Origin of the sequence: Mycobacterium barrassiae, from assembly GCF_025822765.1 — a bacterium.
In the GTDB taxonomy this organism is placed as follows: Bacteria; Actinomycetota; Actinomycetes; order Mycobacteriales; family Mycobacteriaceae; genus Mycobacterium; species Mycobacterium barrassiae.
The window spans coordinates 56277-112862 of sequence record NZ_JACKUK010000023.1 but is presented as its reverse complement, the minus strand read 5'-3'; the positions used below and the strand labels follow the sequence as shown (position 1 = coordinate 112862).

Below are 56586 nucleotides of genomic sequence, written 5' to 3'. Positions count from 1 at the left end.
GGATCGTGAGCGTCGCGTGCCGGTCAGCTAGCGAAGTAGCGCTGCAGCCGCCGTTGGCGATGCCCGAAAAGCGCCCGAATCCCCACCGCGACAAGGGGTGCCAGGATACGCAGGGGGAGTCGCAGCTCGAAGCTGAGGCGATCGCGCACAAGCGTTTCGCCTTCGCCGCTGGCGTCGAGGGTGCGCACGTGGCGCCAGCTGCGCATGGACAGCATCGTGGACTGCTCGTCGAATCCGTGGCCAGGCCAGAGCTCGGCGATCATCAAGTTGTCGTAGTCGAACGGCAGCACTCCGAACAGCCGCATCCAGCAGCGGCCGATCGGCGTGCCGACCGGCGCGGTGTCCACGGTCAGATCCTTCGCGCCGCGCGGCATCGACATCGTCATCCACGGCCGTAGTTCGTGGTTGATGCCTTCAGGTGTGACCACACGGGCCCACACCTGGTCGACGGGTGCCTCGATGAGGTTCTGCCGTTCGATGATCATCGCGGTTCGACGGTATCCGAACTCGGTGCCCGATAGTGGCGTACTAGCCGAACACGAAGTACCGCAGCCACAAATAGAGCGCCGAGAGTGCAACCGAGACGACGGTGATCAGGAATCCCTTACGGGTGAACTCCCAGAACGAGATCGGATTGCCTGCCCGACGGGCGATTCCGAGCATGACGACGTTGGCGCTGGCACCGACCGCGGTCAGATTGCCGCCAAAATCCGCGCCCAGCGCGAGCGCCCACCACAGTGCATTCGGATGGGCGAAATCGGTCAAGTTGTTGGAAAGCTCGGCGACGATGGGGGTCATCGTCGCCGCGTAGGGAATGTTGTCGATGATGCCGGAGACCGGCGCGGACACCCCGAGAATCAGCATCACGGTCGCCAACGGATCTCCACCGGTGACCTCGATCGCCGACCGCGCGAGTTGCTCGACGACACCGGTTTTCACCAGCGCGCCAACCATGATGAACAGGCCTGCGAAGAACAGCAGTGTCTCCCACTCGACGCTCGCCAGGTAATCCTCACGGTCGAGCCGCGAGATGACGACGAGGACGCCCGCGCCGATCAGAGCCACGATGGACGGCTCCACGTGAATCAACGAATGCAGGATGAACCCCGCGAAAACCAGCACCAGTACGACACCGCACTTGATGAGCAGGCGCGGATCACGAATGGCCTCACGCTCGTTCAGCGACATCACGTCGGCCACTCGATCGCGGTCCACATCGAACGAACCGCGGAAGATGAGCGGTATCAGCGCCACGAACACGGCCATCACGATGACGACGATCGGCGTCATGTGAATCAGGAAGTCGTTGAAGCTCAGTCCCGCTCGACTGGCGATGATGATGTTGGGTGGGTCGCCGACGAGAGTGGCCGCCCCGCCGATGTTCGACGCGAGCACCTCGGCGATCAGGAAGGGCACCGGGTTGATCTGAAGTCGGTCACACACCAACAACGTGACCGGAGCGATCAGCAGCACCGTCGTGACGTTGTCCAGGAAGGCCGATGCGACCGCGGTGACGATCGCCAGCAGGATCATGATCCGCAGCGGAGACCCGCCGGCCCGCTTGGCCGCCCAGATCGCGACGTACTCGAACACGCCGGTCTGCCGCAGCACGCCGACGATGATCATCATTCCGAACAGCAGGAAGATGACGTTCCAGTCGATCCCTGTTTCGTGGCTGTAGAACGCACCATCGGCGTCGACGATGCCGAGCGCCAGAACGACGCCTGCGCCGACGAGCGCGACGAGAGTCTTGTTGATTTTGTCGCTGGCGATCAGCACGTAGGCGACAACGAAGATGGAGACCGCGAGAATGGCCATCGCGCAGTCAGACTCCCATCGCAGCGGCGAGGAGCCTCGACGCGGTGATCACGCCCTGCAGTTCGCCGTCCTTGACGACAGCCACCAGCGGGCTGCGTAACCGGGCCATCAACGCGGCCACCTCGATGATCGTGTCGTCGGCGTTGGCCGCGGGAATGTCTTCGAGATGTTCGGGTAGCACATCCTTCACGGACTTACCTGCGAGCTTCTCGGCGGCTTTGTCCGCCCACGTTTCGTCGATCACACCGGCGAGCGACGGATCATCCTGGACATAGGTGGGCACGATGAAGCGCACCACCTGTGACGCTGGCAGTACCGCGTACGGGTGACCCGATGTGTCAGTGACGACGATGCCGGGCAGGCGATGCTCGGCGAGGGTGCGCGCGGCGTCCAGTGCCGTTGAATCGACCGTCACGACCGGAAATTCCTCGACGAATTGCCCAGCGTGCATACAGCGTCCTCCGATCGCGAATCGAATCACCGACTGCCGACCAGACTTCCCGGCGCACCAGCTACGGACCCTACCCCGAGGACGGTCGCTCGTCTTTGCCAACTGCCCCGGGCTGGTAGGTTCAGCATCGGAGTGCCGGGAAGCCTGGTCGGCGTAGTACCTGACGCAACGACGAGCCCGAGGTTCCCATGACATCCCCTTTGCGATTGCTGGCGCGCGGATCCTGGTCGGAGACACAACGTTTTTCCGAGATCCTGCGAAAAGAAACCATCGGGGGACTGCTGCTTCTGGCCGCCGCAGGGCTCGCGCTGGGTTGGGCGAACTCGCCGTGGTCCGGCGCCTACCGCGCCGTATCGGAGTACACGATCGGCCCGCAGGCGTTGCACCTCGACCTGTCCGTATCGGCCTGGGCCGCCGACGGACTGCTGGCCATCTTCTTCTTCGTGGTCGGACTGGAACTCAAACGCGAATTCGTCGCGGGCGACTTGCGTGATCCGCGTCGCGCCGCGCTGCCGATCGCAGCGGCCATCGGCGGCATGGTCGCACCGGCCGCGATTTACATCGGAGTCAACCTTGCGGCAGGCCGGCCGGAGCACCTCGATGGCTGGGCGGTACCGATCGCCACGGACATTGCGTTCGCTTTGGCGGTGCTGGCCGTGCTGTCCACGCACCTGCCGACCGCCTTGCGAACCTTCCTGCTGACGCTCGCCGTCGTCGACGATCTTCTCGCCATCACCGTCATCGCGGTGTTCTACACCGACCATCTCGCTCTGGGTCCGCTGGCATTGGCGGTGCTGCCGATTGCCCTGTTCGGGATCGCCGTGCAGCGCGGCGTGCACCATTGGTGGCTACTGGTGCCGCTCGCCGTCGCCGCGTGGGCGCTGGTACACGCCAGCGGAGTACATGCCACTGTGGCGGGGGTCGTGCTCGGTTTCACAGTGCCGGTGGCGGGGCGGCACGGGCAACCCACTGCCGAGCGGTTCGAACACGCCATGCGCCCGCTGTCGGCCGGTCTCACGGTGCCGGTCTTCGCCTTCTTCGCCTCAGGCGTGACGGTCGGCGGCTGGTCGGGACTCGGGGATTCGCTGCGTCACCCCGTCACCGACGGCGTCATCGCCGGCCTGGTCATCGGCAAGCCCCTCGGGGTGTTCGTCACCGCGTTTCTGCTGGCCAAGTTCACCCACGCCAGCCTCGACGACGACCTCGCCTGGCGTGACGTCCTCGGGGTGTCGCTGCTGGCCGGCATAGGGTTCACAGTTTCGTTATTGATCGGGGAACTGGCCTTCGGGCACGGCACCCCGGCCGGCGACGACGTCAAGATCGGAGTACTCGTCGGGTCCGTTGTCGCAGGTGCGCTGGCATCCGTGGTTTTGCTGAGCCGAAATGCGGCATACCGACGTATCTACGAACTCGAGACCGCGGACGATGATCATGACGGTGTGCCCGACATCTACATCGCTCGGCAGGACTCACGAGAACCTGGTGCGTAGACTGACGGGATGCTTGAACAGATCCGCGGTCCCGCAGATCTGCAGCACTTGACCCAGTCACAGATGAGTGACCTGGCGCAGGAAATCCGCGAGTTCCTGATTCACAAGGTTGCTGCGACGGGTGGACACCTCGGCCCCAACCTCGGCGTGGTCGAACTCACACTGGCCCTGCATCGAGTGTTCGACTCGCCGCACGACCCGATCATCTTCGACACCGGGCACCAGTCCTACGTGCACAAGATGCTGACGGGTCGCAGCCACGACTTCGACACGCTGCGCAAGAAGGACGGGCTGTCGGGATATCCGTCCCGCAGTGAGAGCGACCACGACTGGGTCGAGTCCAGCCACGCCAGCTCCGCGCTGTCCTATGCCGACGGGCTCGCCAAGGCCTTCGAACTGTCCGGGCACCGCAACCGCCACGTGGTCGCGGTCGTCGGCGACGGCGCCCTGACCGGCGGTATGTGCTGGGAGGCGCTGAACAACATCGCCGCGGCCAGGCGCCCGGTCGTCATCGTCGTCAACGACAACGGCCGCAGCTACGCGCCCACCATCGGCGGCTTCGCCGAGCACCTGGCTGGCCTCCGTCTGCAGCCGGGCTACGAGAAGGTGCTCGAGGAGGGCCGCAAGGCCGTCCAGAAGGTGCCGATCATCGGTGAGCTCTGCTACCAGTGCATGCACAGCATCAAGGCCGGCATCAAGGACGCGCTCTCGCCGCAGGTGATGTTCACCGATCTCGGCCTGAAGTACGTCGGACCGATCGACGGCCACGATGAGCATGCTGTCGAGAGCGCTCTGCGCAACGCGCGGGGCTTCAACGCACCCGTGATCGTGCACGTCGTCACCCGCAAGGGCATGGGTTACGCGCCTGCCGAAAACGACGAAGCCGACCAGATGCACTCGTGCGGCGTCATCGACCCCGAGACGGGGCTGGCGACGTCGGTGCCCGGCCCGGGGTGGACGTCCGCGTTCTCCGATGCACTGATTTCCTATGCGGCCCGCCGCCGCGACGTCGTCGCCATCACCGCTGCGATGCCCGGACCGACGGGGCTGTCCGACTTCCGCAAGCGGTTCCCCGACAGGTTCTTCGACGTGGGTATCGCCGAGCAGCATGCGATGACGTCGGCCGCTGGTTTGGCGATGGGCGGCCTGCATCCGGTGGTCGCCATCTACTCGACGTTCCTGAACCGGGCCTTCGACCAGATCATGATGGACGTCGCGCTGCACAAGCTGCCCGTCACGATGGTGCTGGACCGCTCGGGCGTGACGGGACCGGACGGCGCCAGCCACAACGGCATGTGGGACCTGTCGATCCTGGGCATCGTCCCCGGCATGCGGGTGGCTGCGCCGCGCGATGGCACCCGCCTGCGCGACGAACTCGGCGAGGCGCTCAACGTCAAGGACGGGCCGACCGCTATTCGCTTCCCGAAAGGCGATGTCGGCGAGGATATTCCGGCGATCGAACGGCGGGGCGAAGTTGACGTGCTGGCCATCCCGGCCGACGGCTTGTCCGACGATGTCCTCGTGGTCGCGGTCGGGCCCTTCGCGTCAATGGCGCTGGCCGTCGCCGAGCGGTTGCGTAACCAGGGCATCGGCGTCACGGTGGTTGACCCGCGGTGGGTGCTTCCGGTGCCTTCGGCCATCGCGGAGCTGGCTGCCGGACACAAGCTGGTCGTGACCATCGAGGACAACGGCGTGGCCGGTGGCGTCGGGTCGGCGGTGTCGGCGGCGCTGCGGCGAGCCGAGATCGACGTGCCGTGCCGCGACGTCGGGCTGCCGCAGGAGTTCTTCGCGCACGCATCGCGCGGTGAGGTGCTCGCCGACGTCGGGCTGACCGACCGCAACATCGCCCGCCAGATCACCGGCTGGGTGGCCGCGCAAGGTGCCACCAACGCCGAGCGCGAAGTCAGCCAGCGCTTCGACTAGCGCTGTACGTCAGCGACACGCGGCCGACTTCTTCCAAAGACGTTGTCCGGCGCGGCTGTTCGAAGAACACGTCCGCGTTGCGGCCGTCGACCTCGAGCGTCGCGATCGTATTTCCGAACAGCGGTCCGCACACGTTGGTCCATGTCAGCGGTGGTGACGGGACGCCGCGTCGACGTACCCACCACCGCATGATGGCGGCAGCGGGCCGGGTCCAGCCCAGTGAGAACGCAGGTTTGACGAACAGCGGCACGTAGTTGTGTACCGGCGAGCAGACCAGCTGATAGACGACCGAACCGGTGGGTGAAACTTCGTCGAGGCGGGCTCGAGCGGCGTAGCTGTGGTGCACGTCGCCCGACAGCACGCTGATGGTGGCGGGTCCGTCGGGATGGTTGGCGATCCTGTTGATCATTTCCGCCAGCCGCACGAGTGACTTGTAGAACGCCGGCCAATGCTCGAAATCAGCTGCCCTGCGCAGCTTCTCAGCGAGCCGACCCCGCCAATCAGTACGGTCGGCCGCCCTTTCGTTGAGTGCTTCGAGGTCGCCGATCGCGGGTGGCATCAACCATGGCACCGATGTGGCGAGCATCAGATGATCCAGCTGTTCGGGATGCTCCTCCGACTTGGCCTCCACCCATCGGAATTCGTCTTCGCCGATCATCATGCGGTCGCCGGACTCCAGAATGCGGCCGTTGCGCGAGTCGATCATGATCAGCCTGGTGCGGCCGAGGTCCCATCGGTAGCTGAACCGAATGCCCTTGTGGGCGTCGACTTCGCGGTCCGCCCGGTCGGCGAGCTCGGCGAGCTGCGGCCATGTGTCGCCTTCTGTCGCCAGCAGGCGTTGGTAGTCCTCGTTGCCGGCCAATTCGTCCGGGCTCAAATTGCCCAGGTGCTGGTAAATCCAGTACGACCCCAGGCCGGCCCTGATTCGGTCCGGCCACCACGGCTCCTGGGCCATGCGCACGCGCCAGGACCGCGAGGTGTTCCAATCGTCGCGGATGTCGTGATCGTCGAAGATCATCGCCGTGGGAACGGTGGACATCAGCCACCTGATCTCGGGGTCGCCCCACGAGTGGCGGTACAGGCGCTCGTACTCCGCGAAGGTGACGACCTCGTCCGGCGGGCGGCTGCCGTGCCGGTTGCGCCTGGATCGGCGCTTTTGGACCCGCCGCTGTTCGTCGGGCGGAAGTTCGTCGGCGTACAGCTGATCGCCGAGCAGGATCAGCGCGTCGGGCCACTGCTGGATCGGGCGCTTGGCCATTCGCGACGCATAGCAGTCAAGCGCGTCGTACTTGAGCTTCGCCTCAAGCTTCTTCACCTCGGTCTTGGGATATCGACAGGACCCGAAGATCGCCCGCAGCCGGTGCGCGGTGTCCGGCCCTCGGGTCCGGATCACGCTGGGCGGAAAATCCGAGAACGGCGGGTCGGTGAGCGGCCACACCGTCGCCCCGTTGAACCTGACCTGGTACTCGGTCACGCTGTCGGGTTCGAGCCCGGTGACGGTGACGAGTGCGAAATGGTTTCCCTGCACCTCGAACGTCGGCGCCGAACAGCCGAGAACCTCGACAGTGCCCGCGCTTTCGGTCTGCACCCACACCAATGCCGTGGTGTCGGAAACGTGGCGCAGCGCCGGCCCGAGGAGCAAGCTCACCTTTCGACACTAGGGCAACGCGCGCCCGGATCGCGAGCAGACGCAAACTGCCCGCACACCGCGGCGCGTCGCTGACTTTAGTGTCTGCTCGCGGCCTCGAGTCCTGGGCCGGGTGCCGGCTCGATGTCGTGAGCCGTGACATCGGCGCCGCACTCATCGCACAGCAAGTGCACGTCGGTCCGCCCACCGCATTGGCGGTGGCGGTAGATGATGAACTCGCCGTCAGGAGCCAGGTATTTGTCGCCCCAGGCCCGCAGCGCCATCAGCACCGGATAGAGGTCCAAACCCTTTGTTGTGAGCCGATATTCGTGGCGGGTGCGCTGCGCATCCCGATACGCCCGTCGCTCCAGCACACCGCATTCGACGAGCCTGCGCAGCCGCTCGGCCAACACCGCCCGGCTGACGCCCAGGCTGGCTTGGAAGTCTTCGAAACGACGAACGCCGGCGAACGCCTGGCGAAGGACGACCAGGGTCCACCGGTCGCCGAGCAGGGACAGCGGCCGCAGGATCGAGCAGGGCTCTGCGGCGAGGTCGTCGTGGCGCATGCCTCAGCTTAACAGTTGCGTTCAAAAAATGAATCCAGCTAGGCTGCTGACATGGATGCTGAACTCGAACGCTGGAAGTCCGCCGGTCGCTACTTCGACTACCTGGGTTTCGAGATCTTCTACCGCGTCGACGGCCCGCCGATCGGCGAAGCGCCCGTCCTGCTGGCGATCCACGGTTATCCGTTCAACTCGTGGGACTGGTCGCTGATCTGGCCCGCGCTGGTCGAACGGTTCACCGTCATCGCGCCCGACATGATGGGCATGGGGTTCTCGGCCAAACCCGTCAGCTACGGCTACTCGGTGCACGATCACGCCGACATGCACGAGGCGCTGCTCGCCGACCTCAACGTCGACCGTTGCCACATCCTCGCGCATGACATCGGCGATTCCGTGGGCCAGGAAGTGTTGGCGCGCAGCGTATTCGGCGAGCACGTCTACGGATCGCCGAGCTATCAGTCGATCACCTGGCTCAATGGCGGGCTGTTCAACGAGGCCTACACCCCGCGCACCATGCAGAAGCTGATGTCAGGAACGCCGCTGGGAGACCTCATGAGCCCGCTGCAGGGCCACACGCTGTCGCGCCGGATCCTGGAGCCGACGATCAACGAGATGTTCGGCCCGAACACCAAGCCCTCACGCGAGCTCATGAGTCGCTTCCACGAGGTCCTCGAGTACAACGACGGCAAACGGGTGCTGCACAAGGTCGGACGGTTCCTGGGCGATCGCTTGACGCACCGCAACCGTTGGGTCCGCGCCATGCGCGAGACGACGGTGCCGATGCGGCTCATCGACGGGCCCCTCGACCCCAATTCCGGAGCTCACATGGCGCGTCGGTACGCCGAGGTCATTCCCGACGCTGACGTGGTGATGCTGGCCGACGACATCGCGCACTGGCCGCAGATCGAAGCCCCCGACGAGGTGCTGAAGCACTTCTTCGCCCACGTCGACCGGGTGAGCTGACCCACCCGTCGAGACTGCGCACAGATCGCGATTTCGCGGATTTTCAGGATCTCTCTGGGCCCACGCGTGAGCCGGGGACAGTTTCGGCGGTGGGGTCGGGGAACAGCGCCTCCGTCAGCACCGGATCGGCGAGCTGACGCTGCCACGGCCGCACCCCGGCCTCGCGCAGGAACTTGTCGATCACCGCTTCGGTTTCCTCGGCAGTCGACAGCGGCTGCCAGTCCCAGCACAACCGGCGCACGATCTCCGGGGTGACGACGTTCTCCGTCGGCACCGAAACCCGTTGCGCGAGATCGGCGATACGCGACCGCGCCGCCTCCAGTCGCACCGCTGCCTCCGGCTTGCGACGTGCCCACCGCGATGCGGGCGGAGGTCCGGTCGACGGCTCCGCCGACGTCGGCGGATCGTCGGTGGTGCGGGCGCGGGCAAGCGCCTCAAGCCACACGTTCGCCATGCGACGCTGCCTGGCGCCGCCGAAAATGGGTAGGGCGGTGAGCTTTTCGACGGTATCGGGATCGGAGGTCGCCGCATTGATGATCGCCGAGTCGGGGAGAATGCGGCCCGGTGCGATATCCCGGCGCTGGGCGATGTGATCGCGGGTGATCCACAGTTCCCGCACCGCCGCCAGTGCGCGGGCGTCGCGAACCTTGTGAATGCCGGACGTGCGCCGCCAGCGATCCCGTCGCGTCGGCGCGCCCTCGTAATTCCGCAGATGCTCGAATTCCTGTGCGGCCCAGTCGGATTTATGTTGCTCCTCGAGAACTGACGCGACGGCGTGACGCAGATCGAGCAGCACTTCGACGTCCAGCGCGGCGTAGTTCAGCCACTCGGGCGGCAGCGGCCGCTGGGACCAGTCCGCGGCACCGTGCCCCTTCATCAACTGCAGGCCCAGCAGCCGCTGCACCATCGCGGCGAGGTTCACCTTGTCGTAGCCGGCCAGCCGTCCGGCGAGTTCGGTGTCGTACAGCTTCGTCGGCCGCATGCCGATCTCGGCCAGGCAGGGCAGGTCCTGATCGGCGGCGTGTAACACCCACTCGTCGCTGGCCAGCACTTCCGCGACCGGAGCCAGCGTGGCGACCGGGTCTTCGCCGTGATTGACCGGGTCGATCAGCACGGTGCCCGCCCCTGCGCGTCGGATCTGAATCAGGTACGCGCGATTGGAGTACCGGAAGCCCGAGGCACGTTCGGCGTCCACCGCGAACGGCCCGGATCCTGACGCCAGGAGCTCGGCGGCATCTTCGATCTCGCGGGGGCTGACAGCCAGGTCAGGGACGCCGTCGTGCGGCGCAAGCAGAGGGGTGGCTTCCGGCTCGTCTTCCGAGCCCGACTGATCGGGTTCGGCCATGGTTCAGGCGCGCGTGCGGGAGCTCAGGTCGGTGACCCCCGACGGGGGCAGACCAGCGGCGTGCTCCAGCACCTCGCAGAACGCCTCGACATGCGGCCCCAGTTGCAGTGAGGTCGCCGTCCATGACGCTCGCAGTTCCAGCTGGTGGGCGCGTGGCGGGCCGGAGATGTCGCCGTAGCGCACCGACGTGGTGGCGGTGACGGTGCCGCCGAGAGCGGTGACGTGTTCGGCCCGCGACTCCAGAGCCTCGACGAGCCAACTCCACGCCACTTCGGGCAGCAGGGGGTCGACGGCCTCGCTGGAGTCCAGGTCAGCCTGGATGTACGCCACGAGCCGCATCGTGCCGTCCCACGCGTCGGCGCCCTCGGGGTCGTGCAGCAGGATCAGCCGGCCGAACGCATCGCCCTCCGAGCGCTCGGGCACGATGGCAGTCTCGGGATGGCGGACCTCCGCGCCCAGCGCGTAGCTGTAGGGCGCGAGCCGTTGCGGCGGCCGAATGGGACCGAGTTCGATCTCCGCTCGGACGGTGGTGGCATTCATCGCCGCCACCGCTTCGCGAAACTGAGCCGGTTCGGCGGCGGTGGTCACCGTTCGACGCTAGCCCCATTCCGTCGGCTGTGCGGGCAGGCGCGCCGATTTCTGCGGGTGAGGGGGTCGCCGGTGGTCCTGAGGATGTTTGCTGGACCCGTCGCAGGCCCCATCTGTCGGAGGTCAATCGCCGGTCGCTTCACATGGCGATTTAGGGCGCCACCGGGGGCGCATGGCAGCATTGGACACGATGACTACCCGCCGTGACCTGCCCGACTCGCCCTATCTCGCCGCGGCTCGCGGCCACAAGCCGAGCCGCGTGCCGGTGTGGTTGATGCGTCAGGCCGGACGTTCGCTGCCCGAGTACCGGGAGCTGCGGGCCAAGAACACGATGATGCAGGCGTGCTTCGACGCCGACCTGATCACCGAGATCACGCTGCAGCCGGTTCGCAGACACGGCGTGGATGCAGCGATTCTGTTCTCCGACATCGTCGTACCCCTGCGGGCCGCGGGCATCGAGCTCGACATCGTGCCCGACGTCGGACCGGTCATCGATCACCCGGTGCGCACCCTCGCCGACGTCAACGCGATCAAACCGCTTGAGCCGCAGCAGGTTGCACCCGTCGCGAAAGCCGTCGGACAGCTGGTGTCCGAGTTGGGCGACGTGCCGCTCATCGGGTTCGCGGGGGCGCCGTTCACTCTGGCCTCCTACCTCGTGGAGGGCGGTCCGAGCCGCAACCACGAGCACACCAAGGCGATGATGCTCGGCGATGCAGACACCTGGCATGCGCTGATGGCCAAGCTCACCGACGTGACGATCGCCTTCCTGCAGACGCAGGTCAGCGCGGGTGCGGACGCGATCCAACTGTTCGATTCCTGGGCCGGGACGCTTTCGCTGGCCGACTACCGCACGTACGTGCTGCCGCACAGCACGCGGGTGTTCGCGACGTTGAAGGACGTCGGTGTGCCGATGACGCATTTCGGAGTGGGCACTGCTGAACTGCTGGGCGCCATGGGTGAGGCGGGGGCGACGGTCGTCGGGGTGGATTGGCGCACCGCACTCACTGACGCCGCAGCCCGGGTCGCACCCGGTACGGCGCTGCAAGGCAACCTCGATCCAGTGGTGCTGCTTGCCGGCTGGCCGGTCGTCGAGCGGGCGGCCCGCGCCGTCGTCGAGGACGGCCGCCGCGCCATCGACGCCGGGGTAAGCGGCCACATCTTCAATCTCGGCCACGGTGTGCTGCCCGCCACCGATCCTGGCATCATCACGGATCTGGTGGCCTTGGTGCATTCGCTGTGAGCGCGTCGTATTGCGTTGTCGGCGGCGGCATTTCAGGTCTCGTCGCGGCATACCGGCTGCGGGTGTCCGCTGGCCCGGACGCATCGATCACGCTGTTCGACCCGGCAGACCGACTGGGTGGCATCCTGCGCACCGAGTGGATCGGCGGCCAGCCGATGGACGTCGGTGCGGAGGCGTTCATCGCCCGGCGCCCCGAGGTGCCCGCGCTGCTGGCCGAGTTGGGTCTGGCCGGCAAGCAGATCGGTACGACGGGTGCGCGGCCGCTGATCTACAGCCAGGCCCACCTGCACGCGTTGCCGACCGACACCCTGCAGGGCATTCCGGCGCGCGCTGACGCGCTGGCCGGCCTCGTTGACGACGCCACACTGGCCTGGATTCGCGACGAGCCCACCCGGCCGTTCAGCTGGCGCCCTGGCGACGATCCAGCGGTCGCGGAACTGGTGGGGCAGCGCTTCGGCGAGCAGGTCGTGGCGCGCTCGGTGGATCCGCTGCTGACCGGCGTCTATGCGGGCTCATCGGCCAATATCGGGGTGCGCTCAGCCGTTCCGACGCTGGCCGCGGCGCTGGACCGCGGCGCCCGCAACCTGACCGAGGCCGTGCGCGACGCGCTGTCGGCGTCGGGGCCGCCGGTGGCCACCGGGTCGGTGTTCGGGGCGGTCGAGGGCGGATACACGGTGCTGGTCGACGAGCTGGTCCGGCGGGCGGGTATCCGCTGGCTCCAGGTCACCGTCGAAGAAGTCAGTCGTACGCAGCGCGGCTGGGAGATCGTCGACGACGAGGGCGGGCGCCACCACGCCGACGCGGCGGTGTTGGCCGTACCGGCGCCCCTGCTCGCCCGCCTCGTCAACAGCGTGGCTCCGCGCACCGCGGCGGCGGCCGAACGCATTGCGGTCGCCTCGAGCGCGGTAGTGGCGTTGGCGCTCCCAGGAGGTACACCGCTGCCGGAGCAGTCCGGGGTGCTGGTCGCTGCCGGAGAACGCTTGCACGCCAAGGCCGTTACGTTGACGACGCGCAAGTGGGGACAGCGCGGCAATGTCGAGTTGCTCCGGCTTTCATACGGTCGCTTCGGGGACACGCTGGCGCGCAGCGCGGGCGACGAGGACCTCCTGGAGTGGGCGTCGCAGGATCTCAACACGCTCTTCGGGGTGACTGTGGACGCGGTCGACTGTCGCGTTCAGCGCTGGATCGACGCGATGCCGCAGTACGGGCCGGGCCACGGTGCGCTCGTCGCCGAGCTGCGGGCGGGCCTGCCGCCGACATTGGCCGTCGCGGGCGGCTTTCTGGACGGCATCGGGGTCCCGGCGTGTGTGGCGGCGGCCACCAAGGCGGCGGCGTCGTTGATGACAGCGCGCGTGGCACGATAGGGATATGGCCAAGCTCGACTTCGACTCCCTCAACGCCACCATTCGGTACCTGATGTTTTCGGTGTTCTCGGTGCAGCCGGGCGCGCTGGGGGACGAGCGTGCCACCGTCATCGACGAGACCGCGACATTCCTGAAACAGCAGGAAGACAAGGGTGTGGTGGTGCGCGGCCTGTACGACATCGCGGGCATGCGCGCCGACGCCGACTTCATGATCTGGACGCACGCGGAGACCGTCGAGGCGCTGCAGGCCACCTATTCCGACTTCCGCCGCACCACCACCCTGGGGCGGGCGAGCACGCCGACGTGGAGCAGCGTCGCCCTGCACCGGCCGGCCGAGTTCAACAAGAGCCATATCCCGGCGTTTCTGGCGGGCGAGGAGCCCGGCAACTACATCTGCGTGTACCCCTTCGTCCGGTCGCTGGACTGGTACCTGCTGCCCGACGACGAGCGCCGCCAGATGCTCGCCGAGCACGGCATGGCGGCTCGCGGCTACAAGGACGTGCGGGCCAACACCGTGCCCGCGTTCGCGCTCGGTGACTACGAGTGGATCCTGGCGTTCGAGGCACCGGAGTTGCACCGCATCGTCGACCTGATGCGTGATCTGCGCGCCACGGATGCGCGCCGACACGTTCGTGAGGAGACGCCGTTCTTCACCGGTCCCCGCGTCGGGGTGGAAGAGTTGGTCACCAAACTCCCGTAGTGTCCCGTCGGTCGTCGAATCGACCTTCAGTGCTATCTCGTAGAAGGTGTCCACCCGATAGCGTGTACCCGTGGCAGAACAGAAAACCGGACAGGACTTGCTGTTCGATGCGTTGACCACCAAGGGCACCGCCTTCACCCACGCCGAGCGTCGAAAGTTCGGTCTGCTGGGACTGCTGCCCACCGCGGAGAAGACTCTCGGCGAGCAGGCCGAGCACAGCTGGCACGAATTCAGTACTCGCCGTGAGGGTCTGGATCAACACATCTATCTGCGCGGCCTGCAAGACCGCAACGAGACGCTGTTCTATCGGGTGCTGCGCGATCACATCGCCGAAACCATGCCGATCGTGTACACCCCGACCGTCGGGGAGGCCTGTCAGCGGTTCAGCGAGATCTACCGCAGGCCCCGCGGGCTTTTTGTGTCGTATCCCGATCGGGAGTGCATCCGAGAAGTGCTGCGCAACCGCCCCACGGGGCGACGCGATGTCGACGTCATCGTCGTGACCGACGGTCAACGGATCCTCGGACTCGGCGATCAGGGGATCGGCGGAATGGGCATCCCCATCGGCAAGCTCTCGCTGTACACGCTCATCGGCGGCATCGACCCGGCGCGCACGCTGCCGATCGTGCTCGACGTGGGCACCGACAACGTCGAGCTGCTGGAGAACCCGCACTACCTCGGGTGGCGCCACCGCCGGATCGGGGACGACGAGTACTACGCGTTCATCGACGAGTTCGTGACCGCCGTTCACGAGGAACTGCCCGACGTCCTATTGCAGTGGGAGGATTTCGCGACCGCGCACGCCGAGCCGATTCTGGAGCGTTATCGCGACAAGCTGCTGACCTTCAACGACGACATCCAGGGCACCGCGGCCGTGGCGCTCGGCGCCCTGCACGGTGCGGCGAACATCGCGGGGCGCCCGCTGTCGCAGCAGCAGGTGGTGATGCTGGGTGCGGGCTCGGCGGGCATCGGCGTGCTGAACATGGTGAAGCGCGAGATGGTCGCGCAGGGACTGTCCGAAGCCGAAGCCCTGTCGCGGATCTGGGTCGTCGACGTCAATGGGCTGCTGACGGACGACCGCACCGATCTGTCGGACGGGCAGCGGGTGTTCGCCAAGCCTGCGGACATCGTGGGGGACTGGGGCCTGTCCGGACCCGCCCAGCTGGCCGATGTGGTGCATCACGTCGACGTCGGTGTGCTGCTGGGTCTTTCGACGGCGACGGGTGCGTTCACCGAGGAGATCGTGCGCGAGATGGCGGCCAAGACGGAGCGGCCGATCATCTTCCCGTTGTCGAACCCGACCAGCCGGGCCGAGGCGCACCCGGCGGAGCTGGACGAGTGGACCGGAGGGAGGGCGCTCATTGCGACAGGTTCACCGTTTGCACCGCTGCGGCGCAACGGCGTGGAGCGGCCGGTCGCGCAGTGCAACAACGCATACATCTTCCCGGCGATGGGGTTGGCCGTGACCGCGGCGCAGGCAACGCGGGTCACGGACGAGATGATGCGGGCCGCCGCGGCCAGTCTCGGCGATGCGTCGCCCGCGCTCACGGACCCGGACGCGCCGCTGCTTCCGTCGTGGACGGAGGTTCCGGATATTGCGGTGCGTATCGCGCTCGCAGTCGGTCGTCAGGCTGTGGCCGACGGTGTCGCGCCGAAGCGCAGCGATGAGGAATTGGCGGCTCGCATCGACGAGGTGCGTTGGCTTCCGGAGTACTCGCCGACCTGAGCGGGCACGCGGGCCTAGAGACCTCGTCGTGTGCCGCGTCAGTTCCTCACTCGCGATCGTTTCTCTGCCCCGAAAGGGTGGATCTATACCCGGATTCTGCATCCGAGTGCCGACACCGCGACGGACGTAACGCTATGGTGCGATCGCGGCCGAATTCTCGCCGTACGGTTACAACCGGATGTAGTCCGACTCGGTATCACCGACGTCGTCGAGCCAGGACCGTCATCTCGCCGAGACTGCGGGCAGATCGCGAATGTTGCCGAAATCGCGATCTGTCTGGGTCCTCGTGAATCCGGGGACAGGTTCGAGGGCTGCCGAGCATCATTGGGCCATGAGCATCAAGGCATTGGTGGCCGCGGCGCTGCCGTTGGTCGCGCTCGCGGCGGCGCCGAGTGCGGCCGCGCAACCGTCGACGGGTGAGCAGTGCCCCCCGCGCAACGGGCAGGCCGTCCAGATCACCGCCGGCGACATCGACTGTGTCACCGCGGCGGACTACGCCGCCAAATACGACCTCAACGGCGACAAATATCAGGAGATCGGGCCGTTCACCTGCTATTCCGGCAACGCGATGACGGCGCCGCTGCTGTTCACGTGCGTCGCGAACACCGAGGACCAGGCCGAGTTCGCGGTATACCCGGGGTAACCCCGTCGCCGAGTGTGACGCCACTGCGAAATCCACCCGCAGAATTTCGCAGCAGCCGCGCGTTCGGCGCTACGACTTTGAGGGTGCCAGGCGCAGCGAGATCGAGTTGATGCAGTAGCGCTGATCTGTCGGCGTGGGGTAGCCCTCGCCCTCGAAGACGTGGCCGAGGTGACTGTGGCAGTTCGCGCAGATGACCTCGACACGGTGCATGCCCAGCGAGTCGTCGACGCGCAGGATCACCGCATCGGAGCTGGCCGGATCGAAGAACGACGGCCAGCCGCAGTGCGATTCGAACTTCTCGCTGCTGCGGAACAGTTCGGCGCCACAGGCCCGGCACTCGTAGACACCCTCGGTCTTGGTGTCGGTGTACTCGCCGGTGAAGGGGCGCTCGGTGCCTGCCTGACGCAGCACGTGGAACTCCTCCGGGGTGAGCTTCTTGCGCCACTCGTCGTCGGTCAGCTGCAGTTTGGGAGCAGGGGTCGTCATGCCTCCACGTTAACGATTTTCCGCCGGACGCACCCGTTCCTCGGCGTAGGCGAAGGCCGCAGCCTCGTCATCGACCTCGAACTCGCACATCGACGCGATCCGGCCGTTGCGGATCTCGGCCGCGACGAGATGCGTCCACCTGTACTGCTCGCCGTCCTTGCCGACGGCTTCCCTCTCGAAACGGACGATGCCCCACGAGTTCGACACCCAACACAGGGCGGAGAACCATATCCGCGTCGACGCGACCATGGTGTCCAAGTCCTCGAAGCTGGCGCGGAGCATGTTGGTCGAGCGGTTCGGGAAGGGCAACCGGGACCGATTCTCGATAGGGGCGTCGGGGTCGGTGAGTTCGCCGAATACCTTGTCGAAGTCGCCGCGGTTGAGTGCAGTCACGACTTCGGTCGCTATCGCGCCGGCTTCGGCGAACGAGGCGCCCTCGCCGGCGTAAAAGCGCCTTTCGAGCTCTCGGTACGCACCTTCGAAGGCGTCCTCGTCGAAGCGGCCTTCGTAGGCTATTAGTCCGTCGTCGCCGATCTCGCACACATGCAGGTAGGCAGTCTCGTTCCCCGGATTGTCCGACCACCGGCTCCAGCTCAGGTTCAATCGGTCGCCACGAACGGCGAGGAAGCGGTATTCGAATTGGTTGTACTGATCGCAGATTCGCTCGAATGCGGTCCGGAACCCGGCGTGGTCGTGGATTGGATCGCCGCTGAGTCGTCTGCGGTCGTCATACACAAGGGAGTTCGAAAAGCACCGCATCACGGCGTCAATATCCGTTTCGTGCAGGGCCGAGTTCAAGGCGACCGTCAGCTCACACGACCGGTTAGTGACCGCCAATCGACTATTAGTTGTCTGTGCTGCCCATTCTTCGGCGTAGGCGAACGCGGCCTCTTCCTGCTCAAGATCGAATTGGCATGCGCGGGTGCACCATCCGTCTCGAATTTCGCCGACGTCGATCTGACTCCATGCGTAACGCTCGCCACCGTGCCCTACGCCCTCGCGATCGAAGCGTGCGACCATCACCGTCGGTGAAACCCAACGCACCACAGAATGCCGCAACTGCTGCGAGGCCATCATCGCGTCCAGATCCTCGAAGCTGGCCCGCAATTCGGCCGCCGAGCGGTCATTGAAAGCGGAGCCCGACCGATTCTCGAGACGAAAGTCGGGCGAGGTCAACTCGCCAAACAGGGTGTCGAGGTCCATGCGGTGGAGTGCAAGTACGTAGTCGGCCGCCACTGCGCCGGCGAGTGCAAACGCAGCACCTTCGCCGGAATAGTAGCGGTGCTCGAATTCACGGTAGGCACCTTCGAAATCGTCTTCGTCGAAGCGGCCCTCGTAATCCTGCAGTCCGTCGTTGTCGACGCCGAAAACGTGGAGGTGGACCGCTTCGTTGCCGGAATCGTCTGACCAGCGCGCCCAGTGCAGATGCAGGCGGTCACCGCGAACCGCCAAGATACGGCTCTCAAATCGGCAGTAGTGATCCAGTACTCGTTTGAACGCCGCTCGAACTTCGGCCCTGCTGTTGACGGGATCACCGCTGAGCCGCCGGCGGTCGTCGTACACGAACTCGCCCGAGATGGTCTCCATCGTCGCGTCGATGTCGCGAGCGTTCATCGCGGTGTAGAGCTTGTCAGCTGACTCAACGCTTCGGTTAGTGAGCGCCAGTCGGCTACGGGGCTGCCGTGCTTTTTCGTCGATATACGCGAAGGCGGCAGCCTCGTCGTCGACCTCGAACTCGCACATCGACGCCATCAGGCCGTCGCGGAACTCGATGGTCAGAACTCTGGACCACGCGTACTGCTCTCCGCTGTCTCCTGTGGCGTCGCGCTCCAGGCGGCCCACGGCACGGTTCGGCGTGATCCAGTATTGCGATGATAGCCAGCTGCGGGTCGACGTGACCATCGAATCCAGCTGTCCGAAGCTGGCGCGCAAGTCGGTGATCGAGCGGTCCGGGAACGCTGACCGCGTGCGGTTCTCAACGCGCATGTCGGGAGTGCACAGCTCCCCGAGCAGCCGATCGAAATCACTTGTGTTCAACGCCATTATCGCGTCGGTGGCAGTGGCACCGGATTGTGCGAACGCGGCGCCCTCACCTGCGAAGTAGCGACGGTCGAGTTCGCGGTACGCGCCGTTGAAGTCATCCTCGTCGAAGCGTCCGTGATACGTGATCAGTCCGTTTTCCGCTTCGAACACCGTGAGCCCGCCAGTCGTGTTTCCGTCAGCATCTGACTCGCAATTCCACGCGAGGAGCAGATTCTGACCGCGGACCGCCAAGACACGGAAGTCGTACTGGGTGAACTGTGCGAGCATGCGCTCGACTCCCAGACGCATCCCGTCACGGCCCGCAATGGGGTCACCGCTGAGGCTTCGACGATCGGCGTAGACGAACTGTTCCGAGTAGCAGGCGGCGGCGCGTTCGCTGTCCCGGGCTCGGAGTGCATCGAAGAACCGCCCCGCCGTTTCCGATGCCTGATTCGTGACCGCAAGCCGGCTGGACTGAGCCTGTACTCGCTGTTCGACATAGGCGAACGCGCCGTCTTCGTCGTCGGGGTCGAACTCGCAAATCGAAGTGACCAGCCCACCTCGATGCTCGGTGACGAGAATCATCGACCATCGATATGTCTCACCGTCGATGCCGATCGCCTCTCGCTCCAGCCGGGTGATGCTGCATGTCGGAGAAATCCATGCCACCGCCGAATTCCACACGCGCTTCGAGGTCACCAGCGTGTTGAGTGCTTCGAAGCCGGCGCGAAGTTCGCTGGCTGATCGATCGGGAAAGGCTCTGCGGGAGCGGGTTTCGACACGCGCATCCGCCGACATGATATTGCCGAACAGGGTGTCGAGGTCATCCTGGCTGATCGCCCTCGGCGCATCGCTCGCCGGAAGCCCGTTTTCGGCGAACGCCGCGCCCTCTCCGGTGTAATAGCGCCGTTCGAGTTCGCGGTAGGCGGCTTCGAAGTCACCCTCATCGAAGCGGCCGTGATACGTGATCTTCCCGTTGTCGTCTACCTCGTCCACGTAGTACGTGATGGACTCGTTCCCCTCGTCGTCGGAAAGGCGACTCCAGACGAGATGCAGGCGCTGACCGCGGACCGCGAGCACCCGGAATTCAAAGTGTGAATAGTCCTCGAGCAGTCGCTTCATTGCTGCGCGCATCGCGTCACGGCCGACGACCGGAGCACCCCCGAGGCGTCGGTGATCGTCGTACTCGTATTCATCTGCGTAATGGCCGAGGGCGCTGTCGACATCGTGGGCCCGTAGCGCATTGAAGAAACCGGGCAAGATGTCGCATGACGCGTTCGTCACGGACAGTCGGCCTAGGCTCGCCCGCATCCGCTCTTCGGCATAGGCGAATGCGGCCTCTTCATCGTCGAGTTCGAAGAGGCAAGCGGATGCAAACCGTCCGCCCTGGATCTCGGTCACGGAGATCCAGGTCCACGTATACCGCTCACCATCGCGTCCGGTGGTTTCCTGCTCGAGGCGGGCGACGCCCACGGTCGGCGATAAGGGACAGAGCACCGACGGCCATGTTCGCGTCCGCCCGTCCACGGTGTTCAAATCTTGGTAAGTGGTACCCAAGGCAATTATCGAGGGATCTGGAAATGCCGAGCGAGAGCGATTCTCGAAGCTGGCGTCGGGACCAATGAGTTCGCCGAACGCCTTGACGTAGTCGCCGTCGTTCACCGCGATTGCCCATTCGGTCCCCACCGCGCCGGCTTCGGCGAAAGCTGCCCCCTCTCCCGCGTAATAGCGCCGATCGAGTTCGCGGTAAGCGCCGCCGAAATCGTCTTCCTCGAAACGCCCGAAGTATTCGAGGCGCCCGGCGCCGTCGAACTCCATCACATTGAGAGTTCGCGCCTCGTTACCGTCGTCGTCCCATAGGCGACTCCAGTGCATTTCGAGACGGTCGCCGCGTACCGCGATCGTGCGCCACTCGGTGTGTGGGTAACTGTCGAGGATCCGCTCGGTCGCGGCATGCAAATCGGCGGCGTCACGAATCGGGTCACCGGTAATTCTCCGTCTGTCGTCGTAGACGAAATGAGCGGCGGGTTCGACACGAAGTGCGTCGACGTCATGCGCCTGCAGCGCCTGCGAAGCCGCTTGGGCGAGTTCACTGGCGCGATTATTGATCCGAAGTCTGCTGGTGCTCTTACGTAGGCGGTCGGCGACATAGGCGAAGGCCGCGTGCTCGTCGTCAAGCTCGAACTCGCACATGGACGCAACGCGCCCGTCACGAAACTCGAACGCAATGAGAAAGTGCCACGCGTACTTCTCGCCGTCCTTTCCGACGGCGTCTCGCTCGCAACGAGCTACGCACCAATTCGGAGACACCCATGACATCACCGACGGCCAAGCCCGCGCCGAAACCACCATGGCCGCGAGATCTTCCAAGGTGGTGCGATACTCCGGTGCCGAGCGGTCCGGAAACGCCGAGCGCGATCGATTTTCGAGGTGGAAGTCTTTGGCGGTGAGTTCGCCGAACAGCGTGTCGAAGTCGGCTCGATTTACGGCGAGCGTCCAGTTCGTCGCCACGGTGCCGGATTCGGCGAACGGCGCGCCTTCGCCAGCGTAGTAGCGCTCGTCGAGTTCGCGATACGCGCTTTCGAAGTCGTCGTCATCGAAGCGGCCCCAGTACTGAATGTGTTCTCGCTCATCGAGTTCGAATACGTTGAAGGTGGTTGATTCGTTGCCGGCGTCATCCCACATGCGTATCGAGCGCAGTTCCAGTCGCTCGCCTCGTACGGCGAGAGTTACCCACTCAGTGTACGGAAATTGTTCGCGGGCACGCGCCGTCGCAGTGTGCAACTCCGCGATGTCCTTGACCGGAACACCACTGAATCGTCGGTGATCGTCGTAGCCGATCTGGTCGGAGAAGTCGGTCAACGCACCGTCGATGTCGTGCGATTGAAAGGCACGCCACGCAGTATCAATCTTTCGACTTGCTCGGTTGGCGAGGGCCAGCCGCGACGACTCAGCTTCCGCACCACCAGGCGGGGAGGGCATGTCGGATGTTGCGATCCGGTCGACCCGCGCCGTCACTTCCTTTGCGACATATAAAGCCTCGGCATCGGAGCGTGCAACGCCGGCACCCTTGGTGTCTCCTACGCTTGCGAGCACCCTGCTGAGCGCCAGACAGGCCTCAGCGTGGTCGAGCACCAGGTCGGTTCCCGCGGCGACCGCCACCGCTTCCCGCGCCATCGCTGCCGCGTCAGCATGGCGACTCTGCGCTGCCAGAATTTCGGCCCTCACGGCGCGCCAGGCGATTGCAGTCTTGAGGTTGCGACCGGCCAGACGTTCACTTTCGGTGGCGTACCGGTCAGCTTCATCGATCCGCCCCTGGGCGAGCACCGAACGCGCGAGAAATGCGGCGGCTTGTCCCGCATCGGCACCCACGCCGAGAGCATCCAAACCTTCCAGCGCCGTGCGGAAGTGCGGTTCGGCGGCGACGGCGTCGCCCTCCATCATTTCGATGATTCCCGCGAAGAGTTCGGTTTCCATCACACCGTGTCGCAGGCCGAGGTCGGCGACCACCTGGTGAGCGTCGGCCAGCATCGTGCGCGCTTTGTCCGGTCGACCCCGCAATAGTTCGAGTACGGCCAGGTGCCGTAGTGACGTGGCCTCCAGCGACGGTGCCGCGGTGGTCATCCGCTGCATGCGCACCACGTCAAGGCATCGGCCGCCCGCCTTCGGCACGGGGCTCGGTCCCCACAGCGCGGCACCGGGTGCCGCACCGAGTGCAGCGGTGATCTGCCGGTGGTCGCCGCTCTCTCGGGCTGCGATGAGTGCCTCGAAAAGGTCGATCTCGCTGTCGCCGATGCGGCCGAGACGTCCTCGCGCGCCGGCACGGACCCGGTGCGCTTTGGCAAGTCCCGCAGGGTCTTTGCGACGGCTGAATTCGGCGATGGCGTCGTGCAGGCGGGCCTCGACTTCGAGCAGACGTTCTGGGTCGGTGTAGATGACGAACTGGCAGCGGTAGCACGTCGCCCATGGCGCCAGGTTGTCGTCGGCGATACTTTCGAGTTCGTCGACGAGCGGGGCGCCGGCCGTCACGTCACCGGCCGACAAGAACGCCTCGCATCCGATCAAGAGCAGATCGGCGTGCAGCGCTTCGTCGGATGCTGCCAAGGCCGCCCCGCGGGCCGCTTGCGTCCCGGCGGAGACCAACTCGTCGCGATCGAGGGCACGACGCGCGGATGCTGCGTAACGGCGCGCGGATCGGACGGCCAGGTCGCGGGATTGGTCATCGCGGGGGCCGAGCTGGCTTCGGTAAGTGTAGGCGGCTTCGAGATGCCTGGCGACCATCTCGTCGGGGTCAACCGCCACACTTTGACCACCCTCAGCTACCCAGTCGGCAAGTCGCTCATGCAGATCCGCGCGGTCGGACTTCAACAGGCGGCGGTACGCCACGTCGCGAATCAGCACGTGGTGAAATCGCCATACCGGTTCGTCGCCGACATAGGCCCCGCTTGGCTGAGCCAGCTCCAGTCGACGAAGCCGGTTGAGTGACAACTTGATTCCCTCTGCACTCCGATTGGTGAGTGCGCGCACGGCGCCCACCGAGAAGTCGCTACCGACCACCGAGGCGATCTCGAGTACGCGCCGATCGGCGGCCTCCAGTCGTTCCAGGCGCGATGCCAGCAGCGCATGGATCGTCGGCGGGATGGAGATGGCGTCCACGTCGATGGTGAGCCGCCAGCCGTGGGGCTCCTCGACGAGAACCCCGTCGTGCGCCAGCATTCCGATCAGCTCACGTACGAACAGGGGATTGCCGCCCGTCGATGACGGGAGGCGGTTCAGCAATTCGTCCGGCAGCCGGGTGGTGCCCAGTACCTTGGCGGCGAGTTCTGCGGTCGCGCCTGCGTCGAGACCGCCGAGGTGAACAGCTTCGGATGCCCACCTGCTTACAGCGACCAGTTCGGGCCGGATGTCGCGCAGTTCCGGCCGGGCGAGCGCCAACACCAGGACCGAAACGTCCTTCACCCACTCCACGAGATGCTCGATGAAGTCGAGTAACAGGGTGTCCGCCCACTGGATGTCGTCGAGCACTAAAACGACGGGCTGGCTCGTCGCCAGCACCTCGATGAACCGGCGCAGTGCCCAGAAGTTCTCCTCGACGGATCCAGGCACCCCGCTTGCCAACCCATCGAGGTCGCGCAGCAGTCGGTCACGTTCGGGAATACCTGGGGGAACATCGGTTTCGAGATCGCTGGCACGGAGCACCTCGACGAGTGGGCCAAGCGCCACGGTGCCTTCGAGCACACACCGTGCTTCGACCACCCGTGCATCGCGCTGACCTGACGCGTATTCAGCGGCCAATCGGCTCTTGCCCACCCCGGGGTCGCCGATCACAGTGACCAACCGGGCGGTCCGAGTGGACAGCGCATCGTCCATCGCGGACTGAAGCCGGCGCAGCTCGTCGCCGCGGCCGACGAAGGGGGCGGCATCTGCGGCCTCGGCCTGGCGGGCCACCCATTGGTACACCGCGACCGGAGCGGTCCGGCCCTTCACCTGAACATCGCCTAGAGACTCGAACCCGTAGTGGCCGCGCGTGGCCCGCCAGGTCTCCTCGCCGACGACGACGCGGCCGCGCGGACATTCGGATTCGAGCCGCGCGCCGACGTTCAACGCATCACCGACGAGGTCGGCGTCACCGGCCCCGACCACCACCTCGCCGGTGTTCACGGCCACCCGCAGCGCGAGCTCCACCCCGTGGGTTTCGGCGACCCGGCCCGCCAGGTCCACGAAGCGTTCCTGCAGCTCGACTGCGGCGTCGACGGCGTGCACCGCGTCGTCGGGCAGGATCTCGGGCACCCCCCAGACGGCCATGAAACCGTCACCGATGTATTTGGTCACACCGGCGCGATGGTGCTGAGCCACCGAACGCAGAAGGTCGTGATAGCCGCCGATGACCTCCCGAGCCGTCTCGGCGTCGACACGTTCCTCGAAACTCGTCGAACCTGCGAGGTCGGCAAACATGACCGTCACGGTCTTGCGCACCGGCCCCGCATCGGGGGTGCCGGGCACCCGAGCGGACTCCGTGTCGAGGGGCGCACCACAGCCTCGGCAGAAGCGCGCTGTCGCACGCGCTTCGACGCCGCACGTCGCACAGACGCGGGCCAGCGATGCGCCGCAGCCCTCGCAGAAGCGGGCGTCCTCTTCGTTCGGCGTGCCGCAGGTGGCGCAGGGGCGGTGGTTCTCGGCCATTGTCAGTCGGGTCTCAATGACAAGCCGTCATGGTCCTCGATCGCCGCCACACACCGAGTCAGCATGGTGTGGGCCAACTGCAGGTTTCGTTCGTTGGCGACCTCAATCCGGCCGCCGGCCATGACCGGGTAGATGAAGCACCACGCCGCGGTCGTCCGGTAGTCACGCCGCAAATCGTCACGGCGGTAAGCGATTCCGTGCTGTGCGAGCCGTGTTGCGTACCGCTCGACAAGCTCTTCCTCGACGTTGCGTCGCGTTTCGGGAGTCAAGCTCTGGCAGATGAAGTAGCCGACATCCCAAGCGCCCCGGCCTCTGGAGGCGATTTGCCAGTCGAGTGCGGTCACCGGTGGGTCATCGTCCTCCACAGCGAAGAAGAGCTGGTCAAGCCTCAAGTCGCCGTGCAGGAAAGTATGGGGTTCACGGGCGAACTCCGCGATGAACCATGGCATCAACGATGCAAACCGGTCGCCGAAGTCACGCATCGCGGGGGACAGGTCGGATCCCACGAGGTCGAGGAATCTGGGCCATGCGGCGCGATAGTTCGCCACGAGGACCTCGATGAACGGCGGTGTGGTGAAGGGCTGCAACCAGTGCAGCGCGGCGAGCCGGTCGTTGTCCCACCAATGGGCGTGGTGCCGGGCGATGGCGTCGATGACCGTCGCTGCGTCCTCGGGGGTGCATCCGACGAGCTGGTCTGCGAGGCGCAGCCTCCTCAAATCCTCGAGCACCAGCACGAAGTCGTGCGTGTCACCATCGATGGCGGCGAAGTAGTGTCGTGCCGGAGGAAGGGGGTTGGCGGTGCCGACGTCTTGGTAGAACTGGACCTCGTGTAGGTAGAAGTCAAGCTCTTCGCACAGGTTCACTCGCGCCGTAGTGTCGAGGGTGGGGAGTTTCACGACCACCGTCGCAGGCAGGTCGGGCCCGCCCTCGAGATGGACGCGAAACAGTCGGCCGAGCAGCCCCACTCCGACAGCGATCTGTTCGACCTTGCAGGCCTGCACGTCCGCATTAAGCACTTCGCTGAGCCAACCGGCGGTGATCGCCGATGGATCGCGAGGGATGATCGGCATTCCGCACCGCCTCCCCGTGTCCTGCCTGCGTGCGAGCCAATCGTATTCACGATCAGCGGGCTACCGCAGCGGATTTACCGGGCTGTCATCCGCTTTGCGCAGGGGCGGGCGTTTTTGCCGCCTCATGCATCCACGGCGGGTCGATGCCGTCCTCCAGCCGATTCTCGGCCTTGGCGTCCAGGTACCGGAAATACAGCACGCAGAACACCACGATCAGCATGAGGCACCAGCCGTAAGTGAACTTCATGTACTCCAGGAACCGTCCGGTCGTTGGCCAGTGCCCGAGAAGCCAGCGATCGGCGCTCATGAACCCGTAGATCGCCAGCCACGCGGGCCAGTTGCGCAGCACCGAGTTGGGCCGAACGACCGTCATCAGGAACGGGAACAGCATCATCGAGTAGTAGCCCTGGCCCAGCGAGAGCACCAGGAACGACGCGATCAGCAGCACGCCCGACGAGGTCAGCATCCAGAACAGCGGGTCGCGGGTCCGGTAGTACTTGTAGAGCAGCCACAGCGACAACACCGCGAGCACGCCAAAGGCCAACCGCAGCAAGATGATCAGCCAGAACGGCAGCCCGTAATACAGTCCGTTGCCCGCGATCGAACTGTTGAAATAGTCGCGGGTGGTGAAGATGTAGGCCGCGGTCCGGGTGACGAAGTTCATCGGATCCTTGACCAATGGCCACGCCGCGAGATTGAACACGACCGGTATCACGAACGCGGGAATCAGCGCTCGCCACTGTCGATTCAGCAGCGGAAGTAACAGCAGTGGCGCCAGCAGCGGTTTGACCACCAGCGTGAGACCGATGGCCGTCCCGGCCAGCCATTCGTGGTTGCGGTTACCGTCCAGCAACCACCGGAAGAACAGCACCTCGAGCAGCAGGATGCAGCCGTTGATGTTGCCGAAAACCAGTGTGTTGACGACGCTCTCGCTGACGAACATCGCGCACAGGAGGGCGGGCAGCGCGACCGAATCGAACTTGAATCCGAACAGCCGGATGAGGAAGTAGGCGGCGAGCACGATCGCGATCGTGTTGAACGTGATGAACCAGTACCGCGACGCCTCGACGGGGAGGTAGCCGAACGGCGCCATGATCAGGGTGCCGCCGGGCGGGTAGAGATAGTGCGGGTCGACGTGGTCGAAGTGCTCGTTGTAGATGTCCCAGCCCATCTTGAAGTTCACGACGGCGCGGTACACCGGTCCGAAGTCGTCGGTGATGTAGCCGTTCGTGGCCAGGACATAGCTGCGATGAATGATGAACAGGATGGCCAGCGGCCACAGAATCGACCGCAACACCGTGGCCACGCCGGGTGGGGAGGTGCGGGGCCGGAAGGCGGCCAGGACAAGATCGCGCACAGGCGAACCGTACCGGACCCCGTGAGGGCGGCGTATCAGGCCGGGCAGAACGTGTCGGTGTCGGGAAGTTTGCCGCTGTCGAGATAGCCGATCACCGGCGGCAGCGCGCACGGGGAGTAGATGGAGGCCCCGTGGCCGATGCCCTGCCACATCACGCGGCGGTTGGCCGCGCCGGCGTTGATCACCGTCGCCGCGACGGCCGCCACGCCCTCGTTGCCGACGATCGGGTCGTGCTGGGTACCGAGCAGCAGGACGGGCGTCTTGAGGTTCTGCGGCTCTTCGGGGGCGGAACCACTAGGCCAGCTCAGGCAATTCACCAGCTCGAGCGCGCCCACCTGGCCGAACTGCGGGTACAACTTCCCCCACGCCACCACCAGCTCGCGGACCCGGTCGGGGGTGGGCCGGTTCAAGGAGTCGCTGCAGCTGTTGACGAACTGGCCGTCGGTGCCGCGCAACGCATCGGCCTCGTTGATCAGCGTGGTCATCGGGTTCCAGTCGCCGGAGCGGGCGGCGGCGACGGCGGACGCCAGTCTGTTGGTGGCGGCGACGCGATCGCCGCGGGGGTACGCGAGCGCGGTGGCGATCGCGTCAGCGACGGTGGCCACCGAGTGCGGGCTGGTCGTGTTGTAGCCCCGCGCCTGGTTGAGCACCGCATCGACGGCGCCCTTGGGGTCGGGACCCAGCGGGCAGTTGATGGCCACGCACTGCGCTGCCCAGGCCTCGAGTGCGGACTGTTCGCCCTTGACGCGCTGTTCCATCGCGGCCTCGGCGGCGATGCCGAGCGGCAACGGGGAATCAAGCACCAGCCGCGCCACCTTGTTGGGGTGGCTGCCCGCATACGCCAGGGCCACCTGGGCGCCGTTACCGATGCCGTACAGCGCCAGCGCCGGCACATCCCAGGTGCTGCGCAGCCGCTCGATGTCCTCGGCGGCGTGCGAGTTGTCGTACGCCGAATCCCCTGGGGCGATGGTGTCGGTGCAGCTCGTCGTCGCCGTCTGAGCGATCTCGCCGAGGTTGGCGACCGGGTCGTCACCGGGTTGGAACTGGGCCTGGTCGAGCATCGACTGCCGGTCGTACAGGTCGCGACAATCAAGCGCACCAGACATGCCGATACCGCGTCGGTCCACCGCCACGACCGGACGCGTCTTGAGGACATCGGAGCCGGACCGGGACAGCCACACCGGCAGCTGCAGCGACGTCGGTAGGTCCGATCCGGTGGTCATCACCAGCGGTCCGGCGTCCGCAGGCGTCTCCTGAGTCGTCGCGCGGACCACGCCGATGCTGATCGACCCCGCCGCGCCCTTGATCGGGTCGAGGTCCGCGTCGTAGGTCGCGCAGTCGAGCTTCACTCCGGGAACGGGCGTCACAGCGGCGTCGGAAAAGACCTGCGACGTGCACTCACGCCAGGACAGGTCGTTCTTCGGGGACTCGATCGGCGGCGGGCCTTCCGGCGCCTTAGTGGTCTGCGGCTGGCCCTGGGGTTGGGCGTCGGAATCGGTGGCGAACCGTGGATTGGCGGCCAGACCGGGCGCACAACCGGCCAGCAACACCGACAGCGCGACTGCTGAAATGCCCAACATCCGTATCGGGCGACGCCGTTGCATGCCGACCACAGTACTGATTCTCGTGGGAAATCCTCGTCGCGCTGGGCGTGCTCCCGTGTCAGCGGGCCCGGACATACCGCGTGTAGAGGTAGCCCTCGTCGTCGGACAGCAGGTGCGCGACCCGCATCTTGTTGTGCACCTCGCCGGTGCCCGCGGCGATGCGTCGTCCGACGCCGCCGACCAGGATGGGCGCCACCGTCAGGCAGAGTTCGTCGAGCAGATCGTCTTCGATCAGCTGGCTCAGCAACAGCGGGCCGCCCTCGCTGAGCACGCGGAACAGCCGCCGTTCGGCGAGGATCTTCAGCGCGGTGGCGTTGTCGACGGAGTCGGGTCGCGGTCCGGACGCGTTCAGCACCTCAGCCACCGCTCCGAGTCGTCTGCGGGTCTCGTCGACGGAATCGGCGCACGTCAGGATCAGCGGCGTGACCTCGGTGCGGGTGAAGAACAGGGCGTCGGGATCGAGGTTCCCAGTACGCGTGACGACGGCGATGGGCGGCACTTCGGACTGTCCGCGGCGCTGCCGTTCGTTGCGCGCCGCAAGCGGTACCTGCGCACCGGAGTAGTTCTCGACCCGCACGGTGGCGGCGCCGACGAGGATGACGTCCGCGGCGTGCCGCATGACGCCGAACAGGCTGCGGTCGCCCGGCCCGGCCAGACCGCCGGCTTTGCCGTCGGCGGTGGCGGCGCCGTCGAGGCTGGCGATCATGTTGCCGCGGACCCAGCAGGTCTGCAGCCCCTCGGGATAGGTGTAGAACTCCGCAAGGCGGCCATCGCCACCGTCTATCGGAGGACCGTCGGACCCCAACACGGTGAACTGCACCATGAACAGCATTGCAACACGTCGATAAGGTGCCTGCATGCATGGGCCCACCGGTGTCGGACATTTGGTCGATCGCCATCCCAAGGTCACGCCGGAGCGATTGATCGCTCAGCTCATCCCGCCGCCGACCTTCGCCGACGTCAGCTTCGACACGTATCTCCCTGATCCGGCCGAACCGTCGCAGGCCGCGGCGGTGCAGTCCTGCCAACAGTTCTGCGAGGAGGCGATCGAGCGGCGAGCCGGCAAGAAGAAGCTGTTCGGCCGCCGCGAGGTGCTACCCGGCGTCGGGATCTACCTCGACGGCGGATTCGGCGTCGGTAAGACGCACCTGTTGGCGTCGTCGTACTACCGGTTCCCCGAGCCCAAGGCGTTCGCGACGTTCGGCGAATTAACGCAACTGGCAAGTGTTTTCGGGTTCGTCGAATGCATCGAGCTGCTGGCCGACTATGTGGTGGTGTGCATCGACGAGTTCGAACTCGACGACCCCGGGAACACGACGCTGATCTCGCGACTGCTGTCGCAACTCGTCGAGCGCGGAGTGTCGGTGGCGGCGACGTCGAACACACTGCCCGAGCAACTCGGGGAGGGCCGGTTCGCCGCCCAGGACTTCCTGCGTGAGATTCACACGCTGGCATCGATTTTCACGACCGTGCGCATCGATGGTCCCGACTACCGGCACCGCGATCTGCCCGCGGCGCCGGAGCCGTTGAGCGATGAGGAGGTGGCCGCCCGCGCGGCACAGACGCCGGGCGCGACACTCGACGACTTCGACGCGCTGTGCGCGCACTTGGCGACCATGCATCCGTCGCGGTATCTGACCCTCATCGAGGGCGTCTCCTCGGTGTTCATCACCGGGGTGCATGCGATCGACGACCAGAATGTGGCGCTGCGGCTGGTGTCGCTGACCGACCGGCTGTACGACGCAGGCATTCCCGTCACGGCCTCCGGCGCAAAGATGGACACCATCTTCAGCGACGAGATGCTCGCGGGAGGCTTCCGCAAGAAGTACCTGCGGGCGACATCGCGGCTGCTGGCACTGACGGCGGCGTCGTAGCCCCCGGTGCGTTTCAGATCGGCCGCACCATCACGTAGTCGTCCTCGACGCCTGCGCCGACCCGAAAAGTCTTGGTGCCGCTGATCGTAAAGCCGTGCTTGCCATAGAAGCGTTGGGCGCGACGGTTCTGCTGGTTGACGCCCAGCCACACGGCTCGGACATTCTGCTCTCGTGCCCAGTCGACCGCGGCGTTCATCAACGCCGCGGAGACCCCGGCGCCGTGGCTGTCGGGCAGCACGTACAACTTCGAGAGTTCGATCGCCGGGCGAAGCGTGACGGCCCGTTGGACGTCGTCGTCGTCGGGAACGCCGCGAATCAGCATCGCGTAACCGACCATTCGTCCGTCCTCACGCCCCGCGAGCACCATGCGATCGGGATCGGCGAGGTAGTCGCGGAAACGTTGCTCGGACAGGTTCTCGTCGATGAACGCGGCGATGTTGTCGGCGGTGACCGACGGCGGGCACGCCAGCGGAAACGTTCGTGCGGCGACGTCGGCGAGTTCGCGAATGTCATCGGCGCCGGCCTCGGCCACGTCAATCCGCAACGTCAATCCGCAAGGTCAACCTGCCATCAGGCCACGTTCCACTGCGCGAGATGTTGACCGGTGACCTTGTCGAGTAGGACGACGTTCGCGATCAGATCGCGGTAGCAGTCCCACCACACCCCACCGCTGACCGTCGACCCGGCCGGGGCGTTGGTCAACGCGAGCGACAGCGCATCGGGTGCGTCGGTATTGCGCGGTTCGTACGAGTCGCCGGTCGCCGTGACCCCGCGGAACTGGTAGGTGATGGCCTGCGCATAGGGCGTGGGCACCTTAATTGGGTGGACGGTGATCTGCGCGCGCCAGACCTGGTACCGGGGCGCCCGCGGCGGGTAGCCGAAACCGGGCGGGATCGGGGACGGAGCGAGGCTGTTCACGGTGATGTCGGCGACCAGGCCCTCGAAGTTGACCTGCAGCGTCTCCCCGAGGCGGCCGATGGGTGAGGGCGCGGCCTGAGCGGGGGCAGCCGTCAGACCGGCGGCCGTCGCGATCAGGGCCATCAGGAGCACGAACCATCGGCGCATGCGGGGAATGATTCCACAAACTGAAACGTGTTACAGGCGCTTCACGACACCCACGGCCCGGAGCCGCCGACCTTCTCGATACGCACGCGGGTCAGCAGTCCCGCGGGTGCGTTCGGCGGCGGAAAGTGCTCGTCGCTGCCCAGCATGGCCCTGGCGAGCCGCTTGAGCAGTTCGGGTGCACCGCCTTCTTCGATCCGCGCGGTGCCTGTGATCGACAGGTAGTCGCGGAGCTGACCGGGGCGTTCTTTGGCCAGGATCGTGACGGCCACGCGGGGGTCGCGGCGCACATTGCGGGTCTTTCGGTACTCGCTGAGGTGTGCGGCGACGAGCTCGTCGCCGTCCGGCGTGGATTCCAGCGCCATCCAGATCGTGGAGACCTGCGGGCTGCCGTCCGGGTTCAGAGTGACCAACACGGCATCGGTGCCCGCTCCGATGAGATCACGGGCCGCATCGTTGAGTTTCATGCGTTGTTCTACCGATACGCGCGCCGTTTCATTCCCTCAGCCGGCCTCGAGTTCCAGCAGTGTCGACTTGGCGAGCACGCCGCCGACGTACTGGCCCGCAGACCCGTCGGACCGCACCACGCGGTGGCATGGCACCACCACCGGGAGGGGGTTGTGCGCGCAGGCGGTGCCGACGGCCCGCACCGCGCGCGGATGGCCGATCGCGGCGGCGACGGTGGCATAGCTCTCGCGGTGGCCGTAGCCGATGTCGCGCAGGTGCTCGACGACGCTGCGCCGGAAGCCCTTGGCCAGTCGCAGGTCGACTGGCACGTCAAAAGTGGTGCGGCGCTTGGCGAAATACTCGTCGATCTGCCGCGCCACCGTGTCCAACCGGCGCGGCGAGCGGAGGATGCGGGGGCTGACGGCGTCGCCGAGTCGAGTCAGTACGGTGTCGTGATCCTCGATGTCGTAGGCGACCCGCACCACGCCGACGGTGGTGGCGGCCAACAGCAGGGTGCCGACCGGGGTGTCGATCGTGCGGTAGGCGATGTCGAGGACGTGGTTGGCTTCGGCGGCTTGTTCGAGCCGTGTGTGCAACCTCGACAACGTCTCGTCGTCGGGGTGCAGTTCGTCGAAAATATTGGCGGTCATGATGTTTCGTCCTTCTGGTAGGCCTTGCGCAAAGACTTGATGCCGTCGGCGGCGGCGCGGCGGGCAGCGTCGGGGGAGTTGTCGAGCAGTTCAGCGATCTCGGCGAACGGCAGACCGGCGATGTGGTGGTAGGCCACTGCCTGACGTTGCTTGGTGGGTAGGCGTTGCAGCGCTGCCCACAGGTCCGGGTCGCGCGCAGCGGGGTCGGCGTGCGGGCTCGGCCGTTCGGGCAGGGTGTCCGTGGGCACGGGTCGGCGGGATCGCGCGCGGCCGACGTCCAGGGCGCGGCGGTGCGCGATGGTGACCAGCCACGCCTCGACGTTGGCATCCTCAGGCAGTTGCGGATAGGCCCGCAGCGCCGACAGAAAAGTCTCGGACCAGGCGTCCTCGGCGTCCAGCGGCCCGACGACAGCGCGACACACCCGCAGCACGGTCGCGCCGTGCTCGGCGACGACATCTTCGAACGGGCGCACCTTCACATTGTGTAGACGCCGTGGCGGCGGGCGATGTGAGATCAGCCTTTGGTGAATGGTTCCAGCGTCTTGACCAGATCGGTCTCGAAGCGGCGCTTGTTGACGCCGAGGCGGTGTAGGACTCCGTTCCTGTTCTCATTCTGAAGGAGCGCAAGCACGATGTGTTCGGTGCCGATGTAGTTGTGGCCCAAGCGAAGTGCCTGCCGGAAGGTCAGTTCGAGAACCTTCTTGGCGGCGCCGTTGAACGGCGTCAGCGCGGGCAGTTCGCCCTCGGTGCGGGGCGGAAGTGTGATGGCGTTGGTCACGGCCTCGGCAGTGACGCCCTGGCCGGCGAGCAGTTTGACCGCGAGCCCGTCGGGGTCCTCGAAGAGCCCCAACAGGAGGTGGTCGGGGGTGATCTCGACGTTGCCGGCCTCGTGCGCCTGGTTCTGGGCGGCGACGACGACGTTGCGCGCCCTCGGGGTGAAGCGGCTGAAGCCGGCGTTGGGGTCCATGGCGTCGGCGTCGCCGGGGGTCTTGGGCACGAACCGCTTCTGCGCGGCCTGCTTGGTGACGCCCATGCACTTGCCGATCTCGGTCCACGAGGCGCCGGAGCGCCGGGCCTGGTCGACGAAGTGGCCGATGAGATGGTCGGCGACCTCGCCGAGGGATTCGGCGGCCAGCACCGCGTCGGTGAGCTGATCAAGCGGCTCGTCGTGCACCTTCTTGATGACATCGATGAGGTCGTCGAGGCGCACGGGGTTGGTGATCTTGGCAGGCCCGGTCATATCGTCAACTCTAGGTTGACGCCTAAGGATCGTCAACCGTTGGTTGACGGACGCGGGTAGCCGCGGCGGACCGTGCGATCGAGGATCCCGAGGGTGGCCCGCAACGCGAGTTCGGAGACGATCGGGAAGATGTCGGCGTCGCGCCACTGCGGATGGATGTCGGACCAGTCGTAGAACGAGGTGACCAAGGTGCCCTCGTCGGTGGGCTCGAGTCGGTAGCCGTAGATGTGGCCGATGTCCGGCTTGAGCTGGCCGAAGATGGTCCAGGCGATCAGCCGGTCCTGCTCGAAGTCGGTGATCGACACGGTGACGTCGTACTTGCCCAACTCCGGATAGTCGTTGAGCGCTTCGCGATCCATGTGCACGACGAAGCTGTCGCCCTTCGCGGTGACCGGATCCCCATCGGCGCTCTGCAGCATGCCGGTGGCGTCGATTGCGACGTGGCCCTGCGGATCGCAGAGCACAGCGAAGATGTCGGCGGCGGGCGCGGCGATGGTGCGGGGGACTTCGATGCGTTCGGCCATGGCGGAATCGTGTCAGGTGTGATCTGTGCCGCGTCCGTTTTTAGGGATTCGTCACCGGGTAACCGAGTTCTCGATGACGAACGATGAACACGAACCGATCGACAGCTCGCAGCCGGTGCTGCTGCGGCGAGCGGTCGCGTTCATCCACGAAAATGCGCATCGCGACATCACATTGAGCGATATCGCGGCATCGGTGAACGTCACACCGCGGTCAGTGCAGTACATGTTCCGCCGCTATAAGGGAACGACGCCGCTGGAATATCTGCGACGCGTGCGGCTCAAGCACGCCCACCGCGACCTACAGGCCGCGGATCCATCGGTGGACACCGTGATGGCGATCGCCGGGCGGTGGGGGTTCGGCCACGCCGGACGGTTCAGCGGGATCTACAAGCGGACCTTTGGAACGTCACCGAGTCGGACACTGCGTAGCTAGCTGCGCGTTCTACCCCGAGCTTTACACCGGGAAGAAACCCTCGCGGGTGAAGATCCCGGGCTGCCATCCGCGAGCACCCAGGCACAGCATCGGACGCCCGTCGGGATGTTGGGCTGCCGCTTGGGGTTTGGGGCACGGCGCGCCGGTCTCCTGAACGCCGAACAGCTCATACGTCGCGACCCAGAAGCCCGTATAGACAGGGGGCCACTGGTTGGCGATCCACCGGCATTGCAGTACCTCGCCACCAGGCCCGCGGCCGAACGTGAACCGGTCGAGGTTTGTGCAGGGCGCGGTGAGGTGGGCTTCGTAGTTCATGCCTGGCACGTCGCTGGGGTAACGCGCCGAGGTGTCGGGGTACATCAGGTCGTCGGCGGCCGCGATCGGAGCCGCGCTGAGGGCAGCGCCAGCAATCGCAGCGGCGGCGATGAGTTCGCGAATCATGTCCCACCCCTAGGTCGTCATGACGGGTTGGCCTTCGGAGAGCCTAATGGGTGGCTCGAGTTGCCCGCGTGGTTTCGCTCCGATGTCGGCTGCGCCGGCGAGGAGCGTCAACGTGGCAACGTGTGCCGACCCTGTGACCGGAAGTACCGGATGGGAGCCGAGATGCGGGCATCCCACAGAGCTCCCGTCAACATCGCGACAAAGAGGCCGAAGAGCCCGGCAGTCGCGAACAACGCTTCATTCGCCATGGGTGAGGAGTACCCGTCGTGTCGAATACGAACCGCCGTCAGCAAAGAGATTTCGGTGTGGCGTCGGTGCGCTGGATGGTGATGGGCCAAACCGAAATTCAGCGTCGACGTCAGGATGCCGCCGACGTCGGCATCGTCACGACGCGGCGGTCGAAGTTTGGTGCGAAGCCCCCGACCCCCGCGCGAGGGCTTCGCTGGGCCGGCCGCCGGTGCCGGGTGTGCGAATCGGATGAGGGCGGCAGGCTTGCTGACATAGGTAGCCAGATGCGCTCCGTTCTAATCCTCCTGGCAAACATTCCCGGAAGCCCGCGTCGGCTGCCACCGGCGAGGATTCGACGTCACTGCAGCGTCAGATACCGCGACGCTGGCCCGGCCCGCCACGTGGGGGAGCGTGACGGGCCGGGGGGTTTGTCGGGGAAGGCGGGACCTAGAACCCGCCGGCCAGGCCCATGAGTCCCTGCAGGTCTCCGAGGTTGGCGATGCTGCCCAGGTCTCCGAGGCCGCCGAGGCTGCCGAGGTCTCCGAGGTTCGCGATGCTGCCGAGGTCGCCGACGCTCTCGATCAACGGCAGGTAGGACTGCCAGTCCTCGCTGAGCCCGCCAGGCACCAACGGTGCGATCGCATCCAACTCGTCGTCCGCGCTCGCGGTGCCCGCCCCGAGTCCGATCGCGGCCAGGCCCATTGCCCCTGAAACGGCGCCTGCGAAGGCGATTCTCTTGAAGTTCGAAGTCTTCATGGTCCACTGCTTCCTGTCGCTGATCGGTGTCATCCGACACCCGTATCGGCGCGAGTCTTCGCGGCAGACCTTGGAAGTTTCTAAAGAGACAGCGAAGGCCCGGCGAAACCGGGCCTGAGCTGGTCAAACTGTGGTGCGCGATACTGGGATTGAACCAGTGACCTCTTCCGTGTCAGGGAAGCGCTCTCCCGCTGAGCTAATCGCGCCGAACAAATCGTTGAGGTGGAGACGGGAATCGAACCCGTGTGCACGGCTTTGCAGGCCGTTGCCTCACCACTCGGCCACTCCACCGCTGGGGTTGATGCCACTGCACCTTCGAGCGGATGACGGGATTCGAACCCGCGACCCTCACCTTGGCAAGGTGATGCGCTACCAACTGCGCTACATCCGCGCGCCACGGGCGGGATCGCCGTCCGTTGCGAAGGACGACAATAGTCGACCCGAGCGAAACACCACAAATCCCTTGCTTCGTCGTCCATCATCTCAACTCGGTTGGCAGTCACGTCACACCCAGACTCGAGGTCCGCTGGACGCCGCCGCCGTGGCCGGAGAGTCAGAAAATTTGGTACGCCTGACGCGAAATCGTGAAGCCATTTCCCGCTTCGGCGTCACGACATGTGATGCCCGATTCGGCGCTCTCGCAGCGCAGCGGGCCGGCCGTGATCGCCTCGCCGTAGGGGAGCACGTCCTCAGCGCCGAAGGTGGTGTCGCCGGCACATACAAAGGTGGCGGGCTCGCCGGGCACGATCGAGATTCCCTGGCCGTAGTCGAACTCGCAGTCCGCCGGGCGCGGCGGGGGTGACCAATCGCGGTCGATGATGTCGCAGCGGGCGAGGTTGATGTCGATCGCGCAGCTCACGTTGCCGGTCGGCGAGATGAAGCCGGTGTACCCGAGCACCTCGCGGTCCAGTGGCTCGGGACTGGCCGTCGTCGGCGCCGAACCCGTGGCTGACGCCATGGTCTGGTCGGCGGTCGAGGACACGTTCGTCGGCTGCGGGCCCGGAGCGTTGGCGCACGCAGTGAGGGTGAGCAACCCGGCCACGCCGGCAACCGCGGTCGCAAAGCGTCGGTCGAGTCGAGCCACGGCGCGACCTTAGCCGCGGCAACGCCGGCCGAGCCCACGAACGGCCGAAATGACGAAGCACTGGTCGCGAAACAAATTCGGGTCGAGGGCCGCTACCGTGCTAGTCTTCGACGTCGTTCGACCCCTTCGGTCGAGCTCCCCGGTCTCGTAGCTCAGGGGGAGAGCGTCCGCCTCACACGCGGAAGGTCACTGGTTCGATCCCAGTCGGGACCACAAGGATCTAAAGCGCCCGGCAGTCGGTTCCAGCCGTATTTCCGGCAATACGTCTCCGATTCGCGGCACCCCGGCGAATAGAGTGCGGCGTGAGGACAGCTGATGGCCAGAGGTGACGACGCCGTCGATCCGGAATCACGGAATTCCGCGACGCACAAACCGGGTGAGAGCACGTCTGCAGCAGCCGACCATCCGGATCGGCTCGACGCCAGGCTGCTGCGGATCGGCAGTGTCTGCCTGATCGTTTCCGTGATGGGCGGCCTCGACACCACGATCGTCTCCGTCGCCCAACGCACCTTTGTCGTCGAATTTCAGTCCACACAGGCCGTCGTGGCGTGGACGATGGCGGCTTACATACTCGGACTAGCAACCGTTACCCCGATGACCGGCTGGGCCGCCGATCGGTTCGGCACCAAACGACTGTTCATCGGCTCGGTATTGGCGTTCACGCTGGGCTCGCTACTTTGCGCGATGGCCCCGAACATTCTGCTGCTCATCATATTTCGCGCACTGCAGGGCGCCGGTGGCGGCACGCTGACGCCGCTGATGCTCACCATCGTGACGCGTGCGGCGGGGCCGAAGCGCCTCGGCCGCGTCTTGGGACTCGCCGCGATCCCGCTGGTGCTCGCCCCGATCTGTGGACCGATATTGGGCGGCTGGATCATCCGAACGTATGGGTGGGAGTGGATCTTTCTCATCAACGTGCCGGTGGGTGTCGTCGCCGTCGTGCTCGCCGCGTTCATCTTTCCGCGAGATGAACCCACCCGAACGGAGACCTTCGACTTCATCGGTGTGTTGCTGCTGACGCCCGGCGTGGCGACGTTCCTGCTAGGGCTCTCTGAGATGCCGGGGCGCGGCACGGTCGCTGATCGTCACGTGTTGATACCGATGATCGTCGGTCTCGTACTGATCACCGCGTTCGTTTGGCACGCGTGGTACCGCGCAAAGCATCCGCTGCTTGACTTCCGCCTGTTGACCAACCGAACCGTGGGCATGGCGAACCTGGCGATGCTCGTCTATGTCATCGCTGGCACCGGCGCCGGCCTGGTGCTCCCGAGCTTCTTCCAGCAGCTCATGCACCACACTCCGATGCAGGCCGGTCTGCACATAGTTCCGCTGGGACTGGGCGCCCTGCTGACCATGCCGCTTGCCGGGATATTCATGGACAAGTTCGGCCCGGGCAGGATCGTGCTGGTCGGTATCTCCTTAGCTGTCACGGGGATGAGCACCTTGGCTTACGGGGTGATCACCCAAGTGGACTACTCGCCGACTTTGCTCGTTGCATTACTAGTCATGGGCATGGGCTCGGGTTGCACCATGCTGCCCCTGCCTGGCGCGGCAGTGCAGACACTCGCCCAGAGTCAGATCGCTCGGGGATCGACGCTGGTCAGTGTCAATCAGCTCATGGCCAGCTCGATCGGCGCTTCCGTGATGTCTGTGATCCTGACCAGTCAATTCAACCGCAGCGAAAACATCTCCGCTGCAACGAAAATGGCAGCACTGCAACAGGAGGCCGCCGAGAGCGGCTCGCCGATCGACCCGTCCGTCATACCGCAACCCGCCCTTGTTCCCGAGTTAGTGACCAACGTGCAGGACGACCTGTCTTTCGCCTACGCCGTGGTGTTCGTGGTCGCTGCGGTGCTGATTGCGCTGACCTTCATCCCTGCGGCGTTCCTGCCGCGGAAACCAGCTGTGATGCCTGCGGGCAAGTCAACAGCGACACCGAGTCCGTCGCCGACGATGCAAATCCTCGCCGCACAGGCCGAGACGCACAGTGCTCGGTCCGAACCCTTGTCGAGCCTCGAGGAATAGCCCTCTCGAAACCGGCGCGCGGTGCACGTTTTGAACACAGTCCGGTGACGAAATCATCTCATTTACAACGGAACTCCCGTTGTGACGAGAGTCCGGAAAAATCGAACGTCACTATTCGGAAACGGCGCGGTGCGGCGTGTCCTGCGATCGCGATCGGTGTCGATAAATTGACCACGTCGTCCAGAGGCGACTTTGGTACGGCATGCGGTTCTGCTGCACCACTACGAAGTGGAATGTTTTTTGAGCGTTAATGAAGGAGCGGGTGGGTGATGGCGATCTTTGATCGACTCAACATCAAGGTGATTGCTGTCGGGGCGGGGTTATGCGGCGTCGCATTGGCGATGAGCGCCGGTGCCGCGGCGGCACCGATGCTGAAAACCGGTGGTGCCTACGAGTGCGTCGAGACGCAGGCGGGTGAGGCGCCGGCAGCAGGTGCTCCTGCAGCAGCCCCATGCGCTCCCATCACTGAGATGGCCGGCGTTCCGATGGCACTTCCTGGGCCGGTTCCGATCGTTCCACCACCGCTGGTCCCACCGATCGTGCCGCCGCCCCTGGTGCCGCCGGTTCCACCGTTGGTGCCCCCAGTGCCGATCGTTCCGCCAATCGCGGGTGCACCGATCGTCGCCGGCGCTCCGGTCGCGGGCGGGCTTCCGCTCACCACCATGGGTGGCGCCGCCGGAGGCAAGGGCGATCCGGTCGGACCGGCGCCGAGCGGAGCACCCCAGCCCGGTCAACCCATTGCGCCGGGCCCGGGACCTTCCGGGCACTGAGTCAGCTCCTCTGCGGCGACCCGTCCCCGATGATCTGTGGACGGGTCGTTGCGTTGTGATCTCAGCGTTGGCTGGTGAATTGAGTGACGAGCAGGTCGACGCGCTGCGCTTCGTAGCCCTCGCGTAGTCGCTTCGTGCGGCCGAGGGTGACCAGTCCATGCAGTGCCGCCCAGAACACCTCGGTGAGCGTGTCCGCATCCTGTACGCCACCGAGAAGTCCGACGGCCGAACGTAACTCGGCGAAGGCGACCTTCAGCTGAGGGGGAGTGTCCTCGGCGGCGAAGTGCAACGCCGTCGCACGGGCGAACATCGCGTCGTAGACCGCCGGGTTGTCGCGGGCGAAATTCAGATAAGCGTGCGCGACGGCGGCCAGGCTGTCACCGGCGGCGCCGTCCCGAGCGTCTCGAATCGCATCCGCGAGCTCACCGAAACCGTCGACGGCGACCGCATCGGCGAGTTGGTCCATGCCGGCGAAGTGCTTGTACAACACCGGCTGGCTGTACTCGATCTGCGCGGACAGCCGGCGCGTCGTCACGGCATCCCAGCCTTCGGCCTCGGCCAGCTGGCGCGCCGTCGTAATGATCAGCTGGCGGCGGGCAGCTCGCTCCCGCTCGCGACGGTCCTCGATGGCCATACCTCACATGGTAGCACTGCTACATAAGCTAGCGGTGCTATTGACGCGCGGCGCAACGAGGGGTTAGCGTTGCTAGCACCTACGCCTGAAGGGCCTCGACATGACTTTGGATCTCCTCGCCCGTGCCGCCGCGTTGATCGCAGTCCTCGGCACCGCGGTGGTCTACGGCACCGACACGTTTTGCGCGATCGTGCTGCGACCCGCGCTGGCGTCCGTCGACGACGCCGCACTGGTGGCCGTGACGGGAAACGTCCACAGATATGGCGACCGGCGCATGCCCCTGCCCGGCGTGCTCGGCATCGTGGCTGCGGCGTCCAGCGCGGTGCTCGCCGCGATCGCCGCGCAGTGGGCGCAAGCGATCGCGGCGGCTGTCGCCCTGGTTCTGTTGTTGGTCTGGGTCGTGCTCTACGTACGGGTGAGCGCGCCGATCAACCGACAACTGACGGCAGCCGCCGACGCCGGCCAATCGATACCGAATGGACGTGCCCTCCAAGCGAAGTGGGATCAGATCATCGGCATTCGCGCCACCCTGCAAGGGATCGCGGTGGCTGCCCTCTGCGTGGCGATGATGATCTGAATCGTCTAAATCAACCGGAGGAGTGCCGCATTCATGTTTCAGCTGAGGATTTACACCCTGCGATCACCCGAAGCGCTGCACCGCTATGCGACGGTGCACTGGGCACGCCATGTGCCAACCTTCGACCGCTTTGGGATCTCCACCCACGGTGTGTGGACGGAGGACGACGGGGGCGCGAACCGGCTGATCGCGCTCATCCGCTATCCGTCGGCGGCCGATCCCGAACAGCTCACCCGGCAAGTCATGGCGAGTCAGGAATTCGCCGCCGATATGGCCGGCTTCGACGTCAACGACATCGTCGATGTTCAGGCGGTGCCGTTGGAGCCGACAGCATTTTCACCAATTCGATGACATTTCAGGAGTATTCGACATGACCGTTTCGATCGTCGCCTATACGCTCGCCGGACTCATAGCCGCAGCCATCATCTTCGTCGGCACCCGCTTCATCGTCGCGCCGCGCGTCGCCGCCGCGGGCTACGGCGTGCAACCCGATCTGGCCCAGCCATCCGTCGGCGCCTATATGCGGGTCAAGGGCATCCGCGATATCGCATCGGGACTGTTCGTCATCATCCTGATGGCCGCGGGCGCCACACACCTGCTCGGCTGGGTGATACTGGCCGCCACCATCATTCCCATCGCCGACGCGGTGATCGTGCTCCGCAGCGGCGGCGCCAAGTCCATCGCCTGGGGAGTCCACGGCGCCACCGCCGTCGTCATGCTCATCACGTCGGCGCTTCTGCTCATCTCCTAGAGCTAGCCCGATACGGTTCGGGGTACCTCGATCCCGTTCTCTCGCACAATGATCGGGTCACCCACCTTGACGGTGTTGAAGTACCATTCGGCGTCCTCGGTGCTCAGCCCGATACAGCCGTGGCTGACGTTCTCATAGCCCATCTGGTTGACGGACCACGGTGCGGAGTGCACGAAGAGACCGCGCTGGGTGAAGCGCACGGCGTACTCGACATCCAGTACGTATCCGTCCGGGGCGTTGACGGGGATGCCGACGCTGCTCGAATCCATCACGACGTCGCGATCCTTGCCCAGCACGGTGTAGGTACCGACCGGCGTCGGATACTCGGGGCGGCCCATCGAGGCCGGGAACACCCCGGGTTTGCCCCAGTTGGCCCGGTGGTGCGGTGCGGGCAGATCAGTTGGCGGCACACCGTCGATGGTCACCGTGAACGTTTTCTCCGCGATGTTGGCGACACCCACGACGGCGGGACCGGTCTGGAAGTTCGTGGTGGGCAGGTTGCCCACCGCAAGTGCCACTGTCGTGTGCGCTGGCCAGAATTCGTCGGGAATCCACTGCACGACGTTGTTTTCCACCCACTCGAACTTGCCGGTCATCGCGGGCACGGACTTGATGCCGATGGCACGTTCGGCCGCACGCCGGTCGGTGACAGGGGCTCTGAATGTCACGACGACCGGGTGCGCCACGCCAACGACCGAACCCGGCACAGGCAGAACCGATGCGACGGCAGGGCGATACGACTGGCTCGCCGCCGAGCTGGCGCCAGCCGGGCCCGTAACCACACTCGCAGCCATCAGGATCGCTGCGAGGACACACCGAACAACCAGACGCATGGGTTCCGAATCCTTTGAAATTACAACCTTGTCAATATCTGATCGTAGGGGTGCCAACGGGATTCGAAGCCCAGGCGAGCCTTCGCAATTCGATCAAGGGTTCGTCACGCTTCGGCAACGACCCGCGAAATGCGCAACGCGGTGGCCCGCTTCGAAACTCGGCCGCGATCAGGCCGTGTCGCAATCGAAGCCGACCCTTTCGATGCGCCCGGTCGACAGGGCTAGTCGACGCTCGTCTGGGAGTCGGCGACGAGCTGGCCGGCGACCTTGATCAGCGGCACATTGGAGTCCTGAGACAGCTTGCGCAGCAACTCAAATGCCTGCACAGCGTCGACGCCGTACCGCTCCATGATCATGCCCTTGGCCTGACCGATGGTGTCGCGGCTGGCCAATGCCTTCTTGAAGTGCTCGTCGCGCCGCGCCGAATTCCATGCCACCGATGAGTGCGCGGCGAAGATCAAGCCGATGGTCCTGGACTCGTCGTCGAACGCGTGGGGTTGCTCGGCGTAGACGTTCAGGGCGCCCATCGTCTCGCCGGCAATGAACAACTGGAACGCCATGATCGACCGAATCGGTGTCTCCGCCAGCGCGTCTTGCCGGTAACGGGGGAAGCGGTCGTCGTGTTCGAGATCCGCGACATGGATCGTCTTCTCCTCCCACGCCGCGGTGAGGCACGGCCCCTCGCCGTGTCGCTGCTGCACCTTGTCCAACAGCATCGGATAGATATGCGTGGCGGCAGGGGTGTCGATGTGTTTGCGGTTGCGCGTCACCGTGATGCCGGCGTACTGCGCCCCGGGAACCTCCACCGCTGCGTGCTCGGCCAACTCGGCGATCACCGTCTCCGAGTCGGCGTCGGTGCGGCTGTGCAGCGCCTGTACCAGCTCGGCAATACGCAGGTGGGTGGCCTCGACCATGCTTGAATTCTTCACCACTCGCCCCTCCTCAGGGGGAAAGCTACGCGTTGACGAGCGTCACCGCGTGGCGAATAGGCCGACTACAAGGCCCGCAGATATCGACTCGTGACAGTTCGCTGCACCAGCGACGTCACCGGCGAGGCCAGTCGGCTCCACCACGTGGCGTGCCGGGAGAACGCGGTCACCTCGGCGATCACATTCTCGGTGGCGGGGTCGTAGCGGACGAGGAACAGCTCCTCGCCGGATTCGGCGTGGCCGGGCAACGTGCCGTAGGCGAAGCCGCGACGGTCGGGTTCGTCGACGACGTAGACCACGCGGCACGGCGCCTGCACCGGGCCCAGATGCACGATCACCTCCGACCCGACCGCGGCGACCTCCGTCGTCGCCGCCACCTTGATCCCCGCGCCGCGCAGCATGCCCCATCGCATGCCCGCCGCGGCCGCCTCCTCGAACCGCTGCCGGCCGCGACCGATCACCGCCGACTTCTGCACATGGTGGTAACCGGCGGGCAATGCACCAGCAGTGGCGCCGATCTCGGTGTAGGTCAACGGCAGTCCGGCAAGGTGGCTCAGCTTCATCGTCGCCCGACGCTATCGCACCTGCAGTCGCTGATCGGCGACGCCAAGGTTGTCGGCGTACGGTGCGAACCATGACCACGTTCACCATCGGCGGCGAGCTCACCGTCAATCGTCTGGGATTCGGCGCGATGCGCCTGACGGGCAAGGGCGTGTGGGGCCCGCCTGCCGACCGCGACGAGTGCATCCGCGTGCTGCGTCGCCTCGTCGAGCTCGGCGTCAACTTCATCGACACCGCCGACTCCTACGGCCCGTATGTGTCCGAGGAACTGATCAAGGAGGCGTTGCATCCCTACCCGGACGGGCTCGTCGTCGCCACCAAGGCCGGGTTGCTCCGGGTCGGGCCTGACACGTGGGAACCCCTTGGTTTCCCGGCGTACCTGCGTCAGGAATGCGAGATGAGTCTGCGCCGCCTCGGTGTCGACACCATCGACCTGTTCCAGCTGCACCGCATCGACAACAAGTTCCCCGCCGAGGACCAGATCGGTGAATTGGTGAAACTGCAGCAGGAGGGCAAGATCCGCCACATCGGGCTGTCCGAGGTCACCGTCGACCAACTCGAGGCCGCCCAGAAGATCGCGACGATCGCGACGGTGCAGAACATGTACAACCTCTCGGTGCGGACCGCCGAACCGGTGCTGGACGCCTGCGAGTCCCAGAACATCGGGTTCATTCCCTGGTTCCCGCTGGCCGCCGGACCGCTGGCCGCCGCCGACGGCCCGTTGCAACGCATCGCCGCCGACCACGGGGCGTCGCCGTCGCAACTGGCGCTGGCGTGGCTGCTGAAGCGATCGCCGGTGATGCTGCCGATCCCCGGCACGTCAAAGGTCGACCATCTCGAGGAGAACGTCGCGGCCGCGCGTATCGAGCTGTCCGACGAGGAGTTCGAGACGCTGAGCACCGCCGGGACCGCGGCTGCCTGAGGAAGGCCGTACCACCCCCGGTCTGAGCTAGGCAATACGGTGGTCGGGTGACCACCGATCAACCCTCGGGTGCGCATCCCGGCGGGGGATTCAACCCGCCGGTCCCGACCACCAAGGGTGGACCCGACTACGGACGGTTCGTCGAGGCCGTCCGCACGCTGCAGGACCACGCCCGCGCCGCGGATGCACCCGATGACGTCATCACCGAGGCCGCCGACCTCGTCGAGAAGGTCACCCAGCTACTGGCGCCCTACTACGCCGACGAATGGTCCTCGCCGTCCGGCCGGCGGATGGATCTGCCCAATCGCGGCAATCTCCTGTCCATTCCGCTGGACCTGCACAAGACGCCGGACGGTCGCATCGCCGGCACGGCGACGTTCCGACGCTTCCACCTCGGCCGTAACGGGGCCGCGCACGGCGGCGCGGTGGCGCAGCTCTTCGACGGGCTGCTCGGCTACTCCGCGTTCACCCTCAGCGGCAGCCGGGCCCAGCGCACCGCATTCCTGCACGTCGACTACCGCAAGATCGCGCTGATCGAGAGGGAACTGCAGGTCGACGCCGGCATAGACAGCATCGAGGACCGCAAGATCTTCGTATCGGGACGCCTGCTGGACGGCGAGGACGTGCTGGCCGAATCGCACGCGCTGTTCGTCAAGCTGCGCCCCGGCCAGCCGTGACAAAAGACGATCACCCCAGCCGCCTCCGCCGATGGGCGCGCTGGCGCGATCGGCTGCGCGACCACCGCATGGCCGAGCTCGTCTACCGCATCGGGGTCGGTGTCGTTGGACTCACGGTCTTCGCCGTCGGTGTCGTCGCCATCCCGTATCCCGGTCCGGGCTGGGCGATCGTGTTCGTCGGGCTCGGCATCCTGGCAACCGAATTCGAGTGGGCACGACGTCTGCTGGCGTACGCCAAGGAGCGCTACGACAAGGTGATGGCCTGGTTCAGCGATCAGCACATCGCCGTCCAGGCCATCGGCGTCTTGTTCACGTTCCTGGTCGTGGTGGGCACCCTGTGGCTGCTCGGCGCCGTTGACTGGACCGCCGAGCTGTTCGGCATCGACTGGCCGTGGTTGAACAGCCCTATTGGCCTCGGGGCATGAAGACGCGCACCGATAGCATGGTCGCGTCCGACATACGTCCGACATAGCCCCGACGCATTGGAGACAGACCGATGAGCGCCGCCGTCAGCCCCGCATCAGCAGCCCCTATCCGGGTCGCTGCCGGGACGACCGCGGGTGAGGCGGTGCGCGACGCGGGACTGCCGGGACGTGGTGATCCGAAGGCCATCGTCGTCGTGCGCGATCCGGAGGGCCGACTGCGCGACCTGTCGTGGGCCCCCGAGGCCGACGTCGACGTGATCCCCGTCGCCGCGGACACCGAGGACGGTCGCAGCGTCATCCGCCACTCCGCCGCGCATGTGCTAGCGCAGGCGGTGCAGGAGATCTTCCCCCAGGCCAAGCTCGGCATCGGACCGCCCATCACCGATGGCTTCTACTACGACTTCGACGTCGAGCGGGCCTTCACGCCGGATGATCTCGAGGCGCTCGAGAAGCGCATGCGCCAGATCGTCAAAGAGGGCCAGCTGTTCTCGCGGCGCGTCTATGAGTCCAAAGAGCAAGCGCGCGAAGAGCTTGCCAACGAGCCGTACAAGCTGGAACTCATCGACGACAAATCCGGCGACCCCGATGTGATGGAGGTCGGCGGCGACGAGCTCACGGCCTACGACAACCTCAATCCCCGCACCCGCGAACGGGAATGGGGCGACCTGTGCCGCGGTCCGCACATCCCGACGACGAAATACATCCCGGCGTTCAAACTGACCCGCAGTTCGGCGGCCTACTGGCGCGGCGACCAGAACAACGCCAGCCTGCAGCGCATCTACGGCACCGCGTGGGAGTCACAGGAAGCGCTCGACAAGCATCTGGAGTTCCTCGAAGAGGCGCAGCGCCGCGACCACCGCAAGCTCGGCGTCGAACTCGACCTGTTCAGTTTCCCGGACGAATTGGGTTCGGGCTTACCGGTTTTCCACCCCAAGGGCGGCGTAGTGCGTCGCGAGCTCGAAGAGTACTCCCGGCGCAAGCACATCGAAGCCGGCTACGAGTTCGTCAACACCCCGCATATCACCAAGGAACAGCTCTACATCACCTCCGGGCACCTGGAGTGGTACGCCGACGGCATGTTCCCGCCGATGCACATCGACGCTGAACTCAACGATGACGGCACGGTGCGCAAACCCGGCCAGGACTACTACCTGAAACCGATGAACTGCCCGATGCACCACCTGATCTTCCGGTCGCGGGGACGGTCCTATCGCGAACTTCCGTTGCGGCTCTTCGAGTTCGGCAGCGTGTACCGCTATGAGAAGTCCGGCGTGGTGCACGGACTGACCCGGGTGCGCGGAATGACGCAGGACGACGCGCACATCTACTGCACGCGCGAGGAGATGCGCGACGAGCTGACCCGGCTGCTGCAGTTCGTGCTCGACCTGCTCGCCGACTACGGCCTCAACGACTTCTACCTGGAGCTGTCGACCAAGGACCCGGACAAGTACGTCGGCTCCGACGAGATGTGGGAGGAGGCCACCGAGACCCTGCGGGAGGTCGCGGAGGCCTCCGGTCTCCACCTGGTGCCCGATCCCGGCGGCGCCGCGTTCTACGGTCCCAAGATCTCGGTTCAGGTCAAGGACGCGCTGGGCCGCAGCTGGCAGATGTCGACGATCCAGCTGGACTTCAACATGCCTGACCGGTTCGAGCTGGAGTACACGGCCGCCGACGGCACCCGCCAACGCCCGGTGCTGATCCACCGTGCGCTGTTCGGCTCGATCGAGCGGTTCTTCGGTGTGCTCACCGAGCATTACGCAGGTGCGTTTCCGGCGTGGCTGGCTCCGGTGCAGGTGGTCGGCATTCCCGTCGCCGACGACCACATCCCGTATCTCAACGGCCTTGCCACGCAACTGAAGATGGCGGGGATTCGCGCCGAGGTCGACTCCAGCGACGACCGGATGGCGAAGAAGATCGTGAACCACACCAACCAGAAGGTGCCGTTCATGCTCGTCGCCGGCGACAGGGACATCGAGGCCAACGCGGTCAGCTTCCGCTTCGGTGACCGCACCCAGATCAACGGCGTGCCGCGCGACGTGGCGGTGGCGGCTATCGGCGAGTGGATCGCGCGGCGGGAAAATGCCACTCCGACAGCCGAACTGGTCAAGGTGGGCATCGCGACGTGACCCACGACGAGCATCTGCGCGACGACCTGACCGGATCGCAGGACGACCAGACGATCGTCGACCACGGCGCCGGCGAGCCCGACCACTTGCAGCGATTGTGGACACCGCATCGGATGACCTACATCGCCGAAGCGCCGACGCGGCGCGACAGTTCGGAGCCGTCACGGCCGTTCACCGACATCCCCAAGCTGTCCGATGAGGACGGTCTGGTGGTGGCGCGTGGCGAGTTGGTCTACGTCGTGCTGAACCTGTACCCGTACAACCCGGGGCATCTCATGGTGGTGCCGTACCGCATGGTCTCCGAACTCGAGGACCTCACCGACGCGGAGAGCGCCGAACTGATGGCCTTCACCCAGAAGGCGATTCGCGTCATCAAGAGCGTGTCCAACCCGATGGGGTTCAACGTCGGGCTGAATCTGGGCAGGGTGTCCGGTGGGTCACTGGCCGAGCATCTGCACATGCACGTGGTGCCGCGCTGGATCGGCGACGCGAACTTCATCACAATCATCGGCGGCGCCAAGGTGGTCCCGCAGCTGCTGAGCGAGACGCGTGAACTGCTGGCGACGGAGTGGGCGAAGCAGTCCGACGGGCGCGACAGCGGAGGATAGCGACGGAGGATGAACCACTGAGCAACCTCTATTTGATGACGCGTGCGGCCTACGAGAAGTTGTCCCGGCCGGTGGCGAAGGCTGCGCTGCGCGCGGGCCTCACGCCCGACAGCATCACGATCCTGGGCACTGCGGGCACCGTGCTTGGCGCGCTCACCCTGTTTCCGATCGGCCAGCTGTGGTGGGGCGGTGTGGCCGTCTTTGTGTTCGTGCTCGCCGACATGCTCGACGGCGCGATGGCCCGTCAACGCGGGGGCGGCACGCGATTCGGCGCCGTCCTCGATGCCACCTGCGACCGGATCGGCGACGGTGCGATCTTCTGCGGCCTGTTGTGGTGGGCGGCCTTCGGCATGCGCAGCACGTCGCTGGTCGTCGCCACGTTGATCTGCCTGGTCAGCTCGCAGGTGATCTCGTACATCAAGGCGCGCGCCGAGGCCAGCGGCCTGGCTGCTGAAGGCGGCATGATCGAGCGGCCTGAGCGGTTGGTCATCGTGCTGACCGGCGCGGGGTTATCGGGGCTGTTCGGCGTGCCGTGGCTGCTGCACGTGGCGATGTGGCTGCTGGCGTTGACCAGCCTCATCACCCTGGGTCAGCGCGTGCACAGCGTGCGCACCTCACCCGGCGCGATGGACCTGCTGATCAAACCGGACGCCGGCGGTCAGACGCCGGAAGCGTCGGAGAATCGCCCACCCGCAGCGCAACAACCGGACGAGTCATGACCACACCCATTCCCGATCCGTCTTCTGGCTTCTCGGTGAGCGGCAGGTTCGCGGACTGGGGATACGCCGCCGGCTGGCGCCTTGTGCGTGCGATGCCGGAAGTGGTGGCGCGCAACGCTTTCGGCGCCGGCGCACACTATGCCGCGCGCGGCGGCGGCCCCGAACAGCTCCGCAAGAACCTCGCCCGCGTCATCGGTGTCGAGCCCGCCCGCGTGCCGGACGGGCTCATCCGTGCTTCGCTTGCCTCCTACGCCCGATACTGGCGGGAGGCGTTCCGGTTGCCCACGATGGACCTGTCCGCGGTCGCACAACGGCTCGACGAAGTCTGCATCGGCGCGCACCGGCCGCAGGAGGCGCTCGACGCCGGTCGGGGCGCGGTGATGGCGTTGCCGCACAGCGGTAACTGGGATATGGCCGGTGTGTGGCTGGTGCACAAGCACGGCACGTTCTCGACGGTGGCCGAGCGACTGAAGCCCGAGTCGTTGTACCGGCGCTTCATCGAGTTCCGGGAAAGCCTGGGGTTCGAGGTGTTTCCGGCCTCGGGCGGCGAGCGGCCGCCGTTCGAGTTGCTCTCGGAACGGTTGCGGGAGAACAAGTTCGTCTGCCTGATGGCCGACCGTGACCTCACCCGGTCCGGCGTCGAGGTCGACTTCTTCGGCGAACGCACCCGGCTGCCCGCGGGTCCGGCGAAGCTGGCGATCACCACGGGCGCCGCGCTGATTCCGGCGCACGTCTATTACGACGGCGACGACTGCGTCATCGACCTGCAGGAGCCGCTCGACACCAGCTCGAAAGACGTCACCCTGATCACGCAGGCGTTGGCGGATCGGTTCGCGCGCAACATCGCCGCGCACCCCGCCGACTGGCACATGATGCAGCCGCAGTGGCTGTCCGACCTTTCCGACGAACGGCGCGCCAAACTCGGGGTGACCTGATGCGCATCGGCATGGTCTGCCCTTACTCGTTCGACGTGCCGGGTGGGGTGCAGTCCCATGTGTTGCAACTGGCGGAGGTTTTGCACGACCGCGGTCACGTGGTCAGCGTGCTGGCGCCCACCTCGTCCGACGCGCACGCGTCGCTGCCCGACTACGTGGTGTCCGGTGGCAAGGCCGTGCCCATCCCGTACAACGGGTCGGTGGCACGGCTGCGGTTCGGTCCCGCCACGCACCGGATGGTGAAGAAGTGGCTGATGCAGGGCCAGTTCGATGTGTTGCATCTGCACGAGCCCAATGCGCCGAGCCTGTCGATGCTGGCGTTGAACATCGCCGAGGGTCCGATCGTGGCGACCTTTCACACGTCGACCACGAAGTCGTTGACGCTCAGCGTGTTCGAGCCGATCCTGCGGCCGATGCACGAGAAGATCGTCGGCCGCATCGCGGTGTCGGATCTGGCGCGGCGCTGGCAGATGGAGGCCCTCGGCAGCGACGCGGTCGAGATACCGAACGGCGTGGATGTCGCGGCGTTCGCGTCGGCTCCGCTGATTGACGGCTATCCCCGCGCGGGCAAGTCGGTGTTGTTCCTGGGGCGCTACGACGAACCCCGCAAGGGGATGGCCGTCCTGCTGCGCGCCTTGCCTCGGCTGGTCGAGCGGTTCGACGACATCGAGTTGCTGATCGTCGGCCGCGGCGACGAGGAAGAACTGCGTCGCTCTGCGGGGAAGCTCGCGAAACATCTGCGGTTGCTCGGCCAGGTCGACGACGCCGCGAAAGCCTCGGCGATGCGCAGCGCCGACGTGTACTGCGCACCCCACACCGGCGGCGAGAGCTTCGGCATCGTGCTGGTCGAGGCGATGGCTGCGGGCACCGCGGTGGTCGCAAGCGAACTCGACGCGTTCCGGCGGGTGTTGATGAACGGAAAGGCCGGCCGGCTGGTGGCGGTCGACGACCCGGAGGCGTTGGCCGACGGGCTGATCGAGGTGCTGGAGAACGACGTCGTCCGCAAGCGCTACGTCAAGGTCGCATCCGAGGCGGTGCGCCGCTACGACTGGTCGGTGGTGGCCGGCCAGATCATGCGTGTGTACGAGACGGTCGCGAGTTCGGGAACGAAGGTGCGGGTGGCGGGGGCTTCGGGTAACGCCGTCGGCGCACGGCGCGCGAAGGCCAGGGGATCGAATTGACCACCTGGGTCGTCGTGATCGCGCTGGCGGTGCTGCTCGTGGTGCTCCTGCTGGTGGGATTTTGGGCGTTTAAAACCGCCAACCGGCTGGACAGGCTGCATGTGCGGTACGACCTGTCCTGGCAGGCCCTCGACAGCGTCCTGGCGCGTCGGGCCGTGGTCGCCCGCGCGGTGGCCGTCGACGCCTACGGGGGCGGGCCGGCGGGTAAGCGGCTGGCGGCACTGGCCGACGCCGCCGAACGTGCGCCACGGGAGCGGCGCGAGGCTGCTGAAAATGAACTGTCCGCGGCCCTGGCACTGGTCGATCCGTCGTCGTTGCCGCTGGCGCTGGTCGCCGAGCTGGCTGACGCCGAGGCGCGGGTTCTGCTGGCTCGCCGGTTCCACAACGACGCGGTCCGGGACACCCTGGCCCTGCGCGAGCGCCCGGCGGTGAGGTTGCTGCGGCTCGGTGGAACCGCCGCGCTGCCAACCTATTTCGAGATCGCCGAGCGGGCGCTGGAGTCTCCGGCGGCATCCGGTGACGCGGTGCCCACGGTGAACAGACGGGTGTCGGCGCGCGTCGTGCTGCTGGATCGCACGGGTGCGGTGCTGCTGTTGTGCGGATCGGATCCGGCGATACCCGACAATTCGGACCGCCAGGCGCCGCGCTGGTGGTTCACCGTCGGCGGCGCGACACAAGAGGGGGAGACGCTGGCGGAAACCGCCGTGCGCGAGCTGGAGGAGGAGATCGGGCTGCGCGTCTCCCCGGCCGACATGGTGGGGCCGGTCTGGCAACGCGATGCGGTGATCGACTTCAACGGGTCGGTCATCCACAGCGAGGAGATGTTCTTCATCCACCGCACCGATCGCTTCGAACCCTCGGCGGCCGGGCATACCGGTCTGGAGCGGGCCTACATTCACGGGCACCGCTGGTGCGATGCGACAATGATCGACGAGCTGGTCGCCAAGGGTGAAAAGGTGTATCCCGTGCAGCTCGGCGAGCTACTGGACGAGGCGAACGCGCTTGCCGACGCCCGTGGCGGGGTGCCTTGGCGGCAGTTGCAATCCATCCGCTGAACTGCGGAATCAATGGATTTGCGACCGCCCTTAGACTGGATCAGTAGCGATTCGGAGGAGATAGCAGTGGATACCGCACCTAATGGGTCGGTGACCCAGACCGGCACCGCGCGGGTCAAGCGCGGCATGGCAGAGATGCTCAAGGGCGGCGTGATCATGGACGTCGTCACGCCCGAGCAGGCCCGCATCGCCGAGGGCGCCGGCGCGGTGGCCGTCATGGCCCTGGAACGGGTGCCCGCTGACATCCGCGCTCAGGGCGGCGTCGCGCGGATGAGCGATCCCGATCTCATCGAGGGCATCATCGACGCGGTGACCATCCCGGTGATGGCCAAGGTCCGCATCGGGCATTTCGTCGAGGCGCAGATCCTGCAGAGCCTCGGTGTCGACTACATCGACGAGTCCGAGGTGCTCACGCCCGCCGATTACACCCACCACGTCGACAAGTGGAAGTTCACGGTGCCGTTCGTGTGTGGCGCGACCAACCTCGGCGAGGCGCTGCGCCGCATCACCGAAGGTGCGGCGATGATCCGCTCCAAGGGTGAAGCCGGCACCGGCGACGTGTCCAACGCGACCACTCACATGCGGGCAATCGGCGGCGAGATCCGGCAATTGTCCTCGCTGTCCGAAGACGAGTTGTTCGTTGCCGCAAAGGAATTGCAGGCGCCTTACGACCTCGTCGTCGAGGTGGCTCGGGCGGGCAAGCTGCCTGTGACGTTGTTCACCGCGGGTGGCATCGCCACCCCGGCCGACGCGGCGATGATGATGCAGCTCGGCGCCGAGGGTGTGTTTGTGGGCTCGGGGATCTTCAAGTCCGGCGACCCGGCCAGCCGCGCCGCCGCGATCGTGAAGGCCACCACGTTCTACGACGATCCCGACGTGCTGGCGAAGGTGTCGCGCGGGCTGGGCGAGGCGATGGTCGGCATCAACGTCGAGGATGTGGCCGCTCCGCACCGGCTCGCCGAACGCGGCTGGTAGCCGCCGCGATGGGCCGCCCAGGCGACGAGTCAAGATAACCGCATGGCGATCGAAGAGATCCTTGATCTCGAGCAACTCGAGGTCAACATCTACCGCGGCAGTGTCTTCAGCCCCGAATCGGGAAACTGGCAGCGCACCTTCGGCGGCCATGTGGCCGGTCAGGCGTTGGTCTCCGCGGTGCGCACGGTCGAACCGCAGTATCAGGTGCACTCGCTGCACGGCTACTTCCTGCGGCCCGGAGACGCCAAGGCGCCGACGGTGTTCATCATCGAGCGGCTGCGCGACGGCGGCTCGTTCGTGACGCGTCGGGTCAACGCGATCCAGCACGGCGAGACCATCTTCTCGATGTCGGCGTCGTTCCAGACCGACCAGAGCGGCATCCACCACCAGGACGTCATGCCGTCGGCGCCGCCGCCCGACGACCTGCCGGGTCTGACGGAGGTCAAGGCGTTCGACGACGCCGGCTTCAAGCAGTTCGCGGAGTGGGATGTGCGGGTCGTGCCGCAAGAGAAGCTGGAACGATTGCCGGGCAAGGCTTCTCAACAGCAGGTGTGGTTCCGTCACCGGGATCCGTTGCCCGACGATTTCGTGCTGCACATCTGCGCATTGGCCTATCTCAGCGACCTGACGCTGCTCGGCTCGGCGCAGGTGCATCACGCCGAGGAACGCGACCATCTGCAGGTCGCCTCGCTGGATCACGCGATGTGGTTCATGCGGCCGTTCCGCGCCGACGAATGGCTGCTCTACGACCAGACGTCGCCGTCGGCATCGGGCGGTCGGGCGCTGACCCAGGGCACGATCTACACCCAGACCGGCGAAATGGTGGCGGCGGTGACGCAGGAGGGCCTGACCCGCTACAAGCGCGACTACAAGCCGTGAGTACGCCACGCGTCGGCGTATTGGCGCTTCAGGGCGACACTCGCGAACACCTGGCTGCGTTGCGTGAGGCGGGGGCGGAGGCGTCCACTGTGCGGCGGCTACGTGAACTCGAGGCCGTCGATGCGTTGGTGATCCCCGGTGGGGAGTCCACTGCGATGACCCATCTGCTGCGGGATTTCGAGTTGCTCGACCCCCTACGCGTTCGGCTGGCCGACGGCATGCCGGCCTACGGGTCGTGTGCGGGCATGATTCTGCTCGCCACCGAGATCTTGGACGCCGGCGCCGCCGGGCGTGAGGCCTCACCGTTGAAGGCGATCGACATGACGGTGCGGCGCAATGCCTTTGGGCGACAAGTGGATTCGTTCGAGGCTGATATCGACTTCACGGGCCTCGACACGCCTGTGCACGCGGTGTTCATCCGGGCGCCGTGGGTCGAACGTGTCGGACCTGACGTCGAGGTGCTGGGTCAGGCCGGGGGACACATCGTCGCGGTGCGGCAGGGCAAGGTGCTCGCGACGTCGTTTCATCCGGAGATGACGGGCGACCGTCGCATCCACAAACTCTTCGTCGAGCAGCTGTAGTTTTTGCGATTTCGGCGTGCTGGGTCACGCTCAGCGTGACCAGCCACGCCGAAATCGCCGCAAAAACTAGCGGATCGGCAGTCCCGTCACCGCACGACCGATGACCAGCCGCTGAATCTCGCTGGTGCCCTCGAAGATGGTGAAGATCTTCGCGTCGCGGTGCATACGTTCGACGGGGTAGTCCCGCGTATAGCCGTTACCGCCGAGGATCTGGATCGCCTCGTCGGTGACGTAGACGGCGGCCTCGCTGGCGACCAGCTTGGCCATCGAACCCTCGGCGTTGTCGAACGACTTGCCGTTGCGTGCCATCCAGCCCGCCCGCCAGACGAGCAGCCGCGCCGCGTCGATCCGGGCCTTCATATCCGCCAATTTGAAAGCGATCGCCTGGAATTCGCCGATCTTGCGCCCGAACTGCTCACGCTGCAATGCGTAGTCGAGCGCGTACTCGTAGGCGGCCCGGGCAACGCCGACGGCCATCGCGCCGACGGTGGGCCGGGTCCGCTCGAACGTGGCCATCGCGG

56 protein-coding genes and 4 tRNA genes (2 of these 60 running past the window's edge) are annotated in these 56586 nt (G+C 66.0%); 29 read left to right on the top strand and 31 right to left on the bottom strand.

What is annotated here, in order from left to right; translation table 11 throughout:
- Positions 1-31, top strand: partial view of an MSMEG_6728 family protein gene (locus H7J93_RS10825; RefSeq protein WP_267306292.1) — the final stretch only. The gene continues 452 nt to the left of window position 1, outside the view; only the last 31 of its 483 coding nucleotides appear in the window; the start codon falls outside the window, past its left edge; the stop codon is at positions 29-31.
- Here H7J93_RS10825 and H7J93_RS10820 read toward each other — a convergent pair.
- From H7J93_RS10820 to H7J93_RS10810, 3 genes are read right to left on the bottom strand one after another with little or no spacing between them, the layout of a single operon-like run.
- Positions 24-485, bottom strand: a complete 462-nt coding sequence (locus H7J93_RS10820) for an Rv1443c family protein (RefSeq protein ID WP_267306291.1) — start codon at positions 483-485, stop codon at positions 24-26. The genes H7J93_RS10825 and H7J93_RS10820 overlap by 8 nt on opposite strands.
- A 43-nt stretch (positions 486-528) precedes the next feature.
- On the bottom strand, positions 529-1818 hold the full coding sequence (locus H7J93_RS10815; protein ID WP_267306290.1) for an ArsB/NhaD family transporter: 1290 nt from the start codon (positions 1816-1818) through the stop codon (positions 529-531).
- A 7-nt stretch (positions 1819-1825) separates the two neighbouring features.
- Complete coding sequence (locus H7J93_RS10810; protein WP_267306289.1) at positions 1826-2269, bottom strand: CBS domain-containing protein; 444 nt, start codon at positions 2267-2269, stop codon at positions 1826-1828.
- Between the two features lie 188 nt (positions 2270-2457).
- Here H7J93_RS10810 and nhaA point away from each other — a divergent pair, with 188 nt between their 5' ends.
- Both nhaA and dxs read left to right on the top strand, forming a co-directional pair.
- Positions 2458-3759 carry a Na+/H+ antiporter NhaA gene (gene nhaA, locus H7J93_RS10805; RefSeq protein WP_267306288.1) on the top strand — a complete coding sequence of 434 codons (1302 nt, stop codon included), beginning with the start codon at positions 2458-2460 and terminating at the stop codon, positions 3757-3759.
- A gap of 9 nt (positions 3760-3768) precedes the next feature.
- Positions 3769-5682 carry a 1-deoxy-D-xylulose-5-phosphate synthase gene (dxs, locus tag H7J93_RS10800; RefSeq protein WP_267306287.1) on the top strand — a complete coding sequence of 638 codons (1914 nt, stop codon included), beginning with the start codon at positions 3769-3771 and terminating at the stop codon, positions 5680-5682.
- Here the strand turns inward: dxs and H7J93_RS10795 are convergent.
- Together H7J93_RS10795 and H7J93_RS10790 are read right to left on the bottom strand one after the other, a co-directional pair.
- A complete protein-coding gene (locus tag H7J93_RS10795; RefSeq protein WP_267306286.1) occupies positions 5663-7330 on the bottom strand; it encodes an alkaline phosphatase D family protein in 1668 nt (555 codons plus the stop codon). The two genes, dxs and H7J93_RS10795, sit on opposite strands and share 20 nt — an antisense overlap.
- 77 nt (positions 7331-7407) lie before the next feature.
- Positions 7408-7875, bottom strand: coding sequence for a winged helix-turn-helix transcriptional regulator (locus tag H7J93_RS10790; protein WP_267306285.1), 468 nt, complete (start codon positions 7873-7875; stop codon positions 7408-7410).
- 51 nt (positions 7876-7926) lie between these two features.
- Between H7J93_RS10790 and H7J93_RS10785 the strand changes: the two genes are divergently transcribed.
- On the top strand, positions 7927-8835 hold the full coding sequence (locus H7J93_RS10785; RefSeq protein ID WP_267306284.1) for an alpha/beta fold hydrolase: 909 nt from the start codon (positions 7927-7929) through the stop codon (positions 8833-8835).
- Positions 8836-8878: 43 nt separating this feature from the next.
- On the opposite strand, the gene H7J93_RS10780 is transcribed toward H7J93_RS10785, so the two are convergent.
- Both H7J93_RS10780 and H7J93_RS10775 read right to left on the bottom strand, forming a co-directional pair.
- Positions 8879-10180, bottom strand: coding sequence for a ribonuclease D (locus tag H7J93_RS10780; protein WP_267306283.1), 1302 nt, complete (start codon positions 10178-10180; stop codon positions 8879-8881).
- 3 nt (positions 10181-10183) lie between these two features.
- The gene (locus tag H7J93_RS10775) at positions 10184-10768 is read right to left on the bottom strand and encodes a DUF3000 domain-containing protein (RefSeq protein ID WP_267306282.1); all 585 of its coding nucleotides are present in this window, start codon (positions 10766-10768) and stop codon (positions 10184-10186) included.
- 190 nt (positions 10769-10958) lie between these two features.
- On the opposite strand from H7J93_RS10775, the gene hemE reads away from it, so the two are divergent.
- The 5 genes from hemE (at position 10959) to H7J93_RS10750 (ending at position 16441) form a co-directional block, all read left to right on the top strand.
- Complete coding sequence (gene hemE, locus H7J93_RS10770; protein ID WP_267306281.1) at positions 10959-12008, top strand: uroporphyrinogen decarboxylase; 1050 nt, start codon at positions 10959-10961, stop codon at positions 12006-12008.
- A complete protein-coding gene (locus tag H7J93_RS10765) occupies positions 12005-13372 on the top strand; it encodes a protoporphyrinogen oxidase (protein WP_267306280.1) in 1368 nt (455 codons plus the stop codon). The genes hemE and H7J93_RS10765 overlap by 4 nt, the downstream gene beginning before the upstream one ends.
- A 4-nt stretch (positions 13373-13376) precedes the next feature.
- Positions 13377-14072, top strand: a complete 696-nt coding sequence (hemQ, locus tag H7J93_RS10760; protein WP_267306279.1) for a hydrogen peroxide-dependent heme synthase — start codon at positions 13377-13379, stop codon at positions 14070-14072.
- A gap of 70 nt (positions 14073-14142) precedes the next feature.
- Positions 14143-15798, top strand: a complete 1656-nt coding sequence (locus tag H7J93_RS10755) for an NAD-dependent malic enzyme (protein WP_267306278.1) — start codon at positions 14143-14145, stop codon at positions 15796-15798.
- Between the two features lie 331 nt (positions 15799-16129).
- A complete protein-coding gene (locus H7J93_RS10750) occupies positions 16130-16441 on the top strand; it encodes a hypothetical protein (protein WP_267306277.1) in 312 nt (103 codons plus the stop codon).
- A 69-nt stretch (positions 16442-16510) separates the two neighbouring features.
- Here H7J93_RS10750 and msrB read toward each other — a convergent pair whose 3' ends face one another.
- The 6 genes from msrB to H7J93_RS10720 form a co-directional block, all read right to left on the bottom strand.
- Positions 16511-16927: a peptide-methionine (R)-S-oxide reductase MsrB gene (msrB, locus tag H7J93_RS10745; RefSeq protein ID WP_267306276.1), complete on the bottom strand. Its 417-nt coding sequence runs from the start codon at positions 16925-16927 to the stop codon at positions 16511-16513.
- 9 nt (positions 16928-16936) lie between these two features.
- Positions 16937-25132, bottom strand: a complete 8196-nt coding sequence (locus tag H7J93_RS10740; RefSeq protein ID WP_267306275.1) for a nuclear transport factor 2 family protein — start codon at positions 25130-25132, stop codon at positions 16937-16939.
- Positions 25133-25134: 2 nt separating this feature from the next.
- The gene (locus H7J93_RS10735) at positions 25135-26202 is read right to left on the bottom strand and encodes an oxidoreductase family protein (protein ID WP_267306274.1); all 1068 of its coding nucleotides are present in this window, start codon (positions 26200-26202) and stop codon (positions 25135-25137) included.
- Between the two features lie 85 nt (positions 26203-26287).
- A complete protein-coding gene (gene aftC, locus H7J93_RS10730; RefSeq protein ID WP_267306273.1) occupies positions 26288-27559 on the bottom strand; it encodes an arabinofuranan 3-O-arabinosyltransferase in 1272 nt (423 codons plus the stop codon).
- A gap of 35 nt (positions 27560-27594) precedes the next feature.
- Positions 27595-29163: an alpha/beta hydrolase gene (locus tag H7J93_RS10725; protein WP_267306272.1), complete on the bottom strand. Its 1569-nt coding sequence runs from the start codon at positions 29161-29163 to the stop codon at positions 27595-27597.
- Positions 29164-29221: 58 nt separating this feature from the next.
- Positions 29222-29995: a pyrimidine reductase family protein gene (locus tag H7J93_RS10720; RefSeq protein ID WP_267306271.1), complete on the bottom strand. Its 774-nt coding sequence runs from the start codon at positions 29993-29995 to the stop codon at positions 29222-29224.
- 25 nt (positions 29996-30020) lie between these two features.
- On the opposite strand from H7J93_RS10720, the gene zapE reads away from it, so the two are divergent.
- Positions 30021-31037: a cell division protein ZapE gene (gene zapE / locus H7J93_RS10715; protein WP_267306270.1), complete on the top strand. Its 1017-nt coding sequence runs from the start codon at positions 30021-30023 to the stop codon at positions 31035-31037.
- A gap of 13 nt (positions 31038-31050) precedes the next feature.
- Here zapE and H7J93_RS10710 read toward each other — a convergent pair whose 3' ends face one another.
- From H7J93_RS10710 to H7J93_RS10680, 7 genes are read right to left on the bottom strand one after another with little or no spacing between them, the layout of a single operon-like run.
- Complete coding sequence (locus H7J93_RS10710) at positions 31051-31581, bottom strand: GNAT family N-acetyltransferase (RefSeq protein WP_372507846.1); 531 nt, start codon at positions 31579-31581, stop codon at positions 31051-31053.
- Between the two features lie 26 nt (positions 31582-31607).
- Complete coding sequence (locus tag H7J93_RS10705) at positions 31608-32102, bottom strand: hypothetical protein (RefSeq protein WP_267306268.1); 495 nt, start codon at positions 32100-32102, stop codon at positions 31608-31610.
- Between the two features lie 41 nt (positions 32103-32143).
- Positions 32144-32566, bottom strand: coding sequence for a PPOX class F420-dependent oxidoreductase (locus tag H7J93_RS10700; protein ID WP_267306267.1), 423 nt, complete (start codon positions 32564-32566; stop codon positions 32144-32146).
- Positions 32567-32602: 36 nt separating this feature from the next.
- Complete coding sequence (locus H7J93_RS10695; RefSeq protein WP_267306266.1) at positions 32603-33196, bottom strand: methylated-DNA--[protein]-cysteine S-methyltransferase; 594 nt, start codon at positions 33194-33196, stop codon at positions 32603-32605.
- Complete coding sequence (locus tag H7J93_RS10690; protein WP_267306265.1) at positions 33193-33675, bottom strand: RNA polymerase sigma factor; 483 nt, start codon at positions 33673-33675, stop codon at positions 33193-33195. Before H7J93_RS10690 ends, H7J93_RS10695 begins: the two co-directional genes overlap by 4 nt.
- 35 nt (positions 33676-33710) lie before the next feature.
- Entirely contained in the window at positions 33711-34436 is a 726-nt protein-coding gene (locus H7J93_RS10685; protein ID WP_267306264.1) for a Clp protease N-terminal domain-containing protein, read from the bottom strand.
- A gap of 32 nt (positions 34437-34468) precedes the next feature.
- Positions 34469-34960: an SRPBCC family protein gene (locus tag H7J93_RS10680; protein ID WP_267306263.1), complete on the bottom strand. Its 492-nt coding sequence runs from the start codon at positions 34958-34960 to the stop codon at positions 34469-34471.
- A 73-nt stretch (positions 34961-35033) separates the two neighbouring features.
- Here H7J93_RS10680 and H7J93_RS10675 point away from each other — a divergent pair, with 73 nt between their 5' ends.
- Complete coding sequence (locus tag H7J93_RS10675; RefSeq protein WP_267306262.1) at positions 35034-35393, top strand: helix-turn-helix transcriptional regulator; 360 nt, start codon at positions 35034-35036, stop codon at positions 35391-35393.
- 21 nt (positions 35394-35414) lie between these two features.
- Here H7J93_RS10675 and H7J93_RS10670 read toward each other — a convergent pair whose 3' ends face one another.
- From H7J93_RS10670 to H7J93_RS10645, 6 genes are all read right to left on the bottom strand, one after another.
- A complete protein-coding gene (locus tag H7J93_RS10670) occupies positions 35415-35834 on the bottom strand; it encodes a hypothetical protein (RefSeq protein WP_267306261.1) in 420 nt (139 codons plus the stop codon).
- A gap of 675 nt (positions 35835-36509) precedes the next feature.
- The gene (locus H7J93_RS10665; protein ID WP_267306260.1) at positions 36510-36818 is read right to left on the bottom strand and encodes a hypothetical protein; all 309 of its coding nucleotides are present in this window, start codon (positions 36816-36818) and stop codon (positions 36510-36512) included.
- A gap of 131 nt (positions 36819-36949) precedes the next feature.
- A tRNA-Val gene (locus H7J93_RS10660) sits at positions 36950-37024 on the bottom strand.
- A 14-nt stretch (positions 37025-37038) separates the two neighbouring features.
- Positions 37039-37109, bottom strand: a tRNA-Cys gene (locus H7J93_RS10655).
- Positions 37110-37136: 27 nt separating this feature from the next.
- A tRNA-Gly gene (locus H7J93_RS10650) sits at positions 37137-37209 on the bottom strand.
- Positions 37210-37371: 162 nt separating this feature from the next.
- Positions 37372-37902 carry a DUF6636 domain-containing protein gene (locus tag H7J93_RS10645; protein ID WP_267306259.1) on the bottom strand — a complete coding sequence of 177 codons (531 nt, stop codon included), beginning with the start codon at positions 37900-37902 and terminating at the stop codon, positions 37372-37374.
- A 141-nt stretch (positions 37903-38043) separates the two neighbouring features.
- On the opposite strand from H7J93_RS10645, the gene H7J93_RS10640 reads away from it, so the two are divergent.
- The 3 genes from H7J93_RS10640 (at position 38044) to H7J93_RS10630 (ending at position 40697) form a co-directional block, all read left to right on the top strand.
- Positions 38044-38115 (top strand) — tRNA-Val (locus H7J93_RS10640).
- Positions 38116-38217: 102 nt separating this feature from the next.
- Positions 38218-39927: a DHA2 family efflux MFS transporter permease subunit gene (locus H7J93_RS10635; protein ID WP_267306258.1), complete on the top strand. Its 1710-nt coding sequence runs from the start codon at positions 38218-38220 to the stop codon at positions 39925-39927.
- Between the two features lie 269 nt (positions 39928-40196).
- Positions 40197-40697 carry a hypothetical protein gene (locus H7J93_RS10630; protein ID WP_267306257.1) on the top strand — a complete coding sequence of 167 codons (501 nt, stop codon included), beginning with the start codon at positions 40197-40199 and terminating at the stop codon, positions 40695-40697.
- A 61-nt stretch (positions 40698-40758) separates the two neighbouring features.
- Here H7J93_RS10630 and H7J93_RS10625 read toward each other — a convergent pair whose 3' ends face one another.
- Positions 40759-41331 (bottom strand): TetR/AcrR family transcriptional regulator, encoded by a 573-nt coding sequence (locus H7J93_RS10625; RefSeq protein ID WP_267306256.1) that lies wholly within the window; start codon positions 41329-41331, stop codon positions 40759-40761.
- A gap of 100 nt (positions 41332-41431) precedes the next feature.
- Between H7J93_RS10625 and H7J93_RS10620 the strand changes: the two genes are divergently transcribed.
- From H7J93_RS10620 to H7J93_RS10610, 3 genes are read left to right on the top strand one after another with little or no spacing between them, the layout of a single operon-like run.
- Positions 41432-41908, top strand: coding sequence for a DUF1772 domain-containing protein (locus tag H7J93_RS10620; RefSeq protein ID WP_267306255.1), 477 nt, complete (start codon positions 41432-41434; stop codon positions 41906-41908).
- A 33-nt stretch (positions 41909-41941) separates the two neighbouring features.
- Positions 41942-42259: an NIPSNAP family protein gene (locus H7J93_RS10615; RefSeq protein WP_267306254.1), complete on the top strand. Its 318-nt coding sequence runs from the start codon at positions 41942-41944 to the stop codon at positions 42257-42259.
- A 19-nt stretch (positions 42260-42278) separates the two neighbouring features.
- On the top strand, positions 42279-42659 hold the full coding sequence (locus H7J93_RS10610; RefSeq protein ID WP_267306253.1) for a DUF4267 domain-containing protein: 381 nt from the start codon (positions 42279-42281) through the stop codon (positions 42657-42659).
- Between the two features lie 2 nt (positions 42660-42661).
- Here H7J93_RS10610 and H7J93_RS10605 read toward each other — a convergent pair whose 3' ends face one another.
- The 3 genes from H7J93_RS10605 to H7J93_RS10595 all read right to left on the bottom strand — a co-directional run bounded on the left by H7J93_RS10605 (position 42662) and on the right by H7J93_RS10595 (position 44984).
- Positions 42662-43492: a L,D-transpeptidase gene (locus H7J93_RS10605; protein ID WP_267306252.1), complete on the bottom strand. Its 831-nt coding sequence runs from the start codon at positions 43490-43492 to the stop codon at positions 42662-42664.
- Positions 43493-43713: 221 nt separating this feature from the next.
- Positions 43714-44406 (bottom strand): GAF and ANTAR domain-containing protein, encoded by a 693-nt coding sequence (locus tag H7J93_RS10600; RefSeq protein ID WP_276021856.1) that lies wholly within the window; start codon positions 44404-44406, stop codon positions 43714-43716.
- 80 nt (positions 44407-44486) lie between these two features.
- Complete coding sequence (locus H7J93_RS10595) at positions 44487-44984, bottom strand: DUF1990 domain-containing protein (RefSeq protein WP_267306251.1); 498 nt, start codon at positions 44982-44984, stop codon at positions 44487-44489.
- A gap of 71 nt (positions 44985-45055) precedes the next feature.
- On the opposite strand from H7J93_RS10595, the gene H7J93_RS10590 reads away from it, so the two are divergent.
- The 12 genes from H7J93_RS10590 to pdxT all read left to right on the top strand — a co-directional run bounded on the left by H7J93_RS10590 (position 45056) and on the right by pdxT (position 56065).
- Positions 45056-45904, top strand: coding sequence for an aldo/keto reductase (locus H7J93_RS10590; protein WP_267306250.1), 849 nt, complete (start codon positions 45056-45058; stop codon positions 45902-45904).
- Between the two features lie 47 nt (positions 45905-45951).
- Positions 45952-46581 carry a PaaI family thioesterase gene (locus tag H7J93_RS10585; protein WP_267306249.1) on the top strand — a complete coding sequence of 210 codons (630 nt, stop codon included), beginning with the start codon at positions 45952-45954 and terminating at the stop codon, positions 46579-46581.
- Complete coding sequence (locus tag H7J93_RS10580) at positions 46578-47006, top strand: TIGR02611 family protein (protein ID WP_267306248.1); 429 nt, start codon at positions 46578-46580, stop codon at positions 47004-47006. The genes H7J93_RS10585 and H7J93_RS10580 overlap by 4 nt, the downstream gene beginning before the upstream one ends.
- Positions 47007-47077: 71 nt before the next feature.
- Entirely contained in the window at positions 47078-49132 is a 2055-nt protein-coding gene (gene thrS, locus H7J93_RS10575) for a threonine--tRNA ligase (protein WP_267306247.1), read from the top strand.
- Positions 49133-49146: 14 nt separating this feature from the next.
- Entirely contained in the window at positions 49147-49740 is a 594-nt protein-coding gene (locus H7J93_RS10570; RefSeq protein WP_267306963.1) for an ATP adenylyltransferase, read from the top strand.
- 17 nt (positions 49741-49757) lie between these two features.
- Entirely contained in the window at positions 49758-50459 is a 702-nt protein-coding gene (pgsA, locus tag H7J93_RS10565; protein WP_267306962.1) for a phosphatidylinositol phosphate synthase, read from the top strand.
- Positions 50456-51394, top strand: a complete 939-nt coding sequence (locus H7J93_RS10560; RefSeq protein ID WP_267306246.1) for a phosphatidylinositol mannoside acyltransferase — start codon at positions 50456-50458, stop codon at positions 51392-51394. The genes pgsA and H7J93_RS10560 overlap by 4 nt, the downstream gene beginning before the upstream one ends.
- Positions 51394-52575: a glycosyltransferase family 4 protein gene (locus tag H7J93_RS10555; protein ID WP_267306245.1), complete on the top strand. Its 1182-nt coding sequence runs from the start codon at positions 51394-51396 to the stop codon at positions 52573-52575. The genes H7J93_RS10560 and H7J93_RS10555 overlap by 1 nt, the downstream gene beginning before the upstream one ends.
- Positions 52572-53630 (top strand): NUDIX hydrolase, encoded by a 1059-nt coding sequence (locus H7J93_RS10550; RefSeq protein ID WP_267306244.1) that lies wholly within the window; start codon positions 52572-52574, stop codon positions 53628-53630. Before H7J93_RS10555 ends, H7J93_RS10550 begins: the two co-directional genes overlap by 4 nt.
- Positions 53631-53642: 12 nt before the next feature.
- Positions 53643-54605: a pyridoxal 5'-phosphate synthase lyase subunit PdxS gene (pdxS, locus tag H7J93_RS10545; protein WP_276021792.1), complete on the top strand. Its 963-nt coding sequence runs from the start codon at positions 53643-53645 to the stop codon at positions 54603-54605.
- Between the two features lie 42 nt (positions 54606-54647).
- Positions 54648-55484 carry an acyl-CoA thioesterase II gene (gene tesB, locus H7J93_RS10540; RefSeq protein WP_267306242.1) on the top strand — a complete coding sequence of 279 codons (837 nt, stop codon included), beginning with the start codon at positions 54648-54650 and terminating at the stop codon, positions 55482-55484.
- A complete protein-coding gene (pdxT, locus tag H7J93_RS10535; RefSeq protein ID WP_267306241.1) occupies positions 55481-56065 on the top strand; it encodes a pyridoxal 5'-phosphate synthase glutaminase subunit PdxT in 585 nt (194 codons plus the stop codon). Before tesB ends, pdxT begins: the two co-directional genes overlap by 4 nt.
- Before the next feature lie 66 nt (positions 56066-56131).
- Here the strand turns inward: pdxT and H7J93_RS10530 are convergent, their stop codons facing one another.
- On the bottom strand, positions 56132-56586 hold the final stretch of the coding sequence (locus tag H7J93_RS10530) for an acyl-CoA dehydrogenase family protein (RefSeq protein WP_267306240.1). The gene runs 757 nt beyond the window's last position; the window shows 455 of its 1212 coding nt (coding positions 758-1212); its start codon lies off the right edge, out of view — the gene reads right to left on this strand; its stop codon occupies positions 56132-56134.

What these genes read in the sequence shown, in the direction of transcription:
- H7J93_RS10630 (WP_267306257.1), top strand. Translation starts at nt 40,197, where the DNA reads ATGGCGATCTTTGATCGACTCAACATCAAGGTGATTGCTGTCGGGGCG.
- nhaA (WP_267306288.1), top strand. Translation starts at nt 2,458, where the DNA reads ATGACATCCCCTTTGCGATTGCTGGCGCGCGGATCCTGGTCGGAGACA.
- H7J93_RS10725 (WP_267306272.1), bottom strand. Translation starts at nt 29,163, where the DNA reads ATGCAACGGCGTCGCCCGATACGGATGTTGGGCATTTCAGCAGTCGCG.
- zapE (WP_267306270.1), top strand. Translation starts at nt 30,021, where the DNA reads ATGCATGGGCCCACCGGTGTCGGACATTTGGTCGATCGCCATCCCAAG.
- H7J93_RS10635 (WP_267306258.1), top strand. Translation starts at nt 38,218, where the DNA reads ATGGCCAGAGGTGACGACGCCGTCGATCCGGAATCACGGAATTCCGCG.
- msrB (WP_267306276.1), bottom strand. Translation starts at nt 16,927, where the DNA reads ATGACGACCCCTGCTCCCAAACTGCAGCTGACCGACGACGAGTGGCGC.
- H7J93_RS10675 (WP_267306262.1), top strand. Translation starts at nt 35,034, where the DNA reads ATGACGAACGATGAACACGAACCGATCGACAGCTCGCAGCCGGTGCTG.
- H7J93_RS10600 (WP_276021856.1), bottom strand. Translation starts at nt 44,406, where the DNA reads ATGGTCGAGGCCACCCACCTGCGTATTGCCGAGCTGGTACAGGCGCTG.
- H7J93_RS10610 (WP_267306253.1), top strand. Translation starts at nt 42,279, where the DNA reads ATGACCGTTTCGATCGTCGCCTATACGCTCGCCGGACTCATAGCCGCA.
- H7J93_RS10785 (WP_267306284.1), top strand. Translation starts at nt 7,927, where the DNA reads ATGGATGCTGAACTCGAACGCTGGAAGTCCGCCGGTCGCTACTTCGAC.
- pdxS (WP_276021792.1), top strand. Translation starts at nt 53,643, where the DNA reads ATGGATTTGCGACCGCCCTTAGACTGGATCAGTAGCGATTCGGAGGAG.
- H7J93_RS10620 (WP_267306255.1), top strand. Translation starts at nt 41,432, where the DNA reads ATGACTTTGGATCTCCTCGCCCGTGCCGCCGCGTTGATCGCAGTCCTC.
- hemQ (WP_267306279.1), top strand. Translation starts at nt 13,377, where the DNA reads ATGGCCAAGCTCGACTTCGACTCCCTCAACGCCACCATTCGGTACCTG.
- dxs (WP_267306287.1), top strand. Translation starts at nt 3,769, where the DNA reads ATGCTTGAACAGATCCGCGGTCCCGCAGATCTGCAGCACTTGACCCAG.
- H7J93_RS10740 (WP_267306275.1), bottom strand. Translation starts at nt 25,132, where the DNA reads ATGGCCGAGAACCACCGCCCCTGCGCCACCTGCGGCACGCCGAACGAA.
- H7J93_RS10810 (WP_267306289.1), bottom strand. Translation starts at nt 2,269, where the DNA reads ATGCACGCTGGGCAATTCGTCGAGGAATTTCCGGTCGTGACGGTCGAT.
- H7J93_RS10670 (WP_267306261.1), bottom strand. Translation starts at nt 35,834, where the DNA reads ATGATTCGCGAACTCATCGCCGCCGCTGCGATTGCTGGCGCTGCCCTC.
- H7J93_RS10605 (WP_267306252.1), bottom strand. Translation starts at nt 43,492, where the DNA reads ATGCGTCTGGTTGTTCGGTGTGTCCTCGCAGCGATCCTGATGGCTGCG.
- H7J93_RS10750 (WP_267306277.1), top strand. Translation starts at nt 16,130, where the DNA reads ATGAGCATCAAGGCATTGGTGGCCGCGGCGCTGCCGTTGGTCGCGCTC.
- H7J93_RS10590 (WP_267306250.1), top strand. Translation starts at nt 45,056, where the DNA reads ATGACCACGTTCACCATCGGCGGCGAGCTCACCGTCAATCGTCTGGGA.
- H7J93_RS10685 (WP_267306264.1), bottom strand. Translation starts at nt 34,436, where the DNA reads ATGACCGGGCCTGCCAAGATCACCAACCCCGTGCGCCTCGACGACCTC.
- thrS (WP_267306247.1), top strand. Translation starts at nt 47,078, where the DNA reads ATGAGCGCCGCCGTCAGCCCCGCATCAGCAGCCCCTATCCGGGTCGCT.
- H7J93_RS10665 (WP_267306260.1), bottom strand. Translation starts at nt 36,818, where the DNA reads ATGAAGACTTCGAACTTCAAGAGAATCGCCTTCGCAGGCGCCGTTTCA.
- H7J93_RS10700 (WP_267306267.1), bottom strand. Translation starts at nt 32,566, where the DNA reads ATGAAACTCAACGATGCGGCCCGTGATCTCATCGGAGCGGGCACCGAT.
- hemE (WP_267306281.1), top strand. Translation starts at nt 10,959, where the DNA reads ATGACTACCCGCCGTGACCTGCCCGACTCGCCCTATCTCGCCGCGGCT.
- H7J93_RS10705 (WP_267306268.1), bottom strand. Translation starts at nt 32,102, where the DNA reads ATGCGCCGATGGTTCGTGCTCCTGATGGCCCTGATCGCGACGGCCGCC.
- H7J93_RS10625 (WP_267306256.1), bottom strand. Translation starts at nt 41,331, where the DNA reads ATGGCCATCGAGGACCGTCGCGAGCGGGAGCGAGCTGCCCGCCGCCAG.
- H7J93_RS10820 (WP_267306291.1), bottom strand. Translation starts at nt 485, where the DNA reads ATGATCATCGAACGGCAGAACCTCATCGAGGCACCCGTCGACCAGGTG.
- H7J93_RS10815 (WP_267306290.1), bottom strand. Translation starts at nt 1,818, where the DNA reads ATGGCCATTCTCGCGGTCTCCATCTTCGTTGTCGCCTACGTGCTGATC.
- tesB (WP_267306242.1), top strand. Translation starts at nt 54,648, where the DNA reads ATGGCGATCGAAGAGATCCTTGATCTCGAGCAACTCGAGGTCAACATC.
- H7J93_RS10615 (WP_267306254.1), top strand. Translation starts at nt 41,942, where the DNA reads ATGTTTCAGCTGAGGATTTACACCCTGCGATCACCCGAAGCGCTGCAC.
- H7J93_RS10555 (WP_267306245.1), top strand. Translation starts at nt 51,394, where the DNA reads ATGCGCATCGGCATGGTCTGCCCTTACTCGTTCGACGTGCCGGGTGGG.
- H7J93_RS10780 (WP_267306283.1), bottom strand. Translation starts at nt 10,180, where the DNA reads ATGGCCGAACCCGATCAGTCGGGCTCGGAAGACGAGCCGGAAGCCACC.
- H7J93_RS10680 (WP_267306263.1), bottom strand. Translation starts at nt 34,960, where the DNA reads ATGGCCGAACGCATCGAAGTCCCCCGCACCATCGCCGCGCCCGCCGCC.
- H7J93_RS10595 (WP_267306251.1), bottom strand. Translation starts at nt 44,984, where the DNA reads ATGAAGCTGAGCCACCTTGCCGGACTGCCGTTGACCTACACCGAGATC.
- H7J93_RS10720 (WP_267306271.1), bottom strand. Translation starts at nt 29,995, where the DNA reads ATGCTGTTCATGGTGCAGTTCACCGTGTTGGGGTCCGACGGTCCTCCG.
- H7J93_RS10695 (WP_267306266.1), bottom strand. Translation starts at nt 33,196, where the DNA reads ATGACCGCCAATATTTTCGACGAACTGCACCCCGACGACGAGACGTTG.
- H7J93_RS10560 (WP_267306246.1), top strand. Translation starts at nt 50,456, where the DNA reads ATGACCACACCCATTCCCGATCCGTCTTCTGGCTTCTCGGTGAGCGGC.
- H7J93_RS10790 (WP_267306285.1), bottom strand. Translation starts at nt 7,875, where the DNA reads ATGCGCCACGACGACCTCGCCGCAGAGCCCTGCTCGATCCTGCGGCCG.
- H7J93_RS10735 (WP_267306274.1), bottom strand. Translation starts at nt 26,202, where the DNA reads ATGCCGATCATCCCTCGCGATCCATCGGCGATCACCGCCGGTTGGCTC.